The sequence below is a fragment of the Mucilaginibacter agri genome, assembly GCF_009928685.1.
Classification (GTDB): Bacteria; Bacteroidota; Bacteroidia; order Sphingobacteriales; family Sphingobacteriaceae; genus Mucilaginibacter; species Mucilaginibacter agri.
The window spans coordinates 57,672-115,342 of record NZ_WWEO01000044.1 but is presented as its reverse complement, the minus strand read 5'-3'; the positions used below and the strand labels follow the sequence as shown (position 1 = coordinate 115,342).

The 57,671-nt window shown below is 42.2% G+C and carries 38 protein-coding genes (2 of these 38 cut by a window edge); 20 read left to right on the top strand and 18 right to left on the bottom strand.

The window, feature by feature from the left end:
* The 5 genes from GSY63_RS16865 to GSY63_RS16845 all read right to left on the bottom strand — a co-directional run.
* Positions 1 to 1,667, bottom strand: partial view of an efflux RND transporter permease subunit gene (locus tag GSY63_RS16865; protein WP_166587011.1) — the 5' portion only. Its footprint begins 1,393 nt before the window's first position; the window shows 1,667 of its 3,060 coding nt (coding positions 1-1,667); it begins with the start codon at positions 1,665 to 1,667; the stop codon falls past the left edge of the window.
* Entirely contained in the window at positions 1,664 to 2,608 is a 945-nt protein-coding gene (locus tag GSY63_RS16860; protein ID WP_166587010.1) for an efflux RND transporter periplasmic adaptor subunit, read from the bottom strand. The genes GSY63_RS16865 and GSY63_RS16860 overlap by 4 nt, the downstream gene beginning before the upstream one ends.
* Position 2,609: 1 nt before the next feature.
* The gene (locus GSY63_RS16855; protein WP_166587009.1) at positions 2,610 to 3,845 is read right to left on the bottom strand and encodes a TolC family protein; all 1,236 of its coding nucleotides are present in this window, start codon (positions 3,843 to 3,845) and stop codon (positions 2,610 to 2,612) included.
* A gap of 79 nt (positions 3,846 to 3,924) precedes the next feature.
* Positions 3,925 to 5,178, bottom strand: coding sequence for a sensor histidine kinase (locus GSY63_RS16850; RefSeq protein WP_166587008.1), 1,254 nt, complete (start codon positions 5,176 to 5,178; stop codon positions 3,925 to 3,927).
* Positions 5,179 to 5,853, bottom strand: a complete 675-nt coding sequence (locus tag GSY63_RS16845; protein ID WP_166587007.1) for a response regulator transcription factor — start codon at positions 5,851 to 5,853, stop codon at positions 5,179 to 5,181.
* A gap of 241 nt (positions 5,854 to 6,094) precedes the next feature.
* On the opposite strand from GSY63_RS16845, the gene GSY63_RS16840 reads away from it, so the two are divergent.
* Entirely contained in the window at positions 6,095 to 6,508 is a 414-nt protein-coding gene (locus tag GSY63_RS16840; RefSeq protein ID WP_166587006.1) for an EamA family transporter, read from the top strand.
* A 17-nt stretch (positions 6,509 to 6,525) separates the two neighbouring features.
* Here GSY63_RS16840 and GSY63_RS16835 read toward each other — a convergent pair whose 3' ends face one another.
* From GSY63_RS16835 to GSY63_RS16810, 6 genes are all read right to left on the bottom strand, one after another.
* Positions 6,526 to 7,371 (bottom strand): phosphatase PAP2 family protein, encoded by an 846-nt coding sequence (locus GSY63_RS16835; protein ID WP_166587005.1) that lies wholly within the window; start codon positions 7,369 to 7,371, stop codon positions 6,526 to 6,528.
* A 25-nt stretch (positions 7,372 to 7,396) separates the two neighbouring features.
* Complete coding sequence (locus GSY63_RS16830; protein WP_166587004.1) at positions 7,397 to 8,431, bottom strand: YncE family protein; 1,035 nt, start codon at positions 8,429 to 8,431, stop codon at positions 7,397 to 7,399.
* Between the two features lie 132 nt (positions 8,432 to 8,563).
* The gene (locus GSY63_RS16825; protein ID WP_166587003.1) at positions 8,564 to 11,140 is read right to left on the bottom strand and encodes a phosphocholine-specific phospholipase C; all 2,577 of its coding nucleotides are present in this window, start codon (positions 11,138 to 11,140) and stop codon (positions 8,564 to 8,566) included.
* Positions 11,141 to 11,185: 45 nt separating this feature from the next.
* On the bottom strand, positions 11,186 to 12,319 hold the full coding sequence (locus tag GSY63_RS16820) for a TIGR03364 family FAD-dependent oxidoreductase (RefSeq protein ID WP_166587002.1): 1,134 nt from the start codon (positions 12,317 to 12,319) through the stop codon (positions 11,186 to 11,188).
* Complete coding sequence (locus GSY63_RS16815; RefSeq protein ID WP_166587001.1) at positions 12,316 to 13,632, bottom strand: DUF5690 family protein; 1,317 nt, start codon at positions 13,630 to 13,632, stop codon at positions 12,316 to 12,318. Before GSY63_RS16815 ends, GSY63_RS16820 begins: the two co-directional genes overlap by 4 nt.
* 138 nt (positions 13,633 to 13,770) lie before the next feature.
* Positions 13,771 to 14,349, bottom strand: coding sequence for a helix-turn-helix domain-containing protein (locus GSY63_RS16810; protein WP_166587000.1), 579 nt, complete (start codon positions 14,347 to 14,349; stop codon positions 13,771 to 13,773).
* 184 nt (positions 14,350 to 14,533) lie between these two features.
* Here GSY63_RS16810 and GSY63_RS16805 point away from each other — a divergent pair, with 184 nt between their 5' ends.
* The 4 genes from GSY63_RS16805 to GSY63_RS16790 all read left to right on the top strand — a co-directional run bounded on the left by GSY63_RS16805 (position 14,534) and on the right by GSY63_RS16790 (position 21,072).
* Positions 14,534 to 15,109, top strand: coding sequence for a phosphonate degradation HD-domain oxygenase (locus GSY63_RS16805; protein ID WP_166586999.1), 576 nt, complete (start codon positions 14,534 to 14,536; stop codon positions 15,107 to 15,109).
* Positions 15,110 to 15,302: 193 nt separating this feature from the next.
* Positions 15,303 to 18,587: a SusC/RagA family TonB-linked outer membrane protein gene (locus GSY63_RS16800; RefSeq protein ID WP_166586998.1), complete on the top strand. Its 3,285-nt coding sequence runs from the start codon at positions 15,303 to 15,305 to the stop codon at positions 18,585 to 18,587.
* A gap of 14 nt (positions 18,588 to 18,601) precedes the next feature.
* A complete protein-coding gene (locus tag GSY63_RS16795) occupies positions 18,602 to 20,182 on the top strand; it encodes a SusD/RagB family nutrient-binding outer membrane lipoprotein (RefSeq protein ID WP_166586997.1) in 1,581 nt (526 codons plus the stop codon).
* Between the two features lie 62 nt (positions 20,183 to 20,244).
* On the top strand, positions 20,245 to 21,072 hold the full coding sequence (locus tag GSY63_RS16790) for a glycerophosphodiester phosphodiesterase (RefSeq protein ID WP_166586996.1): 828 nt from the start codon (positions 20,245 to 20,247) through the stop codon (positions 21,070 to 21,072).
* 3 nt (positions 21,073 to 21,075) lie between these two features.
* Here the strand turns inward: GSY63_RS16790 and GSY63_RS16785 are convergent, their stop codons facing one another.
* A complete protein-coding gene (locus tag GSY63_RS16785; protein ID WP_166586995.1) occupies positions 21,076 to 23,007 on the bottom strand; it encodes a sialate O-acetylesterase in 1,932 nt (643 codons plus the stop codon).
* Between the two features lie 201 nt (positions 23,008 to 23,208).
* Here GSY63_RS16785 and GSY63_RS16780 point away from each other — a divergent pair, with 201 nt between their 5' ends.
* From GSY63_RS16780 to GSY63_RS16755, 6 genes are all read left to right on the top strand, one after another.
* Positions 23,209 to 24,015 carry a polysaccharide deacetylase family protein gene (locus tag GSY63_RS16780; protein ID WP_166586994.1) on the top strand — a complete coding sequence of 269 codons (807 nt, stop codon included), beginning with the start codon at positions 23,209 to 23,211 and terminating at the stop codon, positions 24,013 to 24,015.
* Positions 24,016 to 24,581: 566 nt separating this feature from the next.
* Positions 24,582 to 27,737 (top strand): SusC/RagA family TonB-linked outer membrane protein, encoded by a 3,156-nt coding sequence (locus GSY63_RS16775; protein ID WP_166586993.1) that lies wholly within the window; start codon positions 24,582 to 24,584, stop codon positions 27,735 to 27,737.
* A gap of 19 nt (positions 27,738 to 27,756) precedes the next feature.
* Entirely contained in the window at positions 27,757 to 29,514 is a 1,758-nt protein-coding gene (locus tag GSY63_RS16770) for a RagB/SusD family nutrient uptake outer membrane protein (protein WP_166586992.1), read from the top strand.
* 63 nt (positions 29,515 to 29,577) lie between these two features.
* The gene (locus GSY63_RS16765; protein WP_166586991.1) at positions 29,578 to 31,209 is read left to right on the top strand and encodes an endo-1,4-beta-xylanase; all 1,632 of its coding nucleotides are present in this window, start codon (positions 29,578 to 29,580) and stop codon (positions 31,207 to 31,209) included.
* A gap of 77 nt (positions 31,210 to 31,286) precedes the next feature.
* Positions 31,287 to 32,369 (top strand): endo-1,4-beta-xylanase, encoded by a 1,083-nt coding sequence (locus GSY63_RS16760; protein WP_166586990.1) that lies wholly within the window; start codon positions 31,287 to 31,289, stop codon positions 32,367 to 32,369.
* A 16-nt stretch (positions 32,370 to 32,385) separates the two neighbouring features.
* The gene (locus GSY63_RS16755; protein ID WP_166586989.1) at positions 32,386 to 35,223 is read left to right on the top strand and encodes a glycosyl hydrolase 115 family protein; all 2,838 of its coding nucleotides are present in this window, start codon (positions 32,386 to 32,388) and stop codon (positions 35,221 to 35,223) included.
* Positions 35,224 to 35,229: 6 nt separating this feature from the next.
* Here GSY63_RS16755 and GSY63_RS16750 read toward each other — a convergent pair whose 3' ends face one another.
* The gene (locus tag GSY63_RS16750) at positions 35,230 to 36,267 is read right to left on the bottom strand and encodes a LacI family DNA-binding transcriptional regulator (RefSeq protein ID WP_166586988.1); all 1,038 of its coding nucleotides are present in this window, start codon (positions 36,265 to 36,267) and stop codon (positions 35,230 to 35,232) included.
* A 112-nt stretch (positions 36,268 to 36,379) separates the two neighbouring features.
* Between GSY63_RS16750 and GSY63_RS16745 the strand changes: the two genes are divergently transcribed.
* The 3 genes from GSY63_RS16745 (at position 36,380) to GSY63_RS16735 (ending at position 40,970) form a co-directional block, all read left to right on the top strand.
* On the top strand, positions 36,380 to 37,861 hold the full coding sequence (locus GSY63_RS16745; protein WP_166586987.1) for a xylulokinase: 1,482 nt from the start codon (positions 36,380 to 36,382) through the stop codon (positions 37,859 to 37,861).
* Between the two features lie 42 nt (positions 37,862 to 37,903).
* On the top strand, positions 37,904 to 39,235 hold the full coding sequence (gene xylA / locus GSY63_RS16740; RefSeq protein ID WP_166586986.1) for a xylose isomerase: 1,332 nt from the start codon (positions 37,904 to 37,906) through the stop codon (positions 39,233 to 39,235).
* Between the two features lie 64 nt (positions 39,236 to 39,299).
* Positions 39,300 to 40,970 (top strand): sodium/sugar symporter, encoded by a 1,671-nt coding sequence (locus tag GSY63_RS16735; RefSeq protein WP_166586985.1) that lies wholly within the window; start codon positions 39,300 to 39,302, stop codon positions 40,968 to 40,970.
* A 169-nt stretch (positions 40,971 to 41,139) separates the two neighbouring features.
* Here the strand turns inward: GSY63_RS16735 and GSY63_RS16730 are convergent, their stop codons facing one another.
* Positions 41,140 to 41,886 carry an SDR family NAD(P)-dependent oxidoreductase gene (locus tag GSY63_RS16730; protein WP_166586984.1) on the bottom strand — a complete coding sequence of 249 codons (747 nt, stop codon included), beginning with the start codon at positions 41,884 to 41,886 and terminating at the stop codon, positions 41,140 to 41,142.
* Between the two features lie 17 nt (positions 41,887 to 41,903).
* Positions 41,904 to 42,935: a LacI family DNA-binding transcriptional regulator gene (locus GSY63_RS16725; RefSeq protein WP_166586983.1), complete on the bottom strand. Its 1,032-nt coding sequence runs from the start codon at positions 42,933 to 42,935 to the stop codon at positions 41,904 to 41,906.
* A gap of 226 nt (positions 42,936 to 43,161) precedes the next feature.
* On the opposite strand from GSY63_RS16725, the gene uxuA reads away from it, so the two are divergent.
* Both uxuA and GSY63_RS16715 read left to right on the top strand, forming a co-directional pair.
* Positions 43,162 to 44,355, top strand: a complete 1,194-nt coding sequence (gene uxuA / locus GSY63_RS16720; protein ID WP_166586982.1) for a mannonate dehydratase — start codon at positions 43,162 to 43,164, stop codon at positions 44,353 to 44,355.
* Positions 44,356 to 44,442: 87 nt separating this feature from the next.
* Positions 44,443 to 45,519 (top strand): glycoside hydrolase family 43 protein, encoded by a 1,077-nt coding sequence (locus GSY63_RS16715; protein ID WP_166586981.1) that lies wholly within the window; start codon positions 44,443 to 44,445, stop codon positions 45,517 to 45,519.
* 53 nt (positions 45,520 to 45,572) lie between these two features.
* Here GSY63_RS16715 and GSY63_RS16710 read toward each other — a convergent pair whose 3' ends face one another.
* Positions 45,573 to 48,488, bottom strand: a complete 2,916-nt coding sequence (locus tag GSY63_RS16710; RefSeq protein WP_166586980.1) for a sensor histidine kinase — start codon at positions 48,486 to 48,488, stop codon at positions 45,573 to 45,575.
* A gap of 346 nt (positions 48,489 to 48,834) precedes the next feature.
* Here GSY63_RS16710 and GSY63_RS16705 point away from each other — a divergent pair, with 346 nt between their 5' ends.
* Entirely contained in the window at positions 48,835 to 51,798 is a 2,964-nt protein-coding gene (locus GSY63_RS16705) for a glycoside hydrolase family 3 N-terminal domain-containing protein (RefSeq protein WP_166586979.1), read from the top strand.
* A gap of 26 nt (positions 51,799 to 51,824) precedes the next feature.
* Here GSY63_RS16705 and GSY63_RS16700 read toward each other — a convergent pair whose 3' ends face one another.
* Positions 51,825 to 52,568, bottom strand: coding sequence for a DeoR/GlpR family DNA-binding transcription regulator (locus GSY63_RS16700; RefSeq protein ID WP_166586978.1), 744 nt, complete (start codon positions 52,566 to 52,568; stop codon positions 51,825 to 51,827).
* Positions 52,569 to 52,865: 297 nt separating this feature from the next.
* Here GSY63_RS16700 and GSY63_RS16695 point away from each other — a divergent pair, with 297 nt between their 5' ends.
* The 3 genes from GSY63_RS16695 (at position 52,866) to uxaC (ending at position 56,866) form a co-directional block, all read left to right on the top strand.
* Positions 52,866 to 54,107: a C40 family peptidase gene (locus GSY63_RS16695; RefSeq protein WP_166586977.1), complete on the top strand. Its 1,242-nt coding sequence runs from the start codon at positions 52,866 to 52,868 to the stop codon at positions 54,105 to 54,107.
* Positions 54,107 to 55,228: a dipeptide epimerase gene (locus GSY63_RS16690; protein ID WP_166586976.1), complete on the top strand. Its 1,122-nt coding sequence runs from the start codon at positions 54,107 to 54,109 to the stop codon at positions 55,226 to 55,228. The genes GSY63_RS16695 and GSY63_RS16690 overlap by 1 nt, the downstream gene beginning before the upstream one ends.
* 231 nt (positions 55,229 to 55,459) lie before the next feature.
* On the top strand, positions 55,460 to 56,866 hold the full coding sequence (gene uxaC / locus GSY63_RS16685) for a glucuronate isomerase (protein WP_166586975.1): 1,407 nt from the start codon (positions 55,460 to 55,462) through the stop codon (positions 56,864 to 56,866).
* A gap of 33 nt (positions 56,867 to 56,899) precedes the next feature.
* Here the strand turns inward: uxaC and GSY63_RS16680 are convergent, their stop codons facing one another.
* Positions 56,900 to 57,671, bottom strand: partial view of a UxaA family hydrolase gene (locus tag GSY63_RS16680; RefSeq protein ID WP_166586974.1) — the end only. 881 nt of this gene lie beyond the right edge of the window; 772 of the gene's 1,653 nt are visible here — the last part of the coding sequence; the start codon falls outside the window, past its right edge; the stop codon is at positions 56,900 to 56,902.

Here is a 57,671-nt window from a genome sequence, read left to right as displayed (position 1 = left end):
ACGATGCTACCCTCATCCATATCAGGCAAGAACCCCGTAGCTAAGTTTGACGGAATTAAAACGATAACCACTACAAAACCAATAATAATGAGGATGCTAATAACAGGTTTCAGTATAAAGAACTCGACCCATTTTTGTCTTTTCACCAAATGGACTTCTTCTTTTTTTGCTGCGCTATTCCCTGGCTTTTTATCGCGGCTAAGCAGCAGATAAATAACTGGCAGGCCTATCCATGTTACAAAAAACGAACATACGAGGGTGATGATCATGGTATTGGTCATTACGCTGAAGTATGCTCCGGCTACACCGGTCATCAACATAAATGGGATGAAAATTACAATAGTGCTAATCGAAGAACCAACCATTGCCGGGAAAAGATAGTCGATCGCCTTCTGCAGTAAACGCATGGTCGGCTCATCGGGGTGCTCCTCATGCGTGCGGTGTATTTGCTCTACCACTACAATTGCATCATCAATAATTAAGCCTATGGCCGCAGCAATAGCACCAAGGGTCATGATATTAAAGGTGTAACCTTCGGCATAAAGGATCAATAGCGTAAGGCAAAGCGTAACCGGAATGGTAATTAAAATGGTTGCGCTTGCTTTAATGGACCGTAAGAAAATGATAGCCACCACAATGGCTAATGCTAACCCAATCCATAAGCTATCAGTCACACTTTTTATAGATTCGTTTACAAAGTCGGCCTGTACATAGTAGGGTTTGATGCTTACACCTTTTGGTAATATCTTTTGCAGTTCAGCCACCTTTTTATCCATCGCCGACGAGAGCGCTACCAGGTTGGCATTGGGTTGTTTGATAACCGCTACCAGCACACCCTCGTGCCCGTTGGCGTTAATTTTGGTGTATTCAATACCCGGATTGATCTGTATTTCGGCTATATCTTTAAGGCGCGTTATACGTTTTTTATTGGTGATTACCAGGTTGCCTAATTGTTCGCTGGTAGATACTGTTGCATCAGTAACTGTTAGATAGAGTTGCTTATAATCCGATAAGTAACCTTCCGATTTAATAAAATTGGTTTGAGCAAGCGTAGTGCTAATAATATCGGGCGTTAAACCCAGCGAGCTCATTTTTTGCTTATTCAGTATCAGCCAGTATTCTTTAACCTTACCACCTATGATTCTTATTTCCGAAACGCCATCAACCTGTGAGAGAAATGGTTTAATGGTGTAAGTAGCTAACTGGCGCAATTCGATAGGTGAAAGACTGTGGCTTTCTAAAGTATACCCGCTAACCGGAAGAATAGAGGGATTCATTTTTTCTACCGTTACGTTGACATCAGCCGGCAGATCATTTTTGATCTGATTAATGCGCGACTCGATACGCTGCTGACTCAAGTCAATGTCTGCATTCCAGTTCATAAAGGCTGAAATTTCGCAACTGCCACGGCTTGTGGTGCTACGCACGTATTGCAGATCAGGCACTTGTTTAATGGCATTTTCGAGCGGTTTAGTAACCGTCACCATCATTTTATTTACCGGTTGCAGGCCTTCATCAGCAATAATCTTAATTTTGGGAAACGTAATCTCCGGGAATAATGAGGTTTGCAGTTTCGAATATGCAAACAGGCCACCCATTATAATGATAGCCAGTATTAAGCTAATGGGTTTTTTATGCGAAATGAAAAAATTGTTAAACAGGCTCATGGTTGCACAATTTTTACTTTAGCGGTATCGGTAAGGCCATAATTTCCTGTTACCACAATTTTGTCATTTGGCGAAAACTTGGGCGAAAGGATCTCGATCCGGTCAGTGGTTTCAATACCTTTAGTTACCGGGGTTTTAACTGCTGTAGTTGGATTAATTAATTTCATTACCCAAAACTCTGTCTGAGTTTCGTTGGCCAGCACTGCCGATTTGGGGAGTGAAACCGTATTGTTTTTTTCGGCCTTAATCAAACGCGCTTTGGCTATCAGGTTTTCGGGGATAGGGTGGCTGCTGTTTACATTTAATACAATGCTTTGGGTTTGCGAAAGTGAATCAACTGCCGGCATTACTGAATTGACGTGTGCATTTAGTTTTTCGCCGTCGGGAAGGGTGAGCTGCATTGTTTGGTTTCTTTGCAAAGTGCTGCGTAGCTCGTAAGGTAATTGCAACAGGAACACAAAGCTCGAGCCTTCGTTTATTACTGCCAGAGCTTCTCCGTCCTGTACATAGTCGCCCGCCTGATGGCTTAGTTGTGTAATGTATCCATTTGCCGATGCCTTGATCCGGTTAACTCCGGAGAATTTAAAGGTGGTATCTAAAACATTAATGCGATTACCGATACTTTGCGCTTCTTTGGTTTTTAGTGTAAATAGTAACTGGCCCCGGGATACATATTCGCCCGGTTGCACGTTACTTTTCTCGATATATCCATTGATATTGGCCTTCACATAATTCTTTTTAAGGTAGGTTGAAGTGGCATTTAAATCAATATAGTTGGTCAACGTAGTATCACCAATAGTGGTAACGGTAACTGGTGTTTGCGATTGCACGGCCGCATCTTCGTCGGCAGCTGCATCCGGCTTGCCTTTGCATGCCCAAAAGCATACTGATACGCAAACAAGCAGTGATATTTTCAGAAATGGGGTAGTTGAAAGGTTCATGCTATCGGTTATAGTAATTAAACTGGTTGATCAATTGCAGGCGGCTAATAACCGTTTGCGTAAGCGTATTTTTCACCGTTAGGTAGTTGTTAATGGCCAATATAAGGTCGGATATTTTCAGATCGCCGGTTTGCATCAACTCGGTATCTACTTTGATAAGGCTTTCTACATACCTTATTTGGTCGTTGATCTGCACAATTAGTTTTTCGTTCTCTGTAATCTGTTGGCTGTATTGATCAATCTGCTGATGGTATTGATTATAAAAGAAAGCCTTATAAGTCTGGCGGCTTTGTTCTTCCAGATTTAGTTTTTTATAAAGCAGTTTGCGCACACCACCGTCATAAATAGGTACGATGAGGCTAAAGCCTGCACTGGCGCCAAAGTTTTTATAAGCATGGTAGGTTAGGTCAGAGTTATAGCCGCCATCGGCAAAAATATTTAGTTTGGGGCGGTAACTGTAGTCTACCAATTTTCGGCCGTTGTTTAAACGCAGACTATCTAATTTATACTGCTTAAAAAAAATACTGTTTGCTACAGAGGGTAAAACTGCCTTAGTAATAGCTGGCTCCGTAAGTTGTGCAAAGGTGGTATCGCGTATACCCGCCAGATAATTAAGCAAGGCAAAATCGTTTTTATACTGTAATCGGGATTGTGCCAATTGTAGTTGTTGCTGCTGCAGGGTTACTAAAAAGGTGAGATAGTCGCTCTGCCGGTAAACGTTAGAACGGGTTAGTTTTTTAAGCAGATCTTCCTCTTTGCCTAATAACTCTACAACTTCTTTGTTGAAGTTATATTGCTGTAGATCGCCGTAAGCGGTGATGTATTGGGCAATTATATTCTTTTTAAGATCTTGTTCGGATAGGTGGATGATATTGCCTAGCGAATCGCGTTGTAATTGCAATGCGTAGTATTGCGCATTTAGATAACTTTTGCCAACGAAGGTTTTGTTTACACTCAACAAGCCGTCTATGCTTTGTCCGTTAGTAATCGCCTGCGAATAACCGTAACCACGTATTACAGGCGCATACAATCCACCTCCGTTTAAATTAACTTGTGGCTTTAAACCAGCTTTCAGCCGCAAGCTGTCTAATTGCGCAGATAGTACCTGGTTATTAAGATCTTTAAGAAGGGGGCTGTTGCTCAGACTTTGATTAAGATAGTAATCAAGCGAACGGTTTTGGGCGGATGATGAACCATACAGCAACACGCATAAAATAAAACTTACAATATATTTCATTTACCTATTAGTAACATAACCAAAGTAAGCGTGTAATTCTGGATTGTTTCTGGAATATTTTACAAGATACGCCTCAAAATCAATCTTTAAAATAGATGCTCATAACGTGATAAGGATCATCGTATTTATAGCTTAGTTCGAAGCCATAGCTATCGCAAATTTGCTTAGAAATAGTAAGCCCCAAACCTGTACCTTCGGAATGAGATGATTTATTGAATCGTTTAAAAATATCATTGGAGTTAAGCGCCTGGCCTTTGCCGGTGTTTTTAATGCTCAGCTTATGGTAGTCCAGCGTAATGTCAATTTTGCCACCCGCGAGATTATGCCTAATCGCATTGCTTAACAAGTTGTTTAGCAGTATTTCTAAAAGCGACCTGCTTGTATATATCTGCTTATCGCTAAGTTGCTTAGTGACGGTAATATCTTTATCAGCGTAAAGTTCGTGAAACTGCGCCAATAGCTGCTCTACCACGTCTTTAACGTTTACATACTGGTCGTCATTAATCAAATGGTTTTCAATTTTTACCATCAGCAACATTGCCCGGTTAAGACGCGTAAGGCGGGAAACAGATTCATATAGGTCGCCCAGCAGATTACTTTGTTGTTCGCTGAACAAGCCGGTTTGAATGAGCGTATCTAATTTTGAATTAATGACGGCAATGGGGGTGAGTAACTCATGCGATGCATTTTCGGTAAAGGCTTTCAGATCCTGGTAGTCGTTTTTGGCCTTCGACTCCATAACCACTATCGCGTTGTTCAGTTCGTTAAACTCGTCCGTATTAGAGGGTACCGAAACCGCTCCTTTTTTATCTGTTATATTGAAACTACGCAGATTGCTTAGTATACTATAAAAAGGTTTCCAAAGGCGGTTGATTGTTAACCGGTTAATCACGAAAAGGCTCATAACCAACAATAGGATTACAGCAATAGTGATCATGAAAATAATGCGGATCAAGTCTTCGGTTTCTACCTTCGATTCGACGACAGATACCTGGTAAGTATCGCCTTTAACTTTCACAGAGGTGATAAGCCCGCGGCCAGATTCAGGGTCTTTATCGGGCGGATTCAGAAAGGCTGTATCAATAAAACGGCGGGTAACTGGGCTTGTTACTAATTTAAAAGTAATATGCTGATCGTCGGACTGATAAACCTGTGGTAGATTGTTGTTAAGACGTACATGTTCAAATACTTCGTTTTCTTCTACAACTAAGTTTTTATCAATTTTATCAGTCAAGATAATTTTAATGGTCTGGTAATAAATGATGCCGGTAATAAACATCACAATTACGGTGGTAATAAGGTTAATACGGTTGTATTTAGTAAGCAGCCTCATTTATTCCGAAAATTTGTAACCCATGCCGTATGCCGCATGTATGTAATCGTTGCTGCCTGCTTCTACCAGCTTTTTGCGTAGGTTTTTGATGTGTGAGTAAATGAAATCGAAGTTATCGGCCATATCAAATTCGTCGCCCCAAAGGTGTTCTGCAATGGCATTTTTAGAAACCACTTTTCCTTTATTAGCAATAAAATACAGGAGGAGTGCATATTCCTTTCGCGTAAGTTTAACCTGGTTTTTACCTACCGAGACTGCTTTGGCTAAAAGATCAATCTCAATTTCGTTAAAGCTCATCAAATTATTACCGTTGTAAGATTTACGGCGGATAATAGCCATAACCCTTGCGCGTAATTCGGAGAGATGGAATGGTTTAACTAGGTAATCATCGGCACCAAGATCAAGGCCCTCTAAACGATCATCTAATGAGTTTTTTGCAGATATAATAAGAATGCCATCGCTGTGATTGCCAGCTTTCAGCTCCTTTAAGATATCTATACCGGTACCGCCTGGCAACGTAATGTCCAGCAGGATACAATCATACCGATACAGTTGTACCTTAGCCATGGCCGAATTATATTCAGACGCGGTTTCGCAAACATTGCCGGCTTCGGTAAAATATTCCTGCATGCTGTCGCGCAGGCCTTGTTCATCTTCAACAATCAGTAGCTTCAAAGTTATAAATCCTAATTTAATCTAAAATTAGAGATTAATATTGTAGAAATCCTGTTCAATTAGTCATCGTTCATTAGTCTTTATCAAATTAATTTTTTTGCCTGTAAAACAAAAGATCTACTGGGTAATTCCGACTAATGACTAATGACTAATGACTAATGACTAATGACTAATGACTAATGACTAATGACTAATGACTAATGACTAATGACTAATGACTAATGACTAATAATCAATAATTATGTGGTGGATATATGCATTACTATCGGCGCTGTTTGCAGCCTTAACAGCCATTTTTGCTAAAATAGGAATCAAAGGTGTAGATACCAATGTGGCTACCGCTATTCGCACGGTAGTTATATTAATTGTAGCCTGGGGAATTGTGCTTTTTAAAGGCAGCCAAGGATCTATCGGCGCGCTTACGCGCACCAACTGGACTTTTATTGTGCTGTCAGGATTGGCTACGGGCTTGTCGTGGATATTTTATTTTAAAGCCCTGCAATTGGGAGAGGTGTCACAAGTTGCACCGGTTGATAAGCTGAGTGTGGCGCTGGCTATTGTGCTATCCGTAGTGTTTTTGGGCGAACCGCTAACATGGAAAAATGCCGCTGGAGCATTGCTCATTATCAGCGGCACTTTAGTGTTGATATTTTAGTTGAAACAGGGGCTTGCTTAAAGCGTCATTGCAAATTGTAGCCCTAGCGTCCCCTCACGGAAGGAAGGGAGTAGCCAGGTGTTTTTCTGCGGCTTTTGCTTTTGTAATTCAGGCGGAACATCTTTATTCTTTTCTTTTTCGCGACCAGATCTGGTTAGCCTGTTTCTGATAACCGGATAAAGTAGATAGGCTGCTTTGGTTGATAAAATACCAAAACCCGCACCGGCTACTACATCGCTAAACCAATGATCCTGGTGATATATGCGAAAAACACCTGTTGTGGTTGCAAACGTGTAACCGATAATGCCATAAGCAACCGAATTACCACTCAACTCCTGCGACATAAACTCGGCACCATTGAAAGCATTAGCTGTATGCCCTGATGGAAAGGAGTAATTATCCGACCCGTCTGGCCGGGTTCGGTGAGTGGCGTGTTTCAAAGAAAATACAGTTAGCTCCAACATCCCTTGCGATAAAAGATAAATAAGCGTACGATCGACAAAAGTATTTTTACCATGTACGCCCACCAGATTTAACCCGTAAGTTAAAACTACAGGTGTGTATTGAAAAAAGTTCTCTATATGCTTGCTCGGAACAAAATTGTTTTTAGCCGTTTGATCATAAATATATTTATCAACTTGCCTTACCGGTTTTATGTAGAATGACGAAATACCATAGCCCACCAGTACAGCAGGTGGGATAAGTGCCCAGGTTTTACTACGCAGGTGCTGTACGGTATCTGGCGCAGTAAACAAATCCTTTTTCAGCGTATCACCAACATTTACTTTTTTCGTAGTATCAGCTTTTTGAGCAGTGGCTTTAAGACAAATAAAGCATAAGAGAATAAAAATGACTTTCTTCAAGACGGTAATTTATGTTAAATAATTGTTAATTTCCTATTTCGATAACATGAAATGTGCCAGAAATCATGTGTGGTCGCGGATGTGCATTATCAGCAGTAGGGGCGGTTGCTTCCATTTGCGCTGCCGGTAAAAACAAATGATGTGTAGTTAAATCAATACCAATGGTACGAGCACTTTTTTCGGTTGGTATGTTTTCGATGAATTTAAATTGATTAGCATTGATCTCTTTAACTACCGACATGGTTCCTTCGTTGTTAGAGCTGTACGCCTGTTTTAAAGCCGGGTCAAACGCAACACCGTCACAATCGCCAATGGTAAATTTTGCCAGGTTTTTGCCGTTGGTTGCATCCATAATTACCATGGTTTTATTACCACCGCAGCCTATAAACAAGCGCTGTGTAGCAACATCTATAGCTAAGCCAGATGGTTCATCACCCTCTGCAATTTTATACCGATCTGTTACCTTATAGGTATTGGCGTCGATAACAATTACCTCATTAGTAGTTTCGCCATTTACAAATATTTTGCCTTTGCCATCAGATACCCCAGTCTCCGGTTTGGTGCCCAACGGAATAGTAGCAACCACTTTATCGGTAGCAGGATCTATTACCGAAGCATCTTTACTACGACCGTTAAATACGTATACTTTTTTAGAGAAATCGTCGTAAAAAATAGCATCTGGGTTAGTGCCAACTGCAACCGTGGTGATGGGTTTATTTGTTTTTAAATCAAAAGCCGTGCAGTTATTATCCTTGCCATTGCTGGTGTAACCTTTGCCAAACGGCTTTGCTAAAGCAATACCATGCACTCCGTTAGTACCTGTGATGATGCCGATAGAATCGCCGCCGGTGCTTAAGATATGAACCTGAGTGCCGTGCGATACGTACATCTTTTTGTCAACGCCATCAACAGTAATATAGTCCCAACCACCAGAACTGCCAATTGCATGTTTTTTAACAATGTGAAGGCCTGTTTTTGACTGGGACGAAGCTGTAAAAGAGGTAATAGCAAGTGCCGCTGCTATGCCGGTAACGATTAGGGGATTCGATTTTATTTTCATATTTCGCTTGTAGGTTAAGCGAGGATACCAAAACAATCTGTAGAAATACTGTAGGGGGAGTTAATGTAAACGCAAATAGCCCAAGCTTTTCGGCTCGGGCTATCTTAATTATATTCGAAAACTGTCCCGGTACTAAACAATAGTTCCACCCATTAATGGGTCACTGAAACTGCTGGCGCCTGTTTCAACACGGCCGGCGTATCTTTTCTCAAATGATGCATGGCCCTGAACTTTTATACTGAAATCGTACCAACCAAAACTTTTGCTCAGGTCGAGTACAAAGTTGGCTTGCGCCGGTTGAGACGCAGATGCTACAACTACTTTTTTGCGGCTTCCGGTTTTGTAGGCATTGTCAATTACTTCTACGGTATAAGCTTGCTTATTGTTTAAATTGTTGATTTTTAGTTCGATGTTACCTGTTAACTTTTTACTGTTAGTAAGGTTGGTTTGATATTCAACAAGAGTTTCAATAGCCGGATCGGCAGCATTACCTTTAAACTCCCTGAAAAAGCCATTAGGTCCATAAGTTCTCAAATGATAGTTAGAACCTTCAAACTCTTGTAATGGCCAAATGTCACTTAATTGGTCGTTAGGTTTAACGCCGTAAGCCCAGGTGCGCAGGTTGTCAAACTCATTTTTGTTGTCTATACGTACATACTTACCCGGCGCATATACATTAAAAGGACCGCCGGCAGTTTCGCTACCAAATACGGTATCCTTACTGGCGAAAGTTATTTCGAAAGATTTTTTATCAGCGCTCAATTTACCATCGGCATAAAGTTGGTAAGGCAGCGCACATGATGCCCGGATCCCTTTTTCTTGTTTGGCCATGTATGGCGAAAGATGTGGCGCGTGATTGATCTGCGCTATTTCATCTTTGGTCAATAATTTATAATCGCTCGGCAGTTTTTTAAACTGGGCCTTGTGAATGCTTTCTAAAAATGCATTTTTGGATACGAACTCCGGGTCGGCAGATTTCTCTCCATTATGTGGCCTGAAGGTAGATGTTAAGTTGCCGCAAATGGTTCTGCGCCAGTCGCTGATGTTAGTTTCCGGTATTGTTTTACCCGCTTTTTTATTGATGAAATGTTCTAAGAACTGCAGCGTAGAGGTATGGTCGAAGACCTCGGAGTTTACCCAACCGCCGCGGCTCCAGGGTGACGCAATTACCATAGGAACGCGGAACCCAAGACCTATCGAACATTCGCGGTCGTAATGTGTCGGGAAATCTTTGCGTGCCTGCTCTTGTTCAAGAGTTACATATTCAACACGGGTGTCTATTCCTTCAGAAACCTTACCGGTGCCTTCTTTGTGCGAGTGCGGTGCGGTAAATGGTGGCACGTGGTCAAAGTAGCCATCATTTTCATCATAAGTGAGAATGAAAATGGTTTTCTTCCAAACTTCAGGGTTTTGGGTAAGAATATCCATTACCTCAGATACATACCATGCGCCATACCAGGGGGCTGATGGATGATCTGAAAAGTTCTCGGGAGCAGTTAACCATGATACCATTGGCAACGTGCCGTTTTTTACATCTTCTCTAAACTGATGCAATACATCACCTTTAGGCGCTTTCATAGATCGCTCAGTACCGGCGTCATTATAGGGTAGATCGGCTAACTGATGATAATGAGGATCGTTTTGGTTTGTATTGAAAGCCTTTAAATGAAGGTTTTGCTGATGTTGGGAAAGCTTTTCAAACTGACCGGGCTCTAACAAATGCTCGTTCTTTTTGATATTGTCCAGGTCGAGTTGTTTTTGTCTTAACTGTAGTTGCAAATGGTCGATGTGTGCATCGCCCGGGCTTAACGCATCGATTTGTTTTTGCATTGCAGCAATTTCATCTGGCAATGTGGTTAATTGCCTTTTGAGCTGCTCAATATGCTTAGCGTGCAATTGGATGTTATACTGCCCGAAGAACTCAAGCGGGTTATCCTGAAAGTTAGAAAGCCATGGATCTTCTTCGCCCTTAAAGCCCACGTCGATGCTCATTTCATTCTGGTAGCATTTCCAGCTGATGCCGTTTTCTTCCAGGCGCTCGGGGTAGGTTTTCCAGTTTAGGGTACCGTAGTCCATGTCGTCATTCCAGACATTGGCTTTAGAATTTTCGTGCTGCTCCTCGCGAATGGTACCACTCCAGAAATATAAACGGTTGGGATTGGTACCCGTTAGAGACGAACAGAAGTTTTGATCACATACGGTGAACGCATCTGCCAGGGCATAATAAAAAGGGATATCCTCGCGGGTGTGGTAGCCTAATGTTAAAGGCATGTGGGCGTAGCTTTTATGACCCGATTGCTTTACGTTAAGCCACTGATCAAACTTGCCGTCGTTACGCGCATTTACCTGGTTCGACCAGCTATGCGGCAGCGAATTCATCCAGGTGGCTTTGGTATTTTTGATATCGAGATGGAAAGGCGCATAAGTTTCGCCCTTATCATTAGATTGTAGCCATACTTTGTTTTTATTAGGAAGATCGATTGCTCGTGGGTCGTTATAACCACGTACACCGCGTAGGGTACCGTAGCAATGGTCGAACGAGCGGTTTTCCTGCATTAGTATCACCACATGTTCGGCATCCAAATAGGTGCTGCCCGCCTGCGGATCGATGGCTAAAGCTTTTTGTATAGAAGTAGGTAAAACGTTAAATAAGCCGGTTGCGCCAGATAAAAGCGCGGCTTTTTTAATAAAATCTCTTCTGTTATCCATAGTGTAAAGTAAATTCAACAGGTTTACTATAATGTAAATTATAGATTATTTATTCAGCCTGCCAGCTATAATTTGTTCACATAAACCGAACGACAAGGTCATGCCGTTGCCACCAATGCCATTAATAATAGTAACTCCCGGTTCGGCTTCTAAAACCAGTTCGGTTTGGCCGTTGGTCATTTTAGGATAAATGCCATTCCAGGTTTGGATAATATGTGAGTTTTTTAAGCTGGTAAATGTTTCGAGATATTTTAAGATCATCTGGTTAATAAAATCCTTATCGAAGGGATCGTGCACCAATCCGTATTCGTGCGAATCGCCGACTGTGAGTTCGCCAGTATGGTTTTGCGAAACCATAACGTGCACACCCCATTTCAATTCCTCTGCATATTGTTGCTCATACCGTTTGCGTAATGCGGGTAAGCCCGGTGCAACCTGAAAACCCGGATAGTGGATCATAGACAAGCCGCCGCAGAGCGACGGACCAATGCGCCAACCATTGGGCTGGGCTTCCATGCGCATCATTTGCAGTTTGCATTTGGTAATATCTGTCTCTGCAAATATTTCTGGGTAAAGCGTTTCGAACTCGCTACCGCTGCAAACAAAAATTTCGTCGGCCTGCCAGCTTTTGTTGCCCGAAATAACTTTAGGATGTTCGATACGGCTGATGGCGGTGTTCCAGTGAAAGTCTACCTCATATTTATCAGCAAGGTGTTTTGCCACTTGGCCAATAGCATTCCGTGCTTCCAGAATCATTTCTGTACCGCTCCACAAGGCGCCTTTTAGCCCCTCGGGATTAACACCGGGCGACTTTTGAAGCGTTTGCTCCGCTGTAAGTAAAGCGCAATCGCGTTTTTGTTGGTTAGCCGATACATACTCGGTCATAACCTGCAATTCGTCATCATGGTAGGCGAGGTGTAATGAACCTACCTCGTCGTGCCAGATGCCAGCTTCAACACAAATTTCTTTCCAGATGCTTCGCGATAACATTGCCCTATCGAACAATGGCCCTGTTGGCTGACCGATAGGCCAGATCATCCCGAAGTTACGTATAGATGCGCCAATGGCTCGTTCATTGCGCTCAAAAACGGTTACCTGATAACCTCTTATTGCTAGGGCACGTGCGGTAGCTAATCCAACTATACCTGCACCAATTATAATTGCCGACGGTTTGCTCATGTTGTAAAAAGTTTAAGTTCTTGTTCGCTGTTTTGTTTTCGCTGACGGTTAGCGGTGTTTAAGAAATAAATCAGGGATAATATAGCGCCTGCACCGCCAACAACAGACAGAGTGAGCAGACCTTCGTTATAAAAGTTTTCCCAACTGATACCGGGCCTGCCTATTTCTTTAATTAGCAATATGCTGATACTACCTAAATAGCCCATAGCGTCGGCAATGTACATTACAAAGCCAACATTACTGCGGTATTTAAAAGAGGCTATCATGCGCTCAAAGAATATGGCATTGTAAGGAACGTAGCCCAGGTACAAACCCAATCCGGCCAACGACATCCAGGTTATGGAATCTATATACCGCATATTGAACAATACTGTAGATACCCCAGCTAATACGCATCCACAAATAATTAGTAAATGAATGATACTGAATGCACGCAGATTATTTTTAATCAAAATAAGCAGACTAATTGCAACCAATACAATTATGGATATCATAGAATCGATATTGGTATAAATGCTGTTGTTTTTGATGCCGAGGCCGGCCCAGATTTCTACCTCAAAATTATCGCGGATATCACGCATCACAGTTAGTAACACATAAACGATAATAGTTAGAATGATACCGGGTAGAAACCGCAACAAAAACCTTTTCCTTTCGTCGGCGGTCATGGGGCTGCGTTCAGATCGTAATGCCTTATCTTCTTCGGTGGGGTGGGGAATTAGTTCGAGCATTAAGATGAAAAGCAGTAAGGGTATTACGAATAACGCACCTGTTAAAAACGGCATCAGGTATTCGTTAACATGTAGGCTGCTCATTAAGGTGCGGCCTATTGTTTTTACAAATCCCGAAGCGAATATCAGGCTTATAGATAATACAGCAGCCATAAATTCGGTGGCTTTACGCCCTTCGAGATACCCAAATATCAAGCCCCAAATCATACCCAGCGGGAAACCATTGATAAATAAAAAGATGATATTCCAAGGCGCAGGTACGGTTGCGAAACCCAGCAGGGCCACCCAGGAAACGCCAATTAAAATCAGGATGCTTTTTGCCCTGTACTTACCACTTATTTCGGCAATAAAGCGTATGCCATAGAATTTACTGAGCGTATAACCCACTACCTGGGCAATAACCAGCCAGGCTTTATAATCAACATGCAGATATTGTTGCCCTGTATAAGTACCTGCGGCAAAGGATTTGCGGAAAGCATACATACACGTATATGCACCAAAAGCCGACAAAGATGCTATAACAGATACAAGACTATACGGCCATCTGGCTACTTTTAGCCTTAACTGGTTGATTACAGACATGTTGCGCTTTGTTTAACAGTGCAGTCTGAAATATCAAAAACAAGGGCTTTAATAGGCATAGTTGAGTAATTTTGTTTAGCAAAATTAAACTATGTTTATTAAGAGTAAACCAATTGTGTGTTAAGGTTATTTTAACTACTACAATTGTTCTTCGAAAAAATACACCACCAGCATGCGTGCAGTTTCTTTACCAATGTTTTCGGGTGTATGGGGGAGACGTCCGTCAAACAGCATCGAATCTCCTGTATTTAAGGTGTACGAATCTTTGCCAAAATGATATTTTACCTTACCCGAAAGAATGTATTTGTATTCGAAGGCTTCCGTTTCTACCTGTGGCCTGCTGGCATCGGGCTCCAGTTCCAGGATCACAATATCTACAGTCGAATTTTTGATAGAGCGGGTAAAGATGCGCTGGTAATGGAAACCTTCGGCATGCTCTTTCTCAAAATGCTCATATTCTGACTGTTTGCGTATAATTAACGGCGAACGTTTATTATCGGCTTGTATATCTTTGAAAAACACATTCAGGTCTATCTCCAATGCCTTAATTATATCTATTAATACAATTAGAGACGGGATGGTACGGCTGTTCTCAATTTGCGATATGAGGCCCTTACTTACGTTGGCCCTGATGGCCAGCTCCTGCACAGTTATATTTTTTTCCCGGCGACGTTCTTTAATCCGGTTACTGATCTGGATCAGTATATCATCTTCCATTTTATTAGTATTAATTGCGAAGCGAGAAAAGTAGATAATTAAAAATGCGGAAACAATAGTTGTATAGTTAAATACTGTTAACTAGTAAAAAAGATACATAATGCGAGTATTGCCTAATTATATTATACGCTCATAATAATTTAGTAATGTTGATGTTTTTACTTAGCCTCAAACTTTTCTTAATATGTTACCGAACCCAACTCCCGAACAAATAGTAGAAGAAGTATTTGCCCTGTATGAATTGCATGGCGATGATGATTATATCGGAGAGCCGGTATCGCAGATAGAACACATGTCGCAGGCGGCTGCTTTAGCACAGGCAGAAAGTTATGATGATGAAGTTATACTGGCAGCCTTTTTTCATGACATTGGCCACTTATGTGCAAGCGACCAAGCCGAAAGTATGGATGGCTTCGGTAATATTGACCACGAAAAATTAGGGGCCGATTATTTACGTGGGCATGGTTTCTCAGAACGTTTATCTAAATTGGTTCAAGGCCATGTTATTGCCAAACGTTATCTCACTTATAAGCATCCCGAATATTTTGAAAAACTCTCACCTGCGAGTAAAGCCACGTTAAACTTTCAGGGAGGAGTAATGAGTGCATCTGAAGCTGCAGATTTTGAAGCAGACCCCGACGCTGACCTAATTATCCGCATGCGCTATTGGGATGATGAAGCGAAGCTTATTGATATTCCGGTAAATAATGTTGATCAACTGAAGGTGATGGCAATCAATCATTTAAAACGGCAATCCTAAAATGGTATTGTTTTGTAATGTTAATTTTACATAACTGTTTCGTGATGATATAATTACCAATTTCGCCTTACTTAACGCTTAGTGAACAAAGTATTAAAGTTTACTTAATCTAAACTTAGTTTATTATTTATAAACAAAGTTTAGTATTGCTGTAATCAAATTCTACTCACTTTCTCACTAAAGCATTAAGTAAATGAAACACTTTTACCCGAATTTAAAAAGGCTCGCTATTGCTCTGATATGCTGCCTTTCACCAGTCCTCTTATTTGCGCAAAGCAAGATATCGGGCACGGTTAACGACGAAAGCGGCCAGCCGCTTCCAGGAGTTAGCGTTATGTTAAAAGGTACCAATAAAGGTACAACCACCGATATATATGGTAGGTTTATTATTACTGCAAGTGCAGGCCAGGCATTGGTGTTTAAATTTGTTGGTTTTAACGAGCAAACAATTGCCGTAGGAAGCAATGCTAATATTATAGTAAAACTTACAGGTAATAGCAAAGCACTTAACGAGGTTGTGGTTACGGCCTTAGGTGTTAAAAAAGAAACCCGCCGTGTAGGTTATTCATTGCAAACTGTAAATGGCGAAGACCTTACATTAGCCCGCGACCCTAACCCGGTAACCGGACTGGTAGGTAAAGTGGCCGGTTTATCTGTAGGCCCATCTGCAGAATTATTAGGTGCACCAAACGTCGCTATAAGGGGTAATACTATCTCTTTATATGTGGTAGATGGTTTTCCGATCAACACGGATACTTACAACATTAGCCCTGATGATATCGAGACTTATACGGTATTAAAAGGCCCTGCAGCGGCTGCACTTTACGGTAATCGTGCATCATACGGCGCTATCTTAATTACCACTAAAAAAGGAAACAAAAACAAAAAAGGTTTAACTGTAGATATTAATAGCAGTACTGTTATCAACACAGGTTTTCTTGCATTTCCACGTATCCAACATTCTTATGGTCCGGGCGAAAATACGTTCTATCAGTTTGTTGATGGCAAAGGCGGTGCACCGGGAGGTGTGGACTCGGACTATGACATCTGGGGCCCATACTTTGCAGGTCAGTTAATCCCTCAATATGATAGCCCGGTTATTAATGGTGTGCGCCAGGGCACTCCTTGGGTTGCCAGAGGTGCTAATAATTTGAACAACTTTTTGCAAACGGGTTATCAAACCAACAACAACGTAGCCTTGAGTGCTAATGGCGATACTTACACTATCCGCTTATCGGCGTCGCAGCAGCATCAGCAAAGTTATATCCCTAAAGAATATCTGGATATAGCCAACGCCAACTTATACGCTTCATTTAACCCAACCTCTCGCTGGAAATTTGAAGGTAACGTTGACTTTAACAGACAAACTACAGATAACTTTCCCGACGTACAATATGGTCCTAACAGCTTGATCTACAACTTAGCTGTTTGGACTGGTGCCGACTGGGATGTTAACGCACCGGATATTAAAGCCATTTGGCAACCTGGTAAAGTTGGCATACAATCGCAGTTTGCGGAGTATACCCGCTACCATAACCCGTGGCTTATGGTTACCGATTGGACACGCGGACATTATAAAAATGATGTTTACGGCTACTTATCGGGTAACTACAAGATCAACAACAACCTGAACGTTACTTTACGTTCGCAGATTGACACATACAACATTCTGCGCACCGAGAGTATGCCGTTCTCTGCTCACCCTTACGGCCGCGAAGGTAACCAGGGTGACTACCGCGAAGATCGCCGCGATTTGTTTGATAACAATACCGAATTGATGGTTAACTATGATTATACCATTAAAAAGTTCTTAAACCTATCGGGTTTGGTAGGTGGTAACATGCGCAACTTCAGCTATAACTCAAGTTGGACATCTACCGATTACCTGAACGTGCCTGAGGTTTATTCTTTCAGTAACTCCAAAAACGCAGTTCAGTCAACAAGTTTCAGGTCTGATATGCGGGTATTAAGTGCTTACTACTCATTAGATGCTACGTTTGGTAAATATGCTACCATTTCTAGCACCGGTCGTATCGATAAATCATCTGCTTTCCAGGTACCGACAACTTATTATTACCCAAGTGTGTCGGTAGCTACAGTGGTTTCAGATTACGTTAAACTACCAGATTTTATTTCGTTCTTGAAAGCGCGTGCATCATATTCAAACATCAGGTCTGATGCTACTTCGACCACCATTGGCCCTGCTCCGTTTAATTCTATCACCGTTTACGGTGGTACTACAACAGGTGCTAATCCTTTGTTCTATAATCCACTTGGTTATGGCGCTACATATAACTCGCCATACAACGGTCCGGATTATTCATTAAATACTGCTTACTCTACCAGTAAGCCATACAATAACCAAACTGCCGGATATGCATCTGATTACTTGTATCAAAACGGCATTAAAACTTCTACCCGTATCAATTACGAAGAGGGTTTTGATATTAAATTTCTGCAAAACCGTTTAGGCTTAAGTGGTACAGCATTCCAGTATATCGATGGTCCGCGTATTTTACCTAACGCGATTTCAACTGCTACAGGTTACACTACTGAGTACATCAACGCATTAAAGACAAAGAAGACCGGTTACGAAGCTTCGATCAGCGGCACGCCGATCAGAAATGCAAACGGATTTAGCTGGAATGTGTTGGTTAACCTTTCAACCTTTAAAGAAGTTTATAAAGAGCTTCCTCCGGGACAGGATACTTACCAGACATTCTTCCAGGCCGGTGACCGTACCGATAAATTATATGGTACTGCTTTCGTAAGAACCCCTCAGGGCCAGATTATAAACGATGCTGCTGGTAAACCGCTAATTAACCCGGTTGCTCAATACCTGGGTAACGAAAATGCAAAATATGCCTGGAGTACTTATAACAAATTACAGTATAAAAATGTGAGCCTCGGTTTCCAGTTTGATGGTTCGGTAGGTGGTGTTATTATCGATTATATGCACAACAAAACTATGCGTGGTGGTGCAAACATCGAAACTGCCGAAGGCGCTTTAGGCGATGCCCGCTACCAGGATTGGAAAAACTTTGGTGTAGCAACTTACAACGGTACTTATGTTGGTCCGGGTGTTATCGTATCAAATGGTGCTGCTATTAACTACGATTCAAAAACCGGTGCTGTATTAAACTATAACGCATTGCAATATGCTCCTAATACTAAAACGGCTTTTGTGCAGGATTATGTGAGTAAATACTACAATGCCGACGAAGCTAACTTAATGAGTAAAACCTTTTCTAAACTGCGTGAGGTAACCATCGGTTACGATTTCCCTAAGCAATGGCTTGATAAAACCTTTATTAAAAGGGCAGGCGTTTCTGTATATGGTCGAAACCTGTTGTATTTCTACAAAGATCAAAGGTTTAAAGACGTAGATCTTGACCAATACAATATGGCGGTATCATCAACAGGCTTACAGTCGCCAACCGTACGCAGTTATGGCTTTAACTTAAATGTGTCATTCTAAACTGAGCAGTAATCATGAAAAAGATATTTAAAAATTATTTACTGTTAGCAGTTGTTCTATTAACAGTAACCAGTTGTAAAAAGAGTTTCGAAGAGCTTACTCAAAATACCAACAAGCCTAGTAGTGTACCGGCATCGCTGTTGTTTAACGGCATAGTAAATAAAATGGCCGATTTGCCCGAAAACCAGAACGAGATCTACGATCAATATTACCTTTATAACTATGATTATTATGGTAACAACAGGTACGACCTGGGCAGTGGCGACGATTACTATCCAACCCTGAAAAACGTAGTGGCTATGGAGCAACAGGCTATTAAGTCTGGCTCTGCTGCAGTAAACCCTTATAGTGCTTTAGGTAAGTTTTTTCGTGCATACTTCTTCAGCAAAATGAGTTTAGAAATGGGCGATATCCCGATGACTCAGGCACTGCAAGGTATAGATAATCTGGAGCCAACTTACGATACGCAAAAAGCAGTAATGCAGCAATCATTAACCTGGTTAGAAAGCGCAAATACTGATCTTACAACGTTAATTTCCGCCGGTGATAACACATTACAAGGTGATATCTACTTAAACAACAGTTTAGTGCAATGGCAGAAAGTGGTTAATACTTTCCGTATCCGCTTGCTGATCCAACTGAGTAAAAAGGCAACAACAGATGCGGACATGAATATTCCATCGCAGTTTGCTGCTATTATTGGAGATGCTAAGAAATATCCTTTAATGACCAGTTCCGCAGATAACCTGCAATACACCTTTGTTACGCCAAACAATTTTTACCCGTCTAATCCAAATAACTTTGGTCAAAGTGGCTCACGTAAAAATACTTCGGCCACTTACATTGGTTTATTAACTCAGTTAAAAGATCCAAGGGTATACGTTACGGCCGAGCCAGCTCGCGATTTGGTTGATAACCAAAAGCAAAACCCAACCGATTTTGCCTCATTTGTTGGTGCCGATGCGGGTTTAGATTTAGGTGTGATGTATAATAATGCCGGTTTACAGAAATACTCATTCATTAACCGTAAGCATTTTTACTCAACCTTTACCGGCGAGCCAAGTATCCAGATCGGTTATCCCGAACTGATGTTAAATATTGCAGAAGGCATTAACCGTGGTTGGGCAACCGGCGATGCGGAAAGCTATTACATAAACGGTATCAAAGCTTCAATGGCATCTTACGGTATCCCGGATAATGGCGCGTTTACAGCTTATTTCTATCGTCCTGGTTCTACAGATGTTACTGCGGCTGCTAACTACGATACCTATAGCATTCCTGCTAACTTTACTACTTACTATAATCAAGCGAGTGTAAAGTATACAGCCGGTGCCGCCGGATTAACAGCTATATTGCAACAAAAATACCTGGCATTGTTCAGACACTCTGGTTTGGAGTCGTACTTCACCTATCGTCGTACGCTGGTACCTAACTTTACTACAGGTCCGGGTACCGGTAATAGTGGTCGTATAGCTTTGCGTTTTAAATATTTGTCGGCAGAGCGTACATCTAACGCAACCAATTATAACAAGGCATTACAAAGCCAATTTGGTGGCAATGATGATATTAACGGTGTGATGTGGATTCTTAAATAATAATAAAACACCTAGCAAAAGAGCCGTTAGCAATAACGGCTCTTTTGCTTTAATGCATATTAATGAAAAAGCTGATTTTACTTATAACAGGTGTTTCTTTAAGCTTATCGCTATTCGCGCAAAATGAGGTTGGTAGCTATAAACCAAACCCTGTTCCGCATTCAAAACATCGATTTATAGTTGTGGCACACCGTGGCGATCACACGCTTTATCCGGAAAACACCATCGAAGCTTACGAGCAAGCTATAATGGCTGGTGCGGATTATATCGAAATAGACCTTCGTACCACCAAAGATGGCAAGTTGGTAAGCCTGCACGACGCTTCGGTTAATCGGATGACCAATGGCAAAGGGTCTATAAAAACTCTCACCTTAACCGAGGTTAGCCAGTTAGAGATTAAATACAAGGACTCTGTATGCCATATTCCAACTTTTGAAAATATACTTAATCTGAGCCGGAACAGGATAAACCTTTATATCGATTTTAAGGATGCCGCCCCGGGTATTGTATATCAAATTTTGAAGCAGCATCAAATGGATAAGCAGGTATTGATTTACATTAACAGCGCAGATCAGTTTGTAAAATGGCGCAAAGTTGCTCCAAAGATACCATTAATGGTAAGTATGCCGGATAGCGTAAAGTCGATAACTGAAATGCAGCAATTCATAGAACGTTATCATCCAGATATCTTGGATGGTGATTACAGTCAATATTCCAACGAAATGGTGGCTTGGTTAAAGGCGCACAATATCCCTGCTTGGCCCGACGCGCAAAGCCCTACTGAGGGTCCTGCTGTATGGCAAAAAGCAGCTGTGTTGGGCTTACTCGGTTTGCAAACCGATAATCCTGAAACATTAATAAAATATCTTAAAGAAAATGGTTTAAGATAATATTTACTGATCGGTTCTGAAGGGGGAGGCCGGAAGGCCTTCCTGGTTATATAGGTTTGGATTTTCGGGGTTATCTGCCCAGGCATAACGCACATAAGCAGGGTGGGGGATTTGTGGGCTTGATACTACAACCTGGTTGCCCTCAATTTTGGCGACACCCCATACAAACTTTTTATCAGACCCGGCTATTGCGAATTGTTGTAACTCGCCGCCCTCTTTCACCATTAAGCCTTTGCCGATGCTACTGAAACTGACGAGGATTTTATCGCCATCTACCTTTGCAGACTGAAACAGTGGGCCTGATGAAACGATGGCCTGATCGCCATAGGCAACTTTCTCGGCTGCTAGTGCTAAACGTTCGCCAACATCCTTTTTGTCGAGCGGGTGAATATCGTTCCATTCGCCCACATCTATCGTAACTGCCATACCGGTATTTGGTATGCTCAATGCTTTTAACTGTGCTTCGCGCAATTCGGCCCACTGGCTTTCGGATGGCGAGTATTGTACTTCCATAAAATTGGGTAACTGTGCGTAGACGAACGGTAATTTGTTGTCTCCCCATTTGCTACGCCAGTCCGTAATTAATGCCTTTAAAAGCGAAAGATATTCATTTGGCTTGCCCGAGTTTGCTTCCCCTTGATACCATACAAAGCCTTTTACCCTGTAATTGATAACCGGGGCCACCATCGTATTATACAACCCTGTTGGCTCGTTCTGTGCCGAGAAAGGAGCTTCACCCTCATATTTTGCCGGGCTAAAAACCTGGCCAACTTTATAAGTCCAGTCTCCTCGCAGGTCGATACGCTGATCTCCGATAATTAAATCGTTTGATTTGTCGGGTACAAACCCACCTTTGCCCGCGGTGTTTGTTATCCTTATTACAATGGTGTTTTTTCCTGCTTTTAATAAACCCGAAGGCACTTCATATCTTCTGGGTGGGTATTGGTAAGTAATATTGCCAACCAATTTGCCGTTTACGTAAGTCTGGTCGGCATCCACAATGCGGCCCATCAATAACTTGCCCGGTTTACCAGCCACGTCGGTAGGCAGGTTGATTTCTTTTCTGAACCAAACCACACCATTAAGATTTTTAACACCTTGATCAGCCCAATAGCCCGGCATCCAGAAATGATGCCAGTGGTTTGGTACATAGGTGGTATCGTACCATTTAACCGCTTCTGTAAGCCCTTTATCAGGCTGCAGGTCATCAGTTTTCGCGGTCGGTTTAGGTTTGAGTAGCGACGCCAGATACGCGGTGTCTTTAAATTTTTCTACTCGCGATGAGTATTGTGGTATTTCTTTTATTCCTTCGGCGGTTATCCATGCCTGAATAGGGGTACCGCCCACACTCGAATTAATGATCCCAACCGGCACATGATATTTTGAATAGAGTTGCTTGGCAAAGAACCAGGATGCCGCACCAAAAGTAAGTACATTGGCCGGGTTAGCTGCGAGCCACTTACCCGGTGGTGTATCCTCGTGTACCTTAGCTACGTCGGATACGGTAGGCAAAAAGAAATTGCGGATCTGCGGAAAATTAGCGTTCTCAATTTCGTCGAGATATTTTTCTTTAACACGGTCCATAGGCAATACCATATTAGATTGGCCCGAGCAGAACCATACATCGCCTATCAGAATATCATTGACTAGGATATGATTTTTTCCCTTTATATCCATTATATATGGTCCACCCGCTTTTAACGGGGGAAACTTCACTAACCAATTGCCTGTGCCGTTGGTTGTTACCCGTATAGATTTGCCAGCAAACTTTATCTCCACCTTTTCGCCGGGTTGTGCCCAACCCCATACATTTAATATAGTATTTCGCTGTAATACCATGCCATCACTTATCAGCGCAGGCAAGCGGATATCTGCCTTTGCCAAGGCAGTGTAGGCGAGTAAACATAGTATCAAGATATAACGGGTAGATCTCATAAGTAAAGGCAGTTTGATATTGGTTGTTATAAAGGTGATTAAAATTTATTCTTTATGCAATCGATTGTATTAATTTTACTTTTATCGTCAATAAAAAGGAAGTTTTTTAGATCCCTGGTATTCGGAAATTTTATGAAATATGATACTTCCGGAATATATTTGGCCTCTACTGATCGCATATAACTATTATAAAAGCTGTTTATGAAATTTAAGCACATCCTATCCGGACTACTATTATTTGTTACGTTTACCGCAAACGCGCAAAACACGCAGTTGTGGAACAATAAACAATGCGCTGTGGTACTTACTTATGATGATGCCATCGACATAGACCTTGATAATGTGCTTCCTGCTTTAGATTCTATGAATTTTAAGGGAACTTTCTATCTTATTGGTTCATCGCCAGTTGTAAATAATAGGATAGAGGAGTGGCGCAAGGCCGCAGCCCATGGCCATGAGCTAGGTAATCATACCTTATATCACCCTTGCGACGGCTCTTTGCCTGGGAGAGCTTTTGTTACGCCAGCAACTGATTTAAGTAAATATACCGTAGCACGTGCGGTTAGCGAAGCACGTATAAATAATACGCTTCTTAAAGCAATTGATGGAAAAGGCAAACGGACTTTCGCTTACCCTTGTGGTGATACAAAAATAGGCGACACCCTGTTTTACAACTATTTAAAAAGCGATTTTGCAGGTGCACGTGGTGTAACCCCAGGTTTAAAGTCAGTTAACCAGGTTGATCTCGATAACATTAATTGTTATGGTATCAATGGCGAAAATGCCGACTATATGATCAGTTTGGTCAAAAAGGCGATGGAAACTCACACCTTATTAGTATTTCTTTTTCATGGTGTTGGGGGCGGGCATCCGCTTAATGTTGGCTTGGGCGATCACAGTAAATTGCTGCATTTTCTCAAAAGCAATCAAAAAAGTATCTGGGTTACAACAATGGTTGATGCTTCAACTTATATAAAAGCCCACCAAACTGCTGACCAAAGCAAGTAACAACGACTTTGTTGTTGACTCCCTCTTCTTTGTTCTTGCTGGAAGCCTATTATAATCAGGCTTTCTAACGGCATGATAACAAGTATTCTAAGTGTAGCTTATACGCTAAGCCGTATTCGACAGAGTTGTGTAATGGATGTACTAAAACCAGAATTTTTGGTGCGTTAATCGGTGCTTTTTATTGTCATTTATGTAATTAATTGAAATAAAAACATTTTATCAATATCGATTTAGTGTTATCATTTTAATCGACAATTTGAGTTTTTTCAGAAAAAATTTCATGTATAAATGGTATTTGCAGAAAAAATAGCAAATCGTATTTTATTTGTGCAATCGATTGTATTTTATGATAGTTTTACAATAACCAATTTATATCACCACGTTAATAATTGCTGCTCCGGGAAATGAGCTCAAGTATATGATCTGGTAAACGCTAAAACTAAATTATTGCAATGATGAGAATACCCACTTAACACATGCTGCGTGCCAAACTATACCCAAAATGTGTGTATAGTTCTCATTATCAATATTCTAATAATAGAATGCCTTAAATCCAATTATAAATTATGAAAAGACAATTACTCAAAAACTACTGGAAAAGCTGGCTTATACTAATATGTATGAGTTTGTTTTCCATATCGCTTTACGCCCAGTCCCGTAAACTGAGCGGTACAGTTTTAGATGAGAAGGGAATTCCTCTTATCGGCGCTACTGTTAAATTAAAATCTGGTAAGCTTTCTACTTCAACAGATATTAACGGCAAGTTCTCTATCAATGTGCCAGAGGCCGAGACAGGTTTGTTGGTAACCTATATAGGCTACTTACAGCAAGAAGTACTTGTTAATGCGCAAAGTGCCAATTTGCAAGTTAGGCTTAACCCAAGCAGCCGCAACTTAAACGATGTGGTGGTAGTGGGTTACGGTACTCAACGGAAAAAAGATGTTACCGGTGCCATAGGTTCCATTAGTGGTGCTACGTTGCAAGAAGTGCCTGCAACCAACATTACTAATCAGTTACAAGGGCGCTTAGCCGGTGTGGACGTGCAGAACAACAGCGGCCAACCGGGTGCTGCCGGACAGATCCGTATACGTGGCGAGCGTTCGCTGGGTGTTTCGGGCACGCAAAACAACAATCAGAATACACCTTTAATTGTACTGGACGGTTCTCCGTTTGTTGGTGGAAGCATCAACGACATCAACCCTAATGATATCGCTACAGTCGATGTATTAAAAGATGCATCTGCAACGGCTATCTACGGTTCGAGAGGTGCGAGCGGTGTTATCATCATCACCACCAAACGTGGTAAATCGGGCAAAACTATTGTTAACTACAATGCCTATGCAGGTGTAAGCAACAGAACAAGCGAGTATAACTTAATGAATGGCACCGAGTACGCTGCCTTTAAAGAAGCTGCCCGTGTTTTAAACAGCGTTAACCCTGGTACATCAAACTATAACTTAACTCCCGCCGAAACAGCTGGTTTAGCTAATGGAACTAATACCGATTGGCAAAAACTAATCTACCGCACAGGTTATGTTAATGATCAAAGCCTTAACATCTCCGGCGGTACCGATCGTACACAGTTTTCGTTCGGTTCGGGCTATCGCCATGAGCAGGGGATAATATATGGTCAGGACTATACACGCTATACCATGCGTGCTACCGTAGATCATCAGATCAGCAGAATTTTTAAAGTAGGTGGTAGCACTATCGCCAACTTATCTGTGGCCAATGGTGGTAACCGTTATCCTGTAGGTGGTGTGGTAAGGCTAAGCCCGCTGGTGTCTGCTTACAATGCCGATGGAACCATCAACATGTTGCCGCAGGTTGGATCGATAGATGCTAACGTGGTAAACCCGTTAACTATAAGAGATAAATCTACCAATACCGACCAAAACAGAAGGCTGAGTTCAATCAATACCTTATACGGAGAGATCAATATTTTAGATGGGCTAAAATATCGGGGTAACGTTGGTTTTGCTTATTACTCAAGTGGTGGTGGTATGTATACCGGCCCAAATACTTTCTATAACAACAATACTTCGTATGCGCAGGCAGCAGAGAATGTAAATGCCAGCGAAAACTATACTTACACTATTGATAATATCCTTACTTACGATAAGGTATTCGCTCAAAAGCATCACCTTACGGTAACTGGTTTATATAGCATCGAAAAAGACCACTACCAGGGTAACGGATTTTCTGGTGTAGGTATCCCGGTTGATTATATCCAAAACTATAATCTGGGGCAAGCAGCAACAGTTAACGCTACCCCTAACGCAGCAACCTTCTCAGAAAATGGTTTAGTATCATACATGGGCCGTGCAAACTATGTTTACAATGGTAAATATTCGGTAACGGCCACCATTCGCGATGATGGTTCATCTGTATTCCCAACTAAAAAATACTACGTATACCCTGCGTTCGCAGCAGCGTGGAATATCGATCGTGAGGGCTTTTTTAAAGGTTTAACCGGTGTAGTATCTTCTTTAAAACTACGCGGCGGTTATGGCAAAACATCTAACCAATCGGTAGGCGCGTATTCGTCTGCAGGTCCGTTATCGAGCAATTTCTATAATTATGGTTCTACCGGAGCCAACGGTTACTTCTTATCAACCCTTGCCAACCAAAGCTTAACCTGGGAATTTACAAATAGCGTAAACATTGGTTTAGATTTCGGATTGTTTAACGATCGTATTACCGGTTCGGTTGATGTATACGAGCAAAAAACAGATCACATTCTGCAACAGGTAAACCTTCCTCCAAGCAACGGAGCAAGCAACGTTTTCGAAAATACTGGTAAAACCCAAGGAAAAGGTTTGGAGATCTCGATCAGCTCACAAAACATTAAGAGTGCTAATGGTTTAAACTGGACAACAGACCTTAACATATCCTTCAACAGAAACAAAATCATAGCCCTGCACGATGGTATACAGCAGGATATCGGCAATAACTGGTTTGTAGGCCAACCGTTTAACGTTATTTATGATGTAAAGAAAATAGGCATCTGGCAAACAAGCGAAGCCAGGCAGGCGGCCGTATACGGTCAGTTACCAGGACAGATCAAAGTTCAGGATGTGAACAACGATGGAAAGATCAATGCGTCAGATATGCAAATCCTCGGTAACTTTCAGCCTAAATACACCGGCGGTATTACCAATACATTTACCTACAAAAGCTTTGATCTGAATTTTGTAGCCAATTTCCGTATCGGTCAAAAAGTTGTAGTGCCATATCTTTCTGCCGATGGTAGTGCCCAGGGTTATCCATTCTTCGGCAATGGCCGTGTAAACCAATGGAAGGTAAACTACTGGACACCAACCAACCCAACCAACGAATTCCCGGCACCAGATGCGGCTAACGACAAGCAGATCTACGCTTCTACACTGGCTTATCGCGATGGTTCATTTGTTAAAATGCGCAGTATCAACTTTGGCTATACTTTCCCGTCAAAAATGCTGGCGAAGGTTGGCATCAGTTCATTACGAGTGTATGCTACATGTTATAATCCTTTTATTATTTACTCACCGCTGGTTCATGATGGTTTAGCTATCGATCCGGAAGGGAACGCAGTTGGCGGTATCGTTTCATCAACGGCCAACACGGGTTACCCAACATCTGGTGGGGGCGCTGCAGGTACAACTACCAGCCGTGCAATTACAGTTAACCTAAATAACCCGCCAACCCGCACATTTCAATTGGGTGTAAGTGTAAAACTTTAACATTTAAGCATTAAAAGACATGAAACAATATAAAAAGATTTCCATGATCATAGCAGCCGCTACTTCCCTTGTTATGGGCAGCTGTCAGAAGAATATATTGGAAGAAACACAACGCACCGCTATTACACAGCAATCCTTTAGTTCGGCTGTGGGGGTAGTTGGTGGTATCACTGGCGTCTATGGCACCATGCGCAGTTTATGGGGAACCGAAGGTTTCACTAACGAAGTAAATGGTGGGGTTGATGAAACACTATTAGGCGGCAGCGGAAGCGGCACGCCGGTTTTTACCTACCAAAATATCGGCCTCGACGAGTTTTTGCCAACTTTCCAGATCTCGTACCAGGATATTAATACACTTAACGGTGTTTTACAATTCGGTACCGCTATTACTGATCCAACCCAACGTACCCAATACCTTGCGCAAGCTAAGTTTTTAAGGGCATTTTTATACTATCACCTGGTGATTACGTTTGGCAAAGTTCCGTTGCATACCACCTTTGTTACCGAGCCAACAACTGCTGATTCCAGGGCGCCGATTGCTGATATCTACGCTCAGATTATTAAAGACTTAACCGAGGCGTCAACAGAACTGCAAGCAACGCCGGCATCGCCTTTTGGCGGCAAAGCCGCTACTCAGGCCACCGCGTTGTATTATTTAGGTAAAGCATATCTATGTAGAGGGTGGGCTTTAAACCAGGCCGCTGATTTCACTACTGCAGCCGCAACCTTTAATAAATTGATTACTAACAAAGCTGCTTATGGGGTAGACCTCTGGCAAGACTTTGGGGATGCCTTTAAGCCTGCTAATGATTACGGTAAAGAAACCCTTTTTGTGATTGACGAAAGCAGTGACCCTAAATATGGTAACTATGTAGCGGCGGGCGCAGGCGGTAACTATAACTTGTTAACTGTGTTTTTCCGTCCGAATTATCCGACACTTAATTCAGCGTACCCTTCATCAACCGGAACTTCGATGATGACGCGTGATGTTGCAAATGGTCGTCCGTTTATACGTATTCGCCCAAATACTGATTATATGCTGCGTGTATTTGCCGACAGAACGAATGATAGCCGCTTTGATAAATCGTTCCAAACTACGTGGATAGCTAATACTGCTGGTGTGAGTACACCAAGAGGGGCGCTGACAGTGGGTGTAGATACCGCGATATGGATGCCGCCCTACGATCCGGGTGCTGCGAAACGAGCTTCATTTAAAGGTGTGATTTTGATACCACCATCCTTGGTTACAGCGGGTTCAACAGCTAATGCCTACACGCCGATTTATTATCCATCGATGAAGAAGTTTGATGACCCTAACCGTACAGGTGTTAATGATCCGTCGACAAGGCCGGTTGTTGTAGCCCGCTTTGCAGATGTTTACCTGTTAGCTGCTGAAGCTTATTTCAAAGCAGGCGATTTAGCAAATGCCGCCAACATGCTTAACGTAATAAGAACTCGTGCTGCTTATAAAAGCACCAACACCAGTGCGCAAAATACCGCAGCCGTTGCCGCCATGCAGGTAAATACCGGCCAGATCAATCTCGATTTTATATTGGATGAACGCTCTCGTGAGACATACGAAGAGTCTACCCGCTGGTGGGATTTGGTGCGCACCCAATCATTAGGTCGCAGATTGCAAATGTATAATGCTACAGAGGGTTATACCGGATATGCAAAGTCAACCCCTGCTGATGCATATTCTTTAAGGCCAATACCAAACACAGAGATCAGCCTGGTAACCTCCGGTCCTAAAATGGAGCAAAACCCTGGTTATTAATTGTATTTAAACTTTGATTAAACCAACCCGGCTACTAAGCGTAGCCGGGTTAAAAATACTAACATGAAAAAAAGATATTTACAAAATTCATATTGGGCGACCCTTGCAATCGTGGCTATGCTGGGCAGTTCATGCAAAAAGAATCAGGAGATGGGCGTAGCTAACTATGGCGACTTCGCTGATACTACCGGTACACTAAAAAGCTTGGTTAGTTTTCCTATTGGTTTGGCAACAGAGTACCCGCTTTCTACCGCCAGTAATAAATATATGGCCACCGTAAAGCGCGAGGCTTCGGCAATAACCTTCGGCAACGAATTGAAAAATTCATCTGTTTTAAAGGATGATGGGACTTACAATTTTACTACTGCCGATGCTTTTTATAATCTGGCAACTACCAATGGTTTGCAGGTTTACGGGCACACCCTGGTGTGGCACTCACAGCAAAATACCACTTACTACGCTAAGGTAACTGGTGGCGGAGCCAGCGGTTCGGCGCCGAATTTGTTAACCAATGGCGACTTTGAGACCGGCAGTTTTGACGGCTGGGCGGCTTATAACGGCGCAAGCTCGTTTAGTGCAACCACAACAACCGGCGAGGTGCATGGAGGTGCAAAGGCTTTGAAAGTTGTTGTTGCTGCGGATAATCCGGGCAAGCAATACATGGTGCAGTACGCTAGTCCGCTGTTTACTACCACACCAAACTCGGTTTATAAAGTTACGTTTTGGGTTAAGGCTTATGCAGCCGGCACGGGTGCCATTCGTTTGTCTACCCAAAATTCAACGGGTGGTAATGCCTCTTATGAAGGTGATCAGGACGTAACAACGGCTTATACACAATACACCTGGACCTTCACCGCAAAAGACCCACAAACACGCATATTGCTGGATATGGGGCAAAAAGCCAATACCTATCTGGTTGATGATATTTCTGTTGTTGACAACGCGTTGGCTTCGCCTCCAACCGGGGCTGCCTTGGTTACGGCCGTCGATAATGCTATGAAAACCCACATCCAAACGGTTGTAGGCCATTACGCTGGAAAAATAAAACAGTGGGACGTACTTAACGAGCCATTTACAGATGCAGGCGCCCTGCGCGATAACAGCAACACGGCAGCCGGTAGTGGTATATTTGTTTGGCAAAACTATCTGGGCCGGGCTTATGCAGCCAGTGCATTTAATTATGCCCACGCAGCAGACCCAGCTGCAGAATTATTTATGAACGAGTACAACCTCGAGACATCAACTGCCAAACTAACCGCGTTTGTTGGCCTGGCTAACGAGCTCAAAGCTGCAGGTGTGCCAATTACCGGTTTGGGTACTCAACTGCATATTTCTATTGGGACACCTAAAGCAGGTATTGATAATATGTTTAAAGCGTTGGCTGCAACAGGGTTAAAGGTGCGCATCTCCGAGCTTGATGTACGCGCCAATCCGGGCGACATGGGTAACTTTACGTTAAGTTCGTTCACCGCTGCAGATCAGGCTGTTACTTATAAATATGTAGTATGGTCGTATTTGCAGAATGTGCCTGCGGCTCAACGTGCCGGTATAACAGTTTGGGGTGTTGATGATGCTACTAGCTGGATTATTACATCGCAAAAGAAATCAGATTTACCTCTGTTATTTAATGCCGATTTTTCTAAGAAGCCAGCATATGCAGGCTTTAAACAAGGACTGCAGGGACAAACTCCCTGATATTTAAGCGGTTTAATTGATTGGTAAATGCCCGGTTTTATAACCGGGCATTTTATTCAAAATGGATGCCTGTGAAAATGAAGATCTCTAAACAATATCTCTTGCTAATACTGTTGACATTGGCATTAAAGTCATCGGCACAAAGTAATGCCGATACTAAAGGCCTGAAGGACTATTATCGTAAATACTTTCCATTAGGGGTAGCGGTATCGCCTTACAGCATTAAGCAAACTCAGCAAGCTGGTTTGATAATAAGGGAATTTAATAGCATTACGCCAGAAAACGCCATGAAAATGGGGCCAATACATCCTGAGGAGAACCGCTACAATTGGCAGGATGCGGATTCGATAGTCGCCTTCGCACAGGCCCACGGTTTAAAAGTACGAGGCCATAATCTTTGCTGGCACGAACAGACGCCTAGATGGCTATTCTACGATCAGCAAGGCACTTTATTAAGTAAGGAAATACTGTTAAAGCGTTTAAGGGATCACATTTTTACAGTTGTTAATCGCTACAAAGGCAAGATCTACGCATGGGACGTTGTTAACGAGGCTATCGACGATGATAGTACCCACTTTCTACGTAACTCGTTATGGTACAAGATATGCGGCGAGGATTTTATTTATAAAGCTTTTGAATACGCCCATGAAGCCGATCCTAAGGCAGTGCTCTTCTATAACGACTACAATACCGAGCGTCCCGAAAAGCGAGAGAGGGTTTACAAATTATTAAAGAAATTGATCGATGCCAAAGTACCGATCAATGCGGTTGGTTTGCAGGCGCATTGGTCGATATATGAGCCCGGGCAAAAAGATCTTATAACGACGATAGAACGCTTTGCCTCATTAGGTTTGAAAGTGCAGATCACTGAATTAGATATGTCGATATATCCTTGGGAGAAAAGCCCTCGAGAACGTCTCCCAGGCGAATCAGATACCTATACACAGGATCTCGAGCAAAAACAAGCCGACCAGTATGCCATGGCATTTAAAGTTTTCCGCAAATACAAAGACGTAATAACGGGTGTAACTTTCTGGAATATATCCGACCAGCACACCTGGCTCGATGAATATCCTGTAAAAGGACGAAAAAATTATCCATTATTGTTCGATCAAAACCTGCAGCGTAAAAAGGCTTATCAAAGCGTAACCAATTTTTAACCAAAGTAAAAGCTACATGAAGCTCAATAAACTATTTGCTGTTGTTATTGCCGTTTTAATTCCGGCGTTGGGGTATACGCAAGCTCCGGGGCATAAATCGTATATAAGTAATGCGGCCGGCGCCGGTGACTTTCCTTTATCGATTAATGGCAAGGCGGCATCAATATATGTAGGCGCCGATGAATACATTGGTGTAAAACGAGCTGTAAATAGTTTAATAACAGATCTTCACTCAGTGAGCGGCGCTTCTGCTTCGTTAACTCAATCCAACCAAAAGCAATTGGTGTTAATTGGAACGTTGGGCAAAAATGATAAAATAGATCAGCTAGTTAGGGAGAAAAAGTTAAACGTAACTTCTATAACCGGCAAATGGGAAACCTATTTGATACAGGTTGTACAGAAACCCTTTGCAGGGGTAGACCAAGCCTTGATAATTACAGGAAGTGATAAGAGGGGAACGATTTTCGGCGTTTATGATCTGTCTGCTCAAATCGGTGTTTCGCCCTGGTATTGGTGGGCAGATGTGCCGGTTAAAAAGCGGAATCGCATCTATGTGAAAACAGGCAGCTACAGCGATGGCGAACCTGCGGTAAAATACCGCGGCATTTTTATAAATGATGAGGCCCCCGCGTTTTCGGGCTGGACGCACGAGAAATTTGGTGGTGTAAACCATAACATGTACGAAAAGATGTTCGAGCTCATCCTTCGGTTAAAAGGCAATTATTTGTGGCCTGCCATGTGGGGTAATGCGTTTAACGACGACGATAAACTAAACCCGGTACTTGCCGACGAGTATGGCGTAGTAATGGGAACTTCGCACCATGAACCGATGGATAGGGCTCAACAAGAATGGAAACGCTATGGTAAAGGCCAATGGAATTACGAAAATAATAAGGATGTTTTGCAGGACTTTTGGCGGAAGGGCATAGAGAATATGGGTAGCAAAGAAACCATTGTAACCGTGGGAATGCGTGGCGATGGCGATATGCCAATGACCGAGGGCAGCAACATAAAATTGTTAGAAGGTATTGTAAAAGATCAACGGCAAATTATTAGTGAGGTTACAGGTAAAGATGCCTCTGCAACACCGCAAATGTGGGCGCTATATAAAGAAGTGCAGGCATATTACGATAAAGGGATGCGCGTGCCTGATGACATTACACTTTTGCTATGCGATGATAATTGGGGTAATATCAGAAAACTGCCAAATTTAAATGCGCATCCACGTAAAGGCGGCTATGGAATCTATTATCATTTTGACTACGTAGGTGGCCCGCGCAATTATAAATGGCTCAACACAAACCCAATATCAAAAACCTGGGAACAAATGCACCTGGCTTATGAGTACAATGCCAGGCAGATATGGATTGTAAACGTGGGCGATTTGAAGCCTATGGAATTTCCGATCAGCTTTTTTCTTGATTATGCGTGGAACCCCAATAGATGGCCTGCCAACAGTTTAAAGTCGTACACCGAACAATGGGCTGCCCAACAATTCGGAAAAACAAATGCCGCCGAAATTGCCAGGATATTAACGCTTTATACGAAATATAATGGTCGGCGCAAACCCGAGTTATTAGATCAGAATACTTATAGTTTAACTAATTATCGCGAATTTGAAACTGTGGTGGCTGATTACAATAAATTAAGAGATGAAGCCGAAAAGCTTTATACCAAAATCCCGGCAGCCGCGAAAGATGCCTATTACCAACTGGTTCTTCACCCTGTAATAGCTTGTGCCAATCTAAACGAAATGTATTATGAAGTAGCTAAAAACAAGCTATATGCAGAACAAAGCAGAGCTGCAACAAATACTACAGCTTCACGGGTTAAGGCTTTATTTAAAAGAGATAAGGAAATTTCCCGTTATTATAACGACACCCTTGCTCATGGCAAATGGAACCACATGATGGATCAAACCCATATTAGTTATACCTACTGGCAACAACCGGAAGTTGACAAAGTACCCAGTGTTACAGAAATATCCGTGCCTGCCAAGGCTGAAATGGGCGTAGCTATAGAAGGCTCCGCAAAATCATGGTCAGGCAATGCAAGTGTATCCGGGTTCCCGCAGTTTTACCCTTGGGAAAAGGGCGGGCATTATGCCGAGATCTTCAATAAGGGCAGCGAAACATTCAATTATGACATCGAAAGCTCTGCTGCCTATGTGGGTATTAAACCTAAAACAGGCAAAGTTATGCAACAACAGCGTGTTTGGATCAATGTCGACTGGGCAAAAGCACCGAGGGGAACGAGTCATGTGCCGTTAAAAATTAAGGGTGCCGGAGGCGAGATTACAGTTGAAGTAACTGTAAATAATGAGAAGCCCGCTCTTGCAGGAGCATTCGCAGAGAATAATGGATATATCGCTATTGAAGCAACGTATTACACTAAAGCAGTTAATAGCAATGCCGTAAGTTGGCTAACAGTACCCGATTATGGTAAAACACTGTCTGGCGTGACACCGGTTCCTGTAACTGCGAAAAAACAGCAAGCTATTGGTAACAGCCCTCGTTTAGAGTACAACATCAATTTAAAGGATACGGGTACAGTTTCGATAATAACTTACGTTTCGCCTACAATTGATTTCAGAAATCAAAAAGGGTTGTTTTATGGTATTTCGATAGATGATGAACAGCCACAATTAGTTGATATTAACACCATTGCCGATAGTAAGGATTGGAATGCCGCCGTTGCAGAGAATATCCGAAAGATGGAGACCAAACATCATATTGCCAAACCCGGAAATCATGTTTTGAAATATTGGATGGTTGATGCAGGCGTGGTATTGCAAAAACTGGTTGTAAACACCGGCGGACTCAAAGAAAGCTATTTAGGCCCACCGGCTAATTAACGGGAGTTAGTCTTTTTTTAATTTTTGAGTTGATGTACGCATGATTACTTTGGGCTTAATGCTAATAATTTTCGGAACAACAATGGTGTCATTATTCTCCATTTCCTGAAAATATAAATTAGCCACCGTTTTGCCCATATAAAAACTAAACTGATCTATGGTCGTAATAGACGGACTTGTTAATTCAGTAAAGTCTTCGTTAGAGTAACCACAGATACCCAGTTGAGAAGGTACTTTAAAGTTCATGGCGGTAGCTACCTCCAATACGCCAAGTGCAGAGAAATCGGAGGTAGATGCAAAAATAGCATCGGGTGGTTGTTTAAGGCCCAATAATTTGCGTGTGGCTTTGGCACCGAGTTCTTTAGTCCATGCGTTTTCGATGATCAGTTCATCAATCACAGGCATGTTGTTTTTAGCCAAGGCGTTCAAATAGCCAGTTTTACGCTGACGGAAAATAGCCAGGTTTTGCGGCCCTTCCAGCAGTGCTATGCGTTTGTAGCCTTGTTCAATGATTTGGTTAACAGCTTCAAATGAGGCTTGTTCATTGTCATTAATTACTTTAAGCGTTTCCAGTTCTTCAACCACGCGGTCAAATTGTATCAGTTGTATGCCGTGGTCGAGTACGTTTTGCAAATGCTTGTAATTTTTGCTGTCGACAGAAACCGAGATTACAATACAATCAACATGTTGGTTGATGAGTGTATTGATAGATTGAACTTCTTTTTCATAAGATTCGTTCGATTGGCAGATAATGAGGTTGTAACCTTGCTTATAAGTTGCATCCTCAATACCTGCAATAACATTGGCGAAAAAGTTTTGATTAATACGAGGAACAACAACCCCAATGGTTTTAGACTGGCCTTTACGCAGATTAGATGCAAGCGTATTGCGCTTATAATTAAGCTCTTCGGCAGTTTTTAAGATCAGCTTTTTCGTCGTCTCATTAACATAATTACTGTTATTAAGTGCACGCGATACGGATGATGGGGTGACATTAAGCTTTTCGGCAATGTCATAAATTGTGGTTCGTTTTTTCGGTTTCATACTCGGTTAAACAAAAATGCAAAAATAAATTTCAACAATCGATTGCATATTCAAAAAATAATTTAATTTCGTTGGTTGCTAGTGCAATTTAAAACCAGGTATACACCAAATTATGTTACTATTAGGAATCGATATCGGGACTTCGTCTGTTAAAGTTTCAGTTGTTGATGCGGCTACACAAAAAGCCGTTGCCAGCGCTCAATATCCCGATACAGAATCGCCAATTAAATCACTCCATTCTGGATGGGCAGAGCAGTCGCCCAACATGTGGTGGGAGCAGGCTCAACAGGCTATTGCGCTATGCAATCAAAGTGGCAAGTATAATCCTTTGGATATATCGGCCATCGGCATCGGCTACCAGATGCACGGCCTGGTATTGGTCGACAAAGACCAGCAATTATTGCGCGATAGCATTATCTGGTGCGATAGTCGTGCTGTGGAGATTGGCAATAAAGCGTTCGAGGCTATAGGTGAAGAGCATTGTTTATCACACCTGCTTAACTCACCCGGAAATTTTACAGCCTCTAAACTCGCCTGGGTCAAAGAAAATGAGCCCGAAATTTATAATAAGATAGATAAGATCATGCTACCCGGTGATTTTATTGCCATGAAGCTAACCGGGAGTATCACCAGTTCGGTATCTTCTTTATCAGAAGGGGTGTTTTTTGATTTTATCAACGGAACGTTGTCTGAGGATGTAATCAACTATTTTGGTTTTAGTAAAGATCTATTTCCCGAGATATTACCTGTTTTTTCTGTACATGGCGAGGTAACAGCTGCTGTTGCAACTCAACTCAAATTAAAAGCAGGTATCCCGGTTACTTACAAAGCCGGCGACCAGCCTAATAATGCGCTTTCACTAAATGTACTTCAACCGGGAGAGGTTGCAGCTACGGCAGGTACTTCGGGTGTAATCTATGGCGTAAGCGATGAACTTACTTACGACAAGCAATCCCGTGTAAACACTTTTGCGCATGTAAACTATGCTGACGAACAAAAGCGCCTGGGAGTGTTGCTTTGCATTAATGGTACCGGTAGCCTTAATCGTTGGGCTAAAAACCTTTTCGGTTCGTCAATTAGCTATAAGCAAATGAATGATATGGCCCAATCCATTCCATCTGGAAGCGAGGGGTTACGTATCCTTCCTTTTGGCAACGGTGCAGAGCGGATGCTTAACAATAAGCTGGTAGGGGTACATTTCCACCATATCGATCTAAATCTGCATACACAAGCCCATGTATTCAGGGCGATACAAGAGGGGATAGCCTGTGCCTTCAGATACGGGCTGGACATTATGCGTGAGAACGGAATGTCGCCATCGATCATCAGGGCAGGGAAAGCCAATCTTTTCTTGAGCGATGTTTTTGCGCAAAGCTTTGTAAATGTTACAGGCGTACCTGTTGAACTTTATGAGAACGATGGTAGCGTAGGTGCTGCACTTGGTGCGGGTATCGGTTCAGGCGTTTATCAAACCCCAGCTGAAGCCTTTAAAAACATGAAACCTGTGCAGCTAATTCAGCCTTCGGGTGATAGCCTGGAACAGGTATACCAGGAGTGGAAATCGTTGCTGGAAAGACAATTGGAAATATTATAACAGTCAGATAATAAAATAAATAAGAACTCAAATTTTAATAGCATGTCAAATATTATAACAGGAGAAAAGGAATTTTTTAAAGGGATTGGAGCCATTGGTTACGAAGGGCCACAGAGTGATAATCCGCTTGCTTACAGATGGTATGATGCCAACAAAGTTGTAGCCGGAAAAACCATGCAGGAGCATCTTCGCTTCGCAGTTGCCTACTGGCATTCGTTTGTTGGTAATGGTGCCGATCCGTTTGGCGAGCCAACACACGTTCATCCCTGGGATGCTAAAGCTGATGCTGTTGAACGTGCCAAAGATAAAATGGACGCAGCGTTTGAGTTCATCACCAAATTAGGCTTAACTTATTATTGCTTCCACGATGTGGATGTGGTTGACTATACTAATGATATCAACGAAAATGAGCGTCGCTTAAACGCAATGGTAGAATATGCGAAGCAAAAACAAGCCGCAAGCGGCGTTAAATTGCTTTGGGGTACTGCCAATCTGTTCTCTCATCACCGTTATATGAACGGAGCTTCTACTAATCCCGATTTTCACGTGCTTGCCCATGGCGGCGCACAGGTTAAAGCAGCGTTAGATGCAACAATTGCATTAGGTGGCGAAAATTATGTGTTCTGGGGTGGTCGCGAAGGCTATATGTCATTGTTAAACACCAACCTGAAACGCGAGCAGGAGCATTTAGCTAAATTCTTACATACTGCTAAAGATTACGCCCGCAAGCAAGGCTTTAAAGGTACTTTCTTTATCGAACCGAAACCTTGCGAACCAACTAAACACCAGTATGATTATGATGCTGCTACGGTATTAGGTTTCTTACAGAAATACGATCTGATGAACGACTTCAAACTAAACCTGGAAGTAAACCACGCTACGCTTGCCGGTCATACTTTTCAGCATGAGTTACAGGTTGCTGCCGATGCAGGTTTGTTGGGTTCAATAGACGCCAACCGCGGCGATATGCAAAATGGTTGGGATACAGATCAATTCCCTAACAATATTGCGGAAGTGGCAGAGTATATGCTGATTATTTTAGAAGCTGGTGGTTTCCAGGGTGGTGGTATCAATTTCGATGCTAAGATTCGTCGTAACTCCACAGATCAGGCTGATCTTTTCTACTCGCATATCGGTGGTATCGATGTATTTGCACGCGCTTTAGTTATTGCAGATAACATCTTGCAGAAATCAGATTACAAAAAGATCAGAACCGACAGGTATGCTTCTTTCGACAGCGGAAAAGGTAAAGAATTTGAAGAAGGTAAATTGTCTTTAGAAGATCTGCGCAACTACGCTGCCGAAAACGGTGAACCAAAAGTAGTTAGTGGAAAACAAGAGTATCTCGAAAATTTGATTAATCGGTTTATATAATTATAATTGTCAGGCAGACAACTTAAATCTGTTAAACCAAGCCAAATTAAAACCTAATTAATAAATGAGAAGACTATCCACCGGCGATTACGTCGTATTTTTTGTGTACTTCATTATCGTATCAGCCTACGGTTTTTGGGTGTACAAACGCAAGCACAATGCTGATGCAACTTCTAAAGACTACTTTTTGGCCGAAGGGTCGTTAACCTGGTGGGCCATAGGCGCATCGCTAATCGCGTCGAATATCTCAGCCGAGCAAATGATCGGTATGAGTGGTTCGGGCTTTAAGATGGGATTAGCCATAGCAACTTACGAATGGATGGCTGCAGCTACCCTGATTATTGTGGCGGTATTTTTTATTCCTGTTTACCTTAAGAATAAGATTTTTACCATGCCGCAATTCTTGTCGCAGCGCTATAACGGCACTGTGGCTATGATTATGGCCATCTTTTGGTTGTTACTATACATTGTGGTTAACCTTACTTCAATTCTGTATCTGGGGGCGCTTGCCGTAAACTCTATATCGGGTATTCCTTTCCAGGCGTGTATATGGGGGTTAGCAATTTTCGCTGTAATTATTACGCTTGGTGGTATGAAAGTAATTGGTTTTACAGACGTAATCCAGGTTTTCTTTCTGATACTAGGCGGTTTAGTAACAACTTATATCGCGCTTAACCTGGTGGCTTCGCACTTTGGACAGCATGGCGTGCTTAATGGCTTTAACCTAATGATGAGCCAGGCCAACGATCACTTCCACATGATACTAAAAAAGGACAACCCAAGCTATATGGACCTTCCGGGTTTAACCGTGCTAATTGGCGGTATGTGGATTGTAAACCTTAACTATTGGGGTTGTAACCAGTACATTACGCAACGTGCCTTGGGTGCTAACTTAAAAACGGCCCGTGGAGGCTTGCTTTTCGCGGCTTGCTTAAAAATGTTAATGCCTGTAATTGTGGTGTTACCGGGTATTGCGGCCTACGTGCTTTACAAGCAAGATCTGTTTCATCAAGATCTGATACAAGGCGGCGAGGTTAACCCCGACAGGGCATATCCCGTATTGCTTAACTTATTGCCTGCCGGTTTAAAAGGTTTATCATTTGCGGCTTTAACGGCTGCCGTTGTTGCATCGCTGGCGGGTAAAGCAAATAGTATCGCTACTATTTTTACGCTCGACGTTTACAAGAAAGCTATTAACCCCGAAGCAACGGATATAAGCCTGGTACGCACCGGCAAGATAGCTGTTGTAATAGCTATGATATTAGGTATTGTTATTTCTCCATTTTTAGGTATCGATAAAAAAGGTGGTTTCCAATATATTCAGGAGTATACAGGCTTCGTATCTCCGGGTATTTTTGCCATGTTCTTGCTGGGTTTCTTCTGGAAACGCACTACATCAACAGCTGCTGTATTCAGCGCGGTAGGTGGGTTTATCCTTTCGGTATTCTTTAAGTTTTTACCAACAATTGCCAACCTTGCATGGCTGGCACCAATGGGTTTCTCTAAAAAGAGCGATGCAGGTGTTTACGAAATTCCATTCCTCGATCGTATGGGTTTTGTATTCCTCATCTGCGTGGTTGGTATGGTGATCATATCATGGGTAGAAAACGCACGTGGCGATAAAGCAAACGGACTGGAGATTGACGCCTCAATGTTTAAAACATCACGCGCTTTTACAGCCGGTGCGCTGATTGTATGCGGCGTAATTGTAGCGCTATATTCAATCTTCTGGTAGAAAATGCGCTCCGCGCATAATTTGACAATTGGTTAATTTGTTGATTTGTCAATGAAAATAAAAAGCCGCTATCTTTAAGATAGCGGCTTTTTTTGTGCTCTATATTTGAAAGAATGGACTTATTGACAAATCGACAAATTAACTCATCAACAAATTATACTCCGCCAAACTAGAATCCCACGGAGTTTCCCCCGTCAATAGGTAATACTACACCGGTAACGTATTTGGCTGCGTCTGATGCCAGGTATAGCACCGCTTCGGCCACATCTTCGGGATTACCCAGTTTGCCCATCGGTGTGCGGGACAGCACTTTTTGTTTGCGTGCAGGATCGTTATCCAATGCCTTTGCCGACATGTCTGTTGCAATAAATCCAGGTGCCACACAATTAACGCGGATGCCTTGTGGCGATAATTCGGTAGCCATAGCTCTCGTCATACCTTCAATGGCCGATTTTGTGGCCGTGTAGGCAATTACATATGGTATGCCGTATTGCGATGCCATAGAGCTTATGTTGACGATAGAGCCGCTTCCTACAGTTGTCATTTGTTTTACAACTTCGCGGCTGAGCACAAATACCGAGGTGAGGTTAGTCTGTATAATAGATTGAAAATCCTGATCGCTAACTTCGACAAAAGGCTTTTTCATATTGATGCCGGCGTTGTTAACCAAAATATCCGGCACCCCAAAATCATTTACAATGCCATTAACCAGGCCGGGAATGAGAGAGAGATTACTAAGGTCACAGACTTTATAAACGCAGAGAGAACCTAGCTTGGTTGCCGCATCCTGAAGTTTCTTTTCGTCGCGACCGATGATTATTGTTTTGATACCATTGTTTACAAATGTGGTTGCGGTTGCCAATCCTAAGCCCGAAGCGCCGCCCGTAACAATAGCTATTTTGGTGTTTGAGTTCATTAATTTATTAGTAGAAATTATGTTATGCGTGTGGATGATTCGCGCACAATCAGTTCTGAGCGCAATATCACCCCGTGTGCAGGATGAAATTCGTTTTTATTGACCAGCCTGTCTATCACCAATTTGGCGGCTACTTCGCCCATCTCGTAGCCTTTGTAGTTTACCGTTGTAAGATTAGGCTCGATAACGCAAGTCATCGGGTCATTGTTGAAACCGGCAACGGCAATATCATGGGGGATATTGATACCTGCTTTAATTAGTGTTTGCATACAGCTAACCGCACAGCTGTCATTTGCTACAAAAATGCCATCGGGCTTGTTGGGCATATCCAGTATTTGTTGCGCAGCTTGTATGCCGGCTTCGCGGCTCAAATCGTTTATGATAACCAGGCTTTCGTCAAATTTAATGGCGTTATCTTCTAAAGCTTTTTTATAACCCGCTAACCTATCGGCATATACGTTACGTAACTGGCTGGCTGTAATATGCATTACGCGTTTACAGCCTTGCTTAATTAAATGGGAGGTGACCTCATAAGCAGCTTTTTGATTATCAATATAAATCTGCGGACAAGAGTCGCTTTCAAATACCCTGTCGAAAAATATTACTGGTACTTGTCTTTTTATAAAAGGATCGAAATGATCAATGTTAGTAGTGTCATAAGCCAAAGAAACCAACAGGCCATCTACGCGGTTTACAAGCATAGCATTGGCATTAGCTATCTCCTTAGTCATCGTCTCTAACGATTGGCTAATGAAAAGGTTGTAATTGTTGTTATTAAGCACCTTTTCGATACCTGCAATTACATCGGCCATGAAATTGCTGTTCAGCCGTGGCACAATTAAACCAATGATATTGCTGCTTTTTTTGCGAAGATTGCTGGCAAATGAATTGGAAAGATAGCCCATCTCCTCAGCCGTTTTTACAATGAGCTTTTTGGTGTTTTTATTAACCCGTGGATGATCTTTTAACGCCCTGCTAACGGTCGCGGCAGAGATATTAAGTTTATCAGCTATATCGTATATGGTTACGTCTTTTTCGCCCTTGCTCATAAATCGGTTTTATAATGCTTTTTGAATAATCAAGAGCAATTTAGAAAGTTTAACAATCTGCCACGTAATTCATACATCATAATATCATTCCTTAGCGTGTTATTATATCACGTGAAACTAAAATAATTTCAGTACTAATTTATAAAATAATACAATCGATTGCGCAAATTTATATTTTTGATTTTATTAAATCTAAAAAGCCAACGATAACAGCTAATTGATAAATATGATACCCGATTTAGAGCAAACATTCCGATGGTTCGGCCCGTCAGATCCCGTAACCTTACAGGCTATTAAACAGACCGGCGCAACCGGAATAGTTTCTGCCTTGCACCATATCCCAAGCGGGGAAGTTTGGAGTAAAGAGGAGATCGATATCCGCAAGAACGTGATTGAAAATGCAGGCTTCAACTGGGCGGTTGTCGAAAGCGTTAATATCCACGAGAGCATTAAATTGGGTAAGCCCGATCGCGATAAATACATCGAAAATTATATAGAAACGCTGAAAAACTTATCAGAGGCAGGTATCAATACCATATGTTACAATTTCATGCCTGTGTTGGATTGGACGCGTACGCATCTAGACTATCGCTTGCCCAGTGATGCATCTGCGTTACGTTACGAGGCCATTGCTGTAGCTGCATTTGATCTGTATATATTAGAACGGGAAGCAGCCTTCAATGAGTTTACTAAACAACAACAGGCTGAAGCCAAAAGCTATCTCGATAGCCTGACTAAAACTGAAATTGAGTTATTAACCAATACAGTATTAGCCGGGTTGCCTGGGACAGATGAGGTGTTTACCATCCCTGAATTTAAAGAATACCTTAATAAGTATAAAAACACTGACAGCGAAGCATTAAAGGAAAATCTCTTCTACTTTCTACGCGCCATTATTCCGTCGGCAGAAAAGTTAGGTGTGAAGATGTGCATCCATCCTGATGATCCGCCATTCCCGATACTGGGTTTGCCAAGAGTAGCATCGACAGAACAAGACTTGGCGGCTATTGTAAATGCTTGTCCTTCTGTAGCAAATGGCATTACATTATGCACGGGTTCGTTAGGCGCACGGGCTGATAACAACATACCGGGCATAATATCCAGGTTAGGAGAGCACATCCACTTTTTGCATTTAAGAAACGTTCAACGCGAGGCTAGCGGCAGCTTTTTTGAAGCCGAACATTTAGATGGAAGCACAGATATATTTGCTGTAATGAAGGCTATAATAGAGGAACAATTAAAAAGAGAAAAGTTGGGCAGAGGGAATGTTGCTATTCCGATGCGTCCCGATCATGGGCATAAGATATTGGATGATTTTAACTACAATACGTATCCAGGTTATTCGGTAATAGGCAGGCTAAAAGGTTTGGCCGAATTACGGGGATTGGAAATGGGTATTAAAAGATCATTGGATGAATAAAATTCATTTATAGACATTGTTAAATAGTGAAAAAGGTTTATATATTTACAATCGATTGCATATCTCAAATGCATAAAAAATAAACCAATGATAAAACCAATTATCGAAACCAAACGAGTATGGCTTTTGCTTTTGTACGGGCTATCTGCAGGCTTAACTAATGCACAACAAGCGTCGAAAGCTACATACCTTTCGCAGCCTTTGATCAAATCCATTTACACGGCCGATCCTTCTGCCCATGTGTTTAATGGTAAGATCTACATCTATCCATCGCATGATATTGATGCCGGTATCGCCGAAAACGACAATGGCGATCATTTTGCCATGCGCGATTATCACATCCTTTCGATGGACAAGATCGATGGTCCGGTTACAGATCACGGCGTGGGTCTCGATATCAAAAACATTCCCTGGGCGGGCCGGCAACTGTGGGCGCCAGATGCCGCTTATAAAAATGGAACTTATTACTTGTACTTTCCGGTGAAGGATAAGAACGACGTGTTTAGGATAGGGGTGGCTACCTCTAAAAATCCCGCGGGGCCATTTAAGGCTCAACCTCAACCCATACCCGGCAGTTTTAGCATAGATCCTGCCGTGTTTACAGACACCGATGGCAGCACGTATATGTATTTTGGCGGTATATGGGGTGGCCAGTTGCAACGCTGGGCTACTGGTAAGTACGAGGCCAACGGGTCAAAAACAGATTTGATGCATGATGATGAGCCGGCCTTAAGCTGCAAGGTGGTTAAGCTAAAAGGCAACATGCTGGAGTTTGACGGTAAAGTAAAAGATGTTGTTATTGTTGATGATGTCCATAAGCCCTTATTAACTAAAGATCATAACAGAAGATTTTTTGAGGGATCATGGATGCATAAATATAAGGGCAAGTATTACTTTACTTATTCCACCGGCGATACTCATTTCTTGGCCTACGCAGTTGGCAATAACCCATGGGGGCCATTTGTATACAAAGGCACCTTTATGAAGCCAGTTGAAGGTTGGACAACCCACCATTCTATTGTTGAATTTAAGGGTAAATGGTATATTTTTTATCATGACACTCAACTATCGGGAAAAACGCACCTGAGAAATATTAAGGTTACTGAGCTGCATCATAATGCTGATGGTAGCATTCAGATTATTGATCCCTCTGGTAGCAAATAAAGGATCCTGAACATAAAGAGAAAAGGCCACCGATTTTCGGTGGCCTTTTCTCTTTAATTTAATGGCAATGTAAAATGGAACGTTGATCCGACGTCTATTTCACTGTTCACCCACAACCTTCCATTATGGCGGGTTACTATTTCGCAGGCGAGGTATAAACCTATGCCTAAGCCGGATATAGTGGGATTGAGATCTTCTACCCGATAAAACCTTGAGAATATCTGGCCTATTTTGTTTTCGGGTATACCTAATCCAAAATCTTTTACATCAACCTGCACCTCGTGGGCTGTACACGTTAAGGATAGTTCAATGGTGTTTGCACCCGGGGAATATTTAATGGCATTGGTAAGTAAATTCAAAAGAACCTGTTCAATGCGTTGGCTGTCAGCATTAACTATGCAGTTTTCTACAGTTGTATTGAGTGTAATCTGATAATTTTCGTTAGAATGTTGAATAAGTTCTATTACATCATTTAAAAGCTCTTTAAGGTCAAATTTCTGGATATTAAGTTGTAGTTGGCCGGCTTCAATCTTAGAAATATCCAGCAGGTCATTAACCAGCGTGGTCAGTTTTTGAACCTGTTGCAATGTCTTATCGACAAACCGCTGTTGCTTATCATCCATTTTTAAGCGGCTTAAAATTTGTAAATAGCCGTTAATGCTGGTAAGCGGTGTTTTTAATTCGTGACTTGCAAGGCCGATGAATTCGTCTTTTTTATCATTAAGTAATTTAACCTGCTCATATAATTTGGCATTGTCGATACCGATCGCCGATTGCGCGGCTATTGAAACCACGAGGCTCTCGTGTTCTTTAGTGAATTTTCCAGGTTCCGGGTGTCCAAAAAATAGTCCTCCAATAACTGTTCCCGATCTTGATACAACCGGAACCGCCAAATAGCTAACCACTGGTAGGTGGCCTTTAGGCATGCCGAAATGTGGGCTGCTTTTGCCGTATCGGGAATCTTTGGTAATGTCGTCTACCCTTACAACGCCCTGTCCAGAAAATGTTGGATGAAAAACAGCCGTATTACGTGGCATACCGAATTTTTCGAACATTTCTTTTGGTGCCCCCGAAAGCGTATACAGCAGAAACGATTCGCCCTTCTCATCAATATTATTATAAAAGAAAGCGCCAAACTGCGCCCCGGTAAGTTCTGTAGTTGCGTCTGTTATTTTCTGTAATATCTTGTTTAGGTCCAGCTCCTCAGAAATTGTTTCTACCATGAGGTTCATGATCTCCAAACGTTCAGTGTAACGCCGGGCGGTTTCCTGGGCTGCCCACTGTGCGCTTATGTCGCGCGCAATCTTAGATGCTCCGATAACTTTGCCCGTTTCGTCTGTAATTGGCGATACCGAAATGGAAAGGGGAATTTCATGGCCATCTTTTGCAATACGGATGGTTTCGAAATGGTCTATTTTATTCCCGCTTGCTATTTGGCTAATAATAAAATCTTCTTCTTTTAACCTCGACGGCGGAATAATTAAAGAGATATGTTTACCTATAATTTCGGCTTCTGTATAGCCAAACATCCGTTCTGCAGCAATGTTCCAGCTTGTAATAATGCCTTGCAGCGTTTTACTCACTATGGTGTCGTCGGAAGTGCTTACAATAGCCGCCAGCCTTGCCTGCTTTTCTGCACTTTCCATCAGGCGAATCTGATCCAGTTTTTGGTCGGTAATATCCAGAACCGATCCGATAAAGCGTATCGGTTTATCATATTCATCAAAATACACTTTGCCTTTCGCTCTTATCCATCGCACCTTTTGATCTTCGGCCCCAACGGTGCGATATTCTACATCGTAATCACCATTGCTAATAGATTTAATGAACGATTTATTAATAACATCCAGAATGCGATCCCGATCTTCGGGGTGAAGTCCCAACACAAAGTCTTTTTCGTACGTAACCTTATCATTGTGGTTTATGCCAAAAAGCACGCGACAGCGGGCATCCCATTCTAAATTTCCGCTTTCGAGGTCCATATCAAAAGTGCCCAACATGGCGGCTTCTTTAGATAATCTTACCTGTTCATAGGTTTGCTCGAGTTGAGCGCGGTTGCGCTTTAATTCCTTTGCGGCCTTGCGTTCTTCAGAAATGTCCTGTAAAATACCACTAAATTTAATGGGTTGTTTGTCTTGGTTAAATAGCGCTTTGCCTTTTGCCCTAACATAGCGCGGTATTAAGGTTTGGGGATTTATAATAGCATACTCGATATCATAACTGCCACCCGATTCATACGTTAACGCTTTCGAAATGGCGCTTAGCACGCGCTGGCGATCGCTCGCTTCAATTAAGTCTGTAGCTTCCGATAATTCTATCTCCTTGTCGGCTGCAATGCCAAACCAATTTTTTAAACGGGTATTACCTACAAACCTGTTAGTCACGGGATCAAGGTCCCAGGTGCCCAATTCGGCAGATTCTATAGCAAACTCAAGCTCATTTTTTGCGTTATTTACTTCCTTGTAAGCCTGTAACTGCGCGGTAGTTTCGGCGCATGTTACCAAAACGCCTTCAATTAGCCCATCTTCGTTTGTTAATCCGCTGTAGCTAAAAGTCCAGTAAACCTCTTCCAATTTGTTGTCGCGGTAAACGGGTATCAATTGATCCTCGCTCCAGGTAGATTCGCCTCCCGACATTACACGGTCTATGAGGGGTTTAATTATTGGCCATACTTCTGGCCAACCGTCTTCCCCGCGCTGACCGAGTGCAATTGGATGTTTGCCGTTTCTTTCGAGATAGGGTTTAAATGCATCGTTGTAAAATAAAATCAAATCTGGCCCCCACCAAATCAGCATGGGGAACTTTGATTTTAATATAATGCTTAACGTATTTTTTAAGATTTGCGGCCAGGTTTCAAGTGCCCCAAGCTTGGTTTCTGCCCAATTATAATTGCGAATGAGTTCGCCCAACTCACCGCCTCTTTGTAAGAAATAGGGAATAGAAATATGAGTACTTACTTGAGAGGGCATGTTAATTGTGGGTCATAGTTAGATTGATCAACGGTAAAATCTCCAGGCTGTCATTATTTACAGCACATAGCATAACGCAAAATATCATATACTTGTTTGGTATGCACAATATATAACGTAATAGCCAAATTGTTACATGGAATGTTAAAATGAATATCGTTCAGTTTTGGCGCAGAGGCGCACATTATTACAAGTTGGTTTTGCGTTTTTGTGCATGTTTTCTAAATCCAATTTGTGATCCTGAGATAAAATTACGTCCTTTAAGCAATTGATAAGATATCAGCGGTGCGTTTTTGTGCGTGTTGTTGATTGTTTGTTTAATAATAACTAAACTCATAAATCCTTTATGTCTAATACAACTTTCCGGTTGGTGTTATTATCTGCATTGTGCATTTCAACAACCCTAAAGGCGCAAACAATTAAACGGGATTCGGCTCTTGCAAATCAATGGGTCGAAAAGTCATACAAAAAACTTTCACGCAGGCAAAAAATAGCCCAGTTAATGGTGCTGCGCCTTTCAGAAAAACGCGGAAAAGATGTGGTGTTCTTCGATAAGGAAGTAGGGGAATACATTAAAAAATATAAGGTAGGATCTGTCTGCCTGTTTCAGGGTAATTCTATTGATCAGGCCAAGGTGTTAAATAATCTGCAGTCGGAATCAAAGCTGCCTTTGTTGGTGTGCATAGATGGCGAAACCGGGTTAGGTATGCGCTTTGGCGATGTAACACCATTTCCAGATCAGCTTACTATAGGTGCTACCGGCGATGCTGATATTGCCTACCAGATTGGCAAAGCCATTGGTTTGCAATGTAAAAGGGCAGGTATACAAGTTAACTACGCCCCGGTTGTAGATATTAACAATAACCCTAATAACCCGGTAATAAATTTCCGTTCGTTCGGTGAGGATAAATATAAGGTGGCCTTGTACGGTACCCGTATTATGAAAGGTATGCAGGATGAAGGCATTATGGCTTGCGCCAAGCACTTCCCTGGTCATGGTGATGTTGCGGTAGATTCGCATCTCGACCTGCCGGTTATCAACAAATCTTTAGATCAACTGGATTCGTTGGAACTATATCCGTTCAAAGCCATGATCAAAGAGAACGTAGGCAGTATGATGGTGGCTCACCTGTACATCCCTGCAATTGATACCACACATAATCAGGCAACTTCGTTATCTAAAAATAATGTTACCGGCCTGTTGCGCGATCAGCTGAAATTTAGCGGTATTACCTTTACCGATGCGCTGGAGATGAAAGGTGTAGCTAAATTTTACCCACAAGGCGAGGCTGCGGTACAATCGCTGATTGCAGGTAACGATATGCTTTGTTTACCAGGCGATGTAAAGGGCAGTATCAAAAAGGTTCGTAAAGCTATCCGCCACGATAAATTGAGTTGGGATGATATTAACGAAAAGGTAAAGAAGGTTTTATTAGCCAAGTATAATCTAGGGTTAGATACTTTAAAGCAAATAGATACGCTAAACATCCACCAAGATCTCAATGCCGATGTCAGCCGTTTAAAGCAACTGACTTATGAAAAGGCTATCACGCTTGTCCGCCAGGACGAAGCGACGGTGTTGCCGCTAAAAAGTAATGCTAAGATTGCCTATGTTGGTGTGGGCTTAGAAAAGGATAATCACTTCGCCAACCTGTTACGCGAGCAATATAATGCCGATTGTTACTATTTCTCATACAAAGATGATAGCTTAAAAGCAGCAACGATATTACAAAACCTAAAAGCCAATTACGACGCCGTTGTAATCGGTATGCACAAATACACTAAATATCCGGCTAGGAATTTTGGCGTCAGCAACGCTGCTGTTGAACTGATGCATCAGATTGAGCAGCAGAAAAATACTATTACCCTTGCATTTGGCAACCCTTATGCCATCAAAAACATCAGCGAGGCTAAAAATATTGTGGCTTGCTATGAAGACGATAGTCTGATGCACAATGTTGCTGCGCAATTATTAGCGGGCAAACTAACAGCTAAAGGCAAACTGCCGGTTACCGTTACAGATAAGCTTCCATACGGCACGGGCATCCTGACTAATTATTACTTCCCGATAGTAAAAGCTGCAGAGGCGGGACTGGATAGCAATGCACTTGCAAAAATCGATACCATTGCTGACAATGCTATTCAAAAAGGCGCAACTCCGGGTTGTGTAGTGCTTGTAGCCAAAAATGGTAAGGTTGGTTTTTATAAGGCTTATGGCCATATGTCGTACGACGGCAAAGAGGCTGTAACCACGCAATCTGTTTACGATTTGGCTTCGGTAACTAAAATTAGCGCTACCAATGTGTCGGTAATGAAACTTTATGAGGAAGGTAAACTAGATATTAACAAAACCGTGGGCGATTACCTGCCATGGTTAAAAGGATCTGATAAAGCCCATCTGAAATTATTTGATGTACTGTTGCATCAGGCTGGGTTGGTATCGTTTATACCTTTCTACAAAGAAACGATTGACGCCCAGGGCAAGCCGAAACCAGGCTTCTATCATACCGAGCCAGATCAATTGTATTCTATTCGTGTTGCAGCCAATATGTACATGCGTAATGATTGGATAGATACCATGAAAAGTCGCATCAGAACCAGCAAACTTGGTGCGCCGAACAAATACGTGTATAGCGACAACGACTTTATTTTGCTGGGTAAAATAGTGGAGCAAGTTACAGGTATGCCTTTAAACGATTATGTGCGTAAAACTTTTTACCTGCCATTGGGCATGATAAGCACCACATTTAAGCCTTTGGAGCACGAGCCAATTAATACAATTGCGCCCACCGAGAATGAGAAATTTTTCCGTCTGCAACAAATGAGGGGCGACGTGCACGATCCGGGCGCGGCGATGTTTGGCGGAGTTGCGGGCCATGCCGGTTTGTATAGCAATGCTTATGATTTGGCGCAGTTGTATCAATTGCTATTAAATGGTGGTGAGCTGAATGGCGTTAGACTCTTAAAGAAAGAAACTATCGATTACTTCACCGCTTATCATAGCGATATCAGTAGGAGGGGTTTAGGTTTCGATAAGCCTGAAAAAAATAATGCTACACTAAAATCTCCGTACCCGTCGCTAAGTGTATCGCCTCAAACATTTGGGCACACCGGCTTTACCGGGATAGGGGTGTGGGCCGATCCGAAATATAACCTGTTATACATTTTTATGTCTAACAGGGTAAACCCTGATGGTGGCGACAATAATAAACTGAGTTCATTAAATGTGCGCAGCGATATTCAGGAAGTAATTTATAAAGCTATGCTTGGCGAAGAGAAATCTAAGCCAACGGGTACCGTAAGTAAGTAGCAAGAAAAAACAGTAATAGTGCTTTATTAAAGCACTATTACTGTTTTAACATATCTTTTCAGGGTTTCGCTATCTGGCGCGGCATCGGTTATCAGGTAATCAATAGCATTTAAATTGCAGATCTGCATTTTCTGAACAGAATCAAGCTTTTCGTCGATGCTTAAAATGGCTGTTTTATTAGCCGATTTGATCATCGCTTTCTTTACCTGTACTACTTCCCAATCAGAGTCGGTAATGCCATGGGTGAGGGACAGGCCATTAGTCCCCATAAAACATAGGTCAGCCCTGATCTCCGATAGTTGGCTTATTACCTGCGAGCCAGTAACTACATGTGAGTTTGAAGCTAGCTGACCAGCCAATAAGTTAACGTTGATATTGGGATGCTCTACCAATTCTAACCCAACCAGAGGACTAATGGTAAATATAGTGCAATGCAAATTTTCGGGGAACAAGCGGGCAAGCTCTATCATGGTAGTGCCTCCACCTACTAAAAGCACCATGCCGTCTTCAATTAGCCCGGTTGCTTTGCGGGCTATTTCTTTTTTACCATCCTTATTATAAACATCTCTGCCCGAAAACGGGTAATGGAATGATTTAGAAAGCGCGCCGCCATAAACCTTTACAATTTTTCCCGATTCCGAAAGTTCATTGAGGTCTCGTCGTATCGTATCTTCAGAAACATTAAGCTGTACGCTAAGGTCTGTAGATAGTACTTTGTTATGGATATTGATTTGACTTATAATGTATTGTTGTCTTTCTTCTTTAAGCATCAGGATCGTAAAAGGTATAAATTTATGTAAAAAATGAATATGCGCTATTTATTTGTAAAATGCCTGTAACAGTTATAAAACATGCGTTGAAATTTAGATTAAAATATATATTTGTGCATGTTGTTGCGTTTTTTAAATTTGATAATGCAAAATAGCGCTATTGAATTTAATAACAAAATGATAAAGCAATTGCTATATAAAAAACAGCAGTTGTTTTAAGAATAAAGGTGCAGGATTAATTTTTGTAAATTCATAAGCACACTTTACCCGCTACAATATTATATACGAAGCCCAACTATGAACAGATACTTAAAAGGAGCATTATTAGCAGGCTTGCTTAGCAGTTCGCTTGATACATTTGCTTTTCAGACAGATAGCGTTGATATTAAAAATGCGCTTCGCGTTTTTAATGAGGTTAAAGTTAAATATGCCCCCGATAAACGTACTGAAGTTGCCAACGTACAAATAAGTGGTGCGTCTCCGCTAACTGTTGCTATAGAGACAACTAAACCTGCTTTAGTTGCTGATGTTAAAGCGGCTTTAATGCAAGCCTCCATAAGTGCGGTTGTTACTGCAGATACATTACCTGCCAAAGCCTTAAACGGGAAGCTTTACGCCATTGCTAACCTGTCAGTTTGTAATAACCGTGTTATGCCTGGTAATGCAGCCGAAATGGTAACCCAGATATTGTTGGGTACACCGGTAATGGTATTAAAAAAGCAAAGCGGTTACTATTTAGTGCGTAGCCCGGATAATTATATTTCGTGGGTTGATGGCGGTGGATTAACCTTGATGGATAAAACTGAGTTCGAGGCCTGGCAAAAGACGCCTAAAGTAATTTACACCGCACAATATGGCCATGCATTTGATCAGCCTTCGGATAAAGGATTGCCGGTATCTGATTTGGTTGCGGGCGATATTTTGCAAGTGGCCGGTAAGGAAAAGGGGTTTCTAAAAGTTATTTATCCCGATCAGCGCGTAGGCTATATTAAAAAAGACGAAGCGGCTGATTTTACAAAATGGCTGGCAATTCCAAATCCAGATGCGGACAAGATTTTAACTACGGCCAAAACGCTTATCGGTGTTCCTTACCTGTGGGGTGGCACATCCATCAAAGGTGTAGATTGCAGCGGTTTTACTAAATCCTGCTATTTCTTAAATGGGGTTATTATTCCTCGCGATGCTTCTCAACAAGCACTTGTTGGTGATTCGGTAGATATTTATGAAGGCAATACGGATAGCATCAGCATAGATAAATGTCTGAAAAACCTGCAGCCAGGCGATCTGCTTTTCTTTTCGTCGGGCATGAAACAGGGTAAACTTGCCAAAATTACGCACACGGCCATTTATATGGGCGATGGCCAGTTTATACAATCTGCCGGAATGGTCAAAATTAACAGCCTGAAACAAGATGCGCCAAATTTTGATCAATACCGTCTTGATCGCCTAGTGAAAGCGCGTCGTATGCTCAATTCAATTGGCAAACCGGAAATTATCAAAGTAAGTAATCATTCATTTTATACCGAAAATACCCTTTAATGAATAACAGAAGAGATTTTATAAAAACCACTGCGCTTGCAGCTGGATTGGCCGCTGTTGTCCAGCAGCCCGCTTTTGCAGCAATTGGTAGAAGCGCTGGAAAAGGATTGAAACTGCGCTTTAGGCCTTATACACTGCAATTGAAACACGCATTTACGCTTTCTACAAGTTCGCGCACAACAACTCCGGTTGTGCTTACCGAAATTGAGTATGAAGGAGTAATTGGTTATGGCGAGGCTTCAATGCCACCTTATTTGGGCGAATCGCACGAAACAGTGTTAGCCTTTTTGAAGAAAGTTGACTTGTCTGGTTTTAACGATCCGTTTGAGCTGGAAGACATATTAGCTTATGTAGACAGCATAGACCTGAATAACAGGGCAGCCAAAGCATCAGTTGATATTGCCCTGCACGATTTGGTAGGTAAGCTGATGAAACAACCATGGTATAAAATATGGGGCTTTGATCCTTCAAAAACGCCCAATACATCTTATACTATTGGCATAGATACACCAGAAGTTATCAGGCAAAAAGTTAAAGAAGCAGATCCGTATAAGATATTGAAGGTGAAGCTTGGTCGTGATACAGATAAACTGATGATTACTACCATTCGCGAGGTAACTGATAAGCCTATTTGTGTTGATGTTAACCAAGGCTGGACTGATAAGCAAATGGCGCTTGACATGGCGCATTGGTTAAAGGAAAAAGGCATTGTATTTATAGAGCAGCCCATGCCTAAAGAGCGGGTAGATGATAACGCCTGGCTTACGCAAAACAGTCCGCTGCCTACCATGGGCGATGAAGCTGTTCAGCGTTTGGACGATGTTTTAAAAGCGCATCACGTTTACAGCGGTATTAACATTAAGTTGATGAAATCAACAGGTATGCGTGAGGCGCATAAAATGTTGACGCTTGCCAAAGCCTTAAAAATGAAGGTGATGATAGGTTGCATGACCGAAACTTCGTGCGCAGTTTCTGCGGCCGCTCAGCTAGCACCAATGGCTGACTGGGCCGATTTGGACGGCGCCTTGCTGATTAGCAACGATGTATACAAAGGCATGCAGGTTGTTGATGGTAAAGTTACGCTAAGCCAGCAACCGGGTATAGGTGTGCAAAAGATCTAGGGTTTGATTTAGTTGAATATAAAAGTGGGAAGGGGTAGCTGATTAGCTGCCCTTTTTTGTTGTCAATGCTACCTTGCAGTTCAATTTTACAACTTGCAGTTATACCCCCTTTTGCCGGAAACGATTGCGTAGATTATTGGCTTACATCTTTTGGTAAACCGTTATTGCCGCGTTACTTTTACAACAGGTGGGGCCGAAATATGACGTTTTGTCTCCCTGTTTAAGTATATTATGAAAAGCTTTTTAGATCAAAATTTCCTGCTGCAGAACAAAACTGCAGAACTGTTATACCACGATTATGCGGCGGCAATGCCAATAATAGATTACCATTGTCATCTGGATCCGATGACGATTGCAAATAATGTTAATTTCGGTAATCTCACGGACGTGTGGCTTCGCGGCGACCATTATAAATGGCGTGCAATGCGCACTAACGGCGTATCTGAAGACTATATTACAGGTGACCGATCTGATTGGGAGAAATTTAAAAGCTGGGCGGACACTGTGCCCTATACCTTACGAAACCCGCTATATCACTGGACGCATCTCGAACTGCAACGCTACTTCGACATTAACGAAATACTATCGCCTCAAACTGCACAAAGCATATATGAGCAGTGCAATGCAAAGTTGCAGTCGCCTGAATATACGGTGCAAAATATGATCTCTAAAATGAACGTGAAGGTGATCTGCACCACTGATGACCCGATCGACGATCTTAAGTACCATAAAGCTATAAGAAACAGTGGTTGGGATGTGAAAGTATATCCGGCGTTTAGACCAGATAAGGCGATGGCGGCCGAAGATGTATCTTCATTGAACCTTTATATTAATAAAGTTGAGGAAGTAACAGGTATCCAAATTTCGACTTACAAAGACTATCTGATTGCTTTGGAAGCAAGGCATGATTACTTCGCCCAGCATGGATGTTGCGTATCAGACCACGGCTTGGAGCAAATTTATGCGGAAGACTATACGGAGCAGGAGGTGAGCAGTATCTTCGATAAAATACGTGCAGGTAAAAGTTTGCAGCATGATGAGGTGCTGAAATTTAAATCGGCTTTGCTTTATGAATTTGCCATTTGGGACCATGATAAGCAGTGGGTACAACAATACCATTTGGGAGCACTCAGAAACAACAATTCGCGGGCATATAGACTATCGGGACCAGATACTGGTTGGGATTCGATAGGAGACTTTAAACAGGCGCAATCAATTGCTAAGTTTATGAACAAGCTCGACAGTACGGATCAACTAGCTAAAACTATACTCTATAATCTGAACCCTGCAGATAATGAGTTGATGGCTACTATGGTTGGTAATTACAACGACGGATCTGTAGCCGGTAAAATACAATTCGGGTCGGCCTGGTGGTTTTTGGATCAAAAGGATGGTATGATCAGGCAATTAAATGCGCTATCGTCAATGGGTTTATTGAGCCGTCTGGTAGGTATGCTTACCGACTCGAGAAGCTTTCTATCTTACCCGCGTCACGAATATTTCAGAAGGATACTATGCAATATGCTGGGAGAAGATATCGAAAATGGCGAGTTGCCGAACGACATTGAATGGACCGGCAAAATAATCAAAGACATTTGTTACTATAACGCTCAATCCTATTTTAATTTTAAAGTTTAGGCCGTACGGCCTAAACTTTGTTTTTTACCCCATTTATAAGGAAACCCCGCGTTTCCATGGAATAAAGTCGTCTTGGCCGTGTTTAACGGCGCTTATTTCTATCTCACCGCTGGCTACCTTAATTACATAATCAAGTATGCGCTCGCCGGCTTGTTCAATGGTTTCGTCGCCTTCAATAATGCTGCCGGTGTTAATGTCGATAATATCGTTCATGCGGTTATAAAGCTTGGTATTGCTGGCTATTTTAATAACAGGGGCAATGGGATTGCCGGTGGGTGTTCCCAAACCAGTAGTGAAAAGCACGATGTTTGCCCCGGAACCAACTTCTGCTGTGGTTGATTCTACATCGTTACCCGGTGTACAAAGCAGGTTTAGTCCTGGCCTGCTTACCTTTTCGGGATAATCCAATACATCCACAACAGGGGAAGTTCCGCCTTTCTTTGCGGCGCCAGCCGATTTAATGGCATCAGTTATTAAACCATCCTTAATGTTTCCCGGCGAGGGGTTCATATCGAAGCCGGAGCCGGCTTCCTCTGCTCGCTGGCTATAGGTGCGTATTAAGCTCGTAAAACGTTTTGCATCTTCGGAGTCGATACAACGGTCAATAATATTCTGCTCTACACCACAAAGTTCCGGGAACTCTGACAATATCACCGAGCCACCCAAACTCACCAACAAATCTGAGGTATACCCAATGGCTGGATTAGCCGATATACCCGAAAACCCATCAGAGCCACCACATTCTAAACCGATGGTTAATTTGTTTAGTGGTGCGGGTTTGCGTGTATTTTGGTTGGCCTGCATT

Excerpts from the sequence above, each read along its gene's own strand:
- GSY63_RS16860 (WP_166587010.1), bottom strand. The coding sequence starts at position 2,608 with ATGAACCTTTCAACTACCCCATTTCTGAAAATATCACTGCTTGTTTGC.
- GSY63_RS16855 (WP_166587009.1), bottom strand. The coding sequence starts at position 3,845 with ATGAAATATATTGTAAGTTTTATTTTATGCGTGTTGCTGTATGGTTCA.
- GSY63_RS16850 (WP_166587008.1), bottom strand. The coding sequence starts at position 5,178 with ATGAGGCTGCTTACTAAATACAACCGTATTAACCTTATTACCACCGTA.
- GSY63_RS16840 (WP_166587006.1), top strand. The coding sequence starts at position 6,095 with ATGTGGTGGATATATGCATTACTATCGGCGCTGTTTGCAGCCTTAACA.
- GSY63_RS16830 (WP_166587004.1), bottom strand. The coding sequence starts at position 8,431 with ATGAAAATAAAATCGAATCCCCTAATCGTTACCGGCATAGCAGCGGCA.
- GSY63_RS16825 (WP_166587003.1), bottom strand. The coding sequence starts at position 11,140 with ATGGATAACAGAAGAGATTTTATTAAAAAAGCCGCGCTTTTATCTGGC.
- GSY63_RS16820 (WP_166587002.1), bottom strand. The coding sequence starts at position 12,319 with ATGAGCAAACCGTCGGCAATTATAATTGGTGCAGGTATAGTTGGATTA.
- GSY63_RS16815 (WP_166587001.1), bottom strand. The coding sequence starts at position 13,632 with ATGTCTGTAATCAACCAGTTAAGGCTAAAAGTAGCCAGATGGCCGTAT.
- GSY63_RS16810 (WP_166587000.1), bottom strand. The coding sequence starts at position 14,349 with ATGGAAGATGATATACTGATCCAGATCAGTAACCGGATTAAAGAACGT.
- GSY63_RS16805 (WP_166586999.1), top strand. The coding sequence starts at position 14,534 with ATGTTACCGAACCCAACTCCCGAACAAATAGTAGAAGAAGTATTTGCC.
- GSY63_RS16800 (WP_166586998.1), top strand. The coding sequence starts at position 15,303 with ATGAAACACTTTTACCCGAATTTAAAAAGGCTCGCTATTGCTCTGATA.
- GSY63_RS16795 (WP_166586997.1), top strand. The coding sequence starts at position 18,602 with ATGAAAAAGATATTTAAAAATTATTTACTGTTAGCAGTTGTTCTATTA.
- GSY63_RS16790 (WP_166586996.1), top strand. The coding sequence starts at position 20,245 with ATGAAAAAGCTGATTTTACTTATAACAGGTGTTTCTTTAAGCTTATCG.
- GSY63_RS16785 (WP_166586995.1), bottom strand. The coding sequence starts at position 23,007 with ATGAGATCTACCCGTTATATCTTGATACTATGTTTACTCGCCTACACT.
- GSY63_RS16780 (WP_166586994.1), top strand. The coding sequence starts at position 23,209 with ATGAAATTTAAGCACATCCTATCCGGACTACTATTATTTGTTACGTTT.
- GSY63_RS16775 (WP_166586993.1), top strand. The coding sequence starts at position 24,582 with ATGAAAAGACAATTACTCAAAAACTACTGGAAAAGCTGGCTTATACTA.
- GSY63_RS16770 (WP_166586992.1), top strand. The coding sequence starts at position 27,757 with ATGAAACAATATAAAAAGATTTCCATGATCATAGCAGCCGCTACTTCC.
- GSY63_RS16765 (WP_166586991.1), top strand. The coding sequence starts at position 29,578 with ATGAAAAAAAGATATTTACAAAATTCATATTGGGCGACCCTTGCAATC.
- GSY63_RS16760 (WP_166586990.1), top strand. The coding sequence starts at position 31,287 with ATGAAGATCTCTAAACAATATCTCTTGCTAATACTGTTGACATTGGCA.
- GSY63_RS16755 (WP_166586989.1), top strand. The coding sequence starts at position 32,386 with ATGAAGCTCAATAAACTATTTGCTGTTGTTATTGCCGTTTTAATTCCG.
- GSY63_RS16750 (WP_166586988.1), bottom strand. The coding sequence starts at position 36,267 with ATGAAACCGAAAAAACGAACCACAATTTATGACATTGCCGAAAAGCTT.
- GSY63_RS16745 (WP_166586987.1), top strand. The coding sequence starts at position 36,380 with ATGTTACTATTAGGAATCGATATCGGGACTTCGTCTGTTAAAGTTTCA.
- xylA (WP_166586986.1), top strand. The coding sequence starts at position 37,904 with ATGTCAAATATTATAACAGGAGAAAAGGAATTTTTTAAAGGGATTGGA.
- GSY63_RS16735 (WP_166586985.1), top strand. The coding sequence starts at position 39,300 with ATGAGAAGACTATCCACCGGCGATTACGTCGTATTTTTTGTGTACTTC.
- GSY63_RS16730 (WP_166586984.1), bottom strand. The coding sequence starts at position 41,886 with ATGAACTCAAACACCAAAATAGCTATTGTTACGGGCGGCGCTTCGGGC.
- GSY63_RS16725 (WP_166586983.1), bottom strand. The coding sequence starts at position 42,935 with ATGAGCAAGGGCGAAAAAGACGTAACCATATACGATATAGCTGATAAA.
- uxuA (WP_166586982.1), top strand. The coding sequence starts at position 43,162 with ATGATACCCGATTTAGAGCAAACATTCCGATGGTTCGGCCCGTCAGAT.
- GSY63_RS16715 (WP_166586981.1), top strand. The coding sequence starts at position 44,443 with ATGATAAAACCAATTATCGAAACCAAACGAGTATGGCTTTTGCTTTTG.
- GSY63_RS16710 (WP_166586980.1), bottom strand. The coding sequence starts at position 48,488 with ATGCCCTCTCAAGTAAGTACTCATATTTCTATTCCCTATTTCTTACAA.
- GSY63_RS16705 (WP_166586979.1), top strand. The coding sequence starts at position 48,835 with ATGTCTAATACAACTTTCCGGTTGGTGTTATTATCTGCATTGTGCATT.
- GSY63_RS16700 (WP_166586978.1), bottom strand. The coding sequence starts at position 52,568 with ATGCTTAAAGAAGAAAGACAACAATACATTATAAGTCAAATCAATATC.
- GSY63_RS16695 (WP_166586977.1), top strand. The coding sequence starts at position 52,866 with ATGAACAGATACTTAAAAGGAGCATTATTAGCAGGCTTGCTTAGCAGT.
- GSY63_RS16690 (WP_166586976.1), top strand. The coding sequence starts at position 54,107 with ATGAATAACAGAAGAGATTTTATAAAAACCACTGCGCTTGCAGCTGGA.
- uxaC (WP_166586975.1), top strand. The coding sequence starts at position 55,460 with ATGAAAAGCTTTTTAGATCAAAATTTCCTGCTGCAGAACAAAACTGCA.